Origin of the sequence: Geomesophilobacter sediminis (assembly GCF_016458275.1) — a bacterium.
GTDB lineage: Bacteria > Desulfobacterota > Desulfuromonadia > Geobacterales > Geobacteraceae > Geomesophilobacter > Geomesophilobacter sediminis.
The window spans coordinates 57,672-115,342 of record NZ_JAEMHM010000015.1 but is presented as its reverse complement, the minus strand read 5'-3'; the positions used below and the strand labels follow the sequence as shown (position 1 = coordinate 115,342).

At 61.9% G+C, this 57,671-nt stretch carries 45 protein-coding genes and 1 riboswitch (2 of these 46 cut by a window edge); of the genes, 20 read left to right on the top strand and 25 right to left on the bottom strand.

Annotation, left to right across the window (positions count from 1 at the left end; all coding sequences use genetic code 11):
- The 4 genes from JFN93_RS17890 to JFN93_RS17875 all read left to right on the top strand — a co-directional run.
- On the top strand, positions 1–628 hold the 3' portion of the coding sequence (locus tag JFN93_RS17890) for an outer membrane beta-barrel protein (protein WP_199385493.1). 14 nt of this gene lie to the left of the window's left edge; the window shows 628 of its 642 coding nt (coding positions 15–642); the start codon falls outside the window, past its left edge; its stop codon occupies positions 626–628.
- A gap of 93 nt (positions 629–721) precedes the next feature.
- Positions 722–1,948 (top strand): aminotransferase, encoded by a 1,227-nt coding sequence (locus tag JFN93_RS17885; protein ID WP_199385492.1) that lies wholly within the window; start codon positions 722–724, stop codon positions 1,946–1,948.
- A 149-nt stretch (positions 1,949–2,097) separates the two neighbouring features.
- Positions 2,098–2,985, top strand: coding sequence for an ROK family protein (locus JFN93_RS17880; RefSeq protein ID WP_199385491.1), 888 nt, complete (start codon positions 2,098–2,100; stop codon positions 2,983–2,985).
- Positions 2,986–3,199: 214 nt separating this feature from the next.
- A complete protein-coding gene (locus JFN93_RS17875) occupies positions 3,200–4,075 on the top strand; it encodes a YceI family protein (RefSeq protein ID WP_328754257.1) in 876 nt (291 codons plus the stop codon).
- 232 nt (positions 4,076–4,307) lie between these two features.
- On the opposite strand, the gene JFN93_RS17870 is transcribed toward JFN93_RS17875, so the two are convergent.
- On the bottom strand, positions 4,308–5,678 hold the full coding sequence (locus JFN93_RS17870) for a C13 family peptidase (RefSeq protein WP_199385490.1): 1,371 nt from the start codon (positions 5,676–5,678) through the stop codon (positions 4,308–4,310).
- A gap of 607 nt (positions 5,679–6,285) precedes the next feature.
- Here JFN93_RS17870 and JFN93_RS17865 point away from each other — a divergent pair.
- The 8 genes from JFN93_RS17865 (at position 6,286) to JFN93_RS17830 (ending at position 18,944) form a co-directional block, all read left to right on the top strand.
- Positions 6,286–8,400 carry a putative bifunctional diguanylate cyclase/phosphodiesterase gene (locus JFN93_RS17865; protein WP_199385489.1) on the top strand — a complete coding sequence of 705 codons (2,115 nt, stop codon included), beginning with the start codon at positions 6,286–6,288 and terminating at the stop codon, positions 8,398–8,400.
- 488 nt (positions 8,401–8,888) lie between these two features.
- On the top strand, positions 8,889–9,764 hold the full coding sequence (gene glyQ, locus JFN93_RS17860; protein ID WP_215907808.1) for a glycine--tRNA ligase subunit alpha: 876 nt from the start codon (positions 8,889–8,891) through the stop codon (positions 9,762–9,764).
- A complete protein-coding gene (gene glyS / locus JFN93_RS17855; RefSeq protein ID WP_199385487.1) occupies positions 9,764–11,824 on the top strand; it encodes a glycine--tRNA ligase subunit beta in 2,061 nt (686 codons plus the stop codon). The genes glyQ and glyS overlap by 1 nt, the downstream gene beginning before the upstream one ends.
- Positions 11,825–12,039: 215 nt before the next feature.
- Positions 12,040–14,706 (top strand): pyruvate, phosphate dikinase, encoded by a 2,667-nt coding sequence (ppdK, locus tag JFN93_RS17850; RefSeq protein ID WP_199385486.1) that lies wholly within the window; start codon positions 12,040–12,042, stop codon positions 14,704–14,706.
- Between the two features lie 223 nt (positions 14,707–14,929).
- Positions 14,930–15,130, top strand: coding sequence for a cold-shock protein (locus tag JFN93_RS17845; RefSeq protein WP_199385485.1), 201 nt, complete (start codon positions 14,930–14,932; stop codon positions 15,128–15,130).
- A gap of 127 nt (positions 15,131–15,257) precedes the next feature.
- Positions 15,258–15,701: a YaaR family protein gene (locus JFN93_RS17840; RefSeq protein ID WP_199385484.1), complete on the top strand. Its 444-nt coding sequence runs from the start codon at positions 15,258–15,260 to the stop codon at positions 15,699–15,701.
- 49 nt (positions 15,702–15,750) lie between these two features.
- On the top strand, positions 15,751–16,623 hold the full coding sequence (locus JFN93_RS17835) for a substrate-binding domain-containing protein (protein ID WP_199385483.1): 873 nt from the start codon (positions 15,751–15,753) through the stop codon (positions 16,621–16,623).
- Entirely contained in the window at positions 16,620–18,944 is a 2,325-nt protein-coding gene (locus JFN93_RS17830) for a putative bifunctional diguanylate cyclase/phosphodiesterase (RefSeq protein ID WP_215907804.1), read from the top strand. Before JFN93_RS17835 ends, JFN93_RS17830 begins: the two co-directional genes overlap by 4 nt.
- A gap of 264 nt (positions 18,945–19,208) precedes the next feature.
- Here JFN93_RS17830 and JFN93_RS17825 read toward each other — a convergent pair whose 3' ends face one another.
- The 9 genes from JFN93_RS17825 to JFN93_RS17785 form a co-directional block, all read right to left on the bottom strand.
- Positions 19,209–19,868, bottom strand: a complete 660-nt coding sequence (locus tag JFN93_RS17825; RefSeq protein WP_199385482.1) for a fumarylacetoacetate hydrolase family protein — start codon at positions 19,866–19,868, stop codon at positions 19,209–19,211.
- 13 nt (positions 19,869–19,881) lie between these two features.
- Positions 19,882–20,844 carry a TIGR01212 family radical SAM protein gene (locus JFN93_RS17820; RefSeq protein WP_199385481.1) on the bottom strand — a complete coding sequence of 321 codons (963 nt, stop codon included), beginning with the start codon at positions 20,842–20,844 and terminating at the stop codon, positions 19,882–19,884.
- A 2-nt stretch (positions 20,845–20,846) separates the two neighbouring features.
- Positions 20,847–21,503, bottom strand: a complete 657-nt coding sequence (gene thiE, locus JFN93_RS17815; protein WP_199385480.1) for a thiamine phosphate synthase — start codon at positions 21,501–21,503, stop codon at positions 20,847–20,849.
- Complete coding sequence (locus JFN93_RS17810) at positions 21,500–22,282, bottom strand: thiazole synthase (RefSeq protein WP_328754264.1); 783 nt, start codon at positions 22,280–22,282, stop codon at positions 21,500–21,502. The genes thiE and JFN93_RS17810 overlap by 4 nt, the downstream gene beginning before the upstream one ends.
- A gap of 40 nt (positions 22,283–22,322) precedes the next feature.
- Positions 22,323–22,520: a sulfur carrier protein ThiS gene (gene thiS / locus JFN93_RS17805; RefSeq protein ID WP_199385478.1), complete on the bottom strand. Its 198-nt coding sequence runs from the start codon at positions 22,518–22,520 to the stop codon at positions 22,323–22,325.
- Positions 22,521–22,645: 125 nt separating this feature from the next.
- Complete coding sequence (locus JFN93_RS17800) at positions 22,646–23,068, bottom strand: menaquinol oxidoreductase (protein ID WP_199385477.1); 423 nt, start codon at positions 23,066–23,068, stop codon at positions 22,646–22,648.
- Complete coding sequence (locus JFN93_RS17795) at positions 23,055–23,867, bottom strand: HAMP domain-containing protein (RefSeq protein WP_199385476.1); 813 nt, start codon at positions 23,865–23,867, stop codon at positions 23,055–23,057. The genes JFN93_RS17800 and JFN93_RS17795 overlap by 14 nt, the downstream gene beginning before the upstream one ends.
- A 152-nt stretch (positions 23,868–24,019) precedes the next feature.
- Positions 24,020–25,267, bottom strand: a complete 1,248-nt coding sequence (locus JFN93_RS17790) for a cytochrome c3 family protein (protein WP_236021792.1) — start codon at positions 25,265–25,267, stop codon at positions 24,020–24,022.
- 70 nt (positions 25,268–25,337) lie between these two features.
- Positions 25,338–26,384: a cytochrome c3 family protein gene (locus JFN93_RS17785; protein ID WP_199385475.1), complete on the bottom strand. Its 1,047-nt coding sequence runs from the start codon at positions 26,382–26,384 to the stop codon at positions 25,338–25,340.
- A 554-nt stretch (positions 26,385–26,938) separates the two neighbouring features.
- Between JFN93_RS17785 and JFN93_RS17780 the strand changes: the two genes are divergently transcribed.
- The gene (locus JFN93_RS17780; RefSeq protein WP_199385474.1) at positions 26,939–28,381 is read left to right on the top strand and encodes a sigma-54-dependent transcriptional regulator; all 1,443 of its coding nucleotides are present in this window, start codon (positions 26,939–26,941) and stop codon (positions 28,379–28,381) included.
- Here the strand turns inward: JFN93_RS17780 and JFN93_RS17775 are convergent.
- Positions 28,359–29,933, bottom strand: a complete 1,575-nt coding sequence (locus tag JFN93_RS17775) for a sensor histidine kinase (protein WP_199385473.1) — start codon at positions 29,931–29,933, stop codon at positions 28,359–28,361. The genes JFN93_RS17780 and JFN93_RS17775 overlap by 23 nt on opposite strands.
- A gap of 289 nt (positions 29,934–30,222) precedes the next feature.
- Here JFN93_RS17775 and JFN93_RS17770 point away from each other — a divergent pair, with 289 nt between their 5' ends.
- Complete coding sequence (locus JFN93_RS17770; protein ID WP_199385472.1) at positions 30,223–31,005, top strand: IclR family transcriptional regulator; 783 nt, start codon at positions 30,223–30,225, stop codon at positions 31,003–31,005.
- 110 nt (positions 31,006–31,115) lie between these two features.
- Here the strand turns inward: JFN93_RS17770 and coaE are convergent, their stop codons facing one another.
- Together coaE and JFN93_RS17760 are read right to left on the bottom strand one after the other, a co-directional pair.
- Positions 31,116–31,724 carry a dephospho-CoA kinase gene (gene coaE / locus JFN93_RS17765; RefSeq protein ID WP_199385471.1) on the bottom strand — a complete coding sequence of 203 codons (609 nt, stop codon included), beginning with the start codon at positions 31,722–31,724 and terminating at the stop codon, positions 31,116–31,118.
- A 294-nt stretch (positions 31,725–32,018) separates the two neighbouring features.
- Positions 32,019–33,662 carry a DUF342 domain-containing protein gene (locus tag JFN93_RS17760; protein WP_199385470.1) on the bottom strand — a complete coding sequence of 548 codons (1,644 nt, stop codon included), beginning with the start codon at positions 33,660–33,662 and terminating at the stop codon, positions 32,019–32,021.
- A gap of 338 nt (positions 33,663–34,000) precedes the next feature.
- Between JFN93_RS17760 and JFN93_RS17755 the strand changes: the two genes are divergently transcribed.
- The 6 genes from JFN93_RS17755 (at position 34,001) to argJ (ending at position 42,860) form a co-directional block, all read left to right on the top strand.
- Positions 34,001–36,013, top strand: a complete 2,013-nt coding sequence (locus JFN93_RS17755) for an FAD-dependent oxidoreductase (protein WP_199385469.1) — start codon at positions 34,001–34,003, stop codon at positions 36,011–36,013.
- A gap of 65 nt (positions 36,014–36,078) precedes the next feature.
- Positions 36,079–38,526, top strand: a complete 2,448-nt coding sequence (locus tag JFN93_RS17750; RefSeq protein WP_199385468.1) for a molybdopterin-dependent oxidoreductase — start codon at positions 36,079–36,081, stop codon at positions 38,524–38,526.
- Positions 38,527–38,890: 364 nt separating this feature from the next.
- On the top strand, positions 38,891–40,429 hold the full coding sequence (locus tag JFN93_RS17745; RefSeq protein WP_328754256.1) for an MFS transporter: 1,539 nt from the start codon (positions 38,891–38,893) through the stop codon (positions 40,427–40,429).
- Positions 40,430–40,664: 235 nt separating this feature from the next.
- Positions 40,665–40,934, top strand: a complete 270-nt coding sequence (locus JFN93_RS17740; protein ID WP_199385467.1) for a hypothetical protein — start codon at positions 40,665–40,667, stop codon at positions 40,932–40,934.
- 319 nt (positions 40,935–41,253) lie between these two features.
- Positions 41,254–41,589: a DUF2845 domain-containing protein gene (locus JFN93_RS17735; protein WP_199385466.1), complete on the top strand. Its 336-nt coding sequence runs from the start codon at positions 41,254–41,256 to the stop codon at positions 41,587–41,589.
- Positions 41,590–41,684: 95 nt separating this feature from the next.
- Complete coding sequence (argJ, locus tag JFN93_RS17730) at positions 41,685–42,860, top strand: bifunctional glutamate N-acetyltransferase/amino-acid acetyltransferase ArgJ (RefSeq protein ID WP_199385465.1); 1,176 nt, start codon at positions 41,685–41,687, stop codon at positions 42,858–42,860.
- Between the two features lie 268 nt (positions 42,861–43,128).
- On the opposite strand, the gene JFN93_RS17725 is transcribed toward argJ, so the two are convergent.
- The 12 genes from JFN93_RS17725 to JFN93_RS17670 form a co-directional block, all read right to left on the bottom strand.
- The gene (locus tag JFN93_RS17725) at positions 43,129–44,700 is read right to left on the bottom strand and encodes an Lcl domain-containing protein (RefSeq protein ID WP_199385464.1); all 1,572 of its coding nucleotides are present in this window, start codon (positions 44,698–44,700) and stop codon (positions 43,129–43,131) included.
- A 91-nt stretch (positions 44,701–44,791) separates the two neighbouring features.
- Positions 44,792–44,870: riboswitch (cyclic di-GMP riboswitch) on the bottom strand.
- Between the two features lie 496 nt (positions 44,871–45,366).
- A complete protein-coding gene (locus JFN93_RS17720; protein ID WP_199385463.1) occupies positions 45,367–46,113 on the bottom strand; it encodes an SAM-dependent methyltransferase in 747 nt (248 codons plus the stop codon).
- Between the two features lie 128 nt (positions 46,114–46,241).
- Entirely contained in the window at positions 46,242–47,867 is a 1,626-nt protein-coding gene (locus JFN93_RS17715) for a hypothetical protein (protein ID WP_199385462.1), read from the bottom strand.
- Positions 47,868–48,241: 374 nt separating this feature from the next.
- A complete protein-coding gene (locus tag JFN93_RS25975) occupies positions 48,242–49,144 on the bottom strand; it encodes a type IV pilin protein (RefSeq protein WP_199385535.1) in 903 nt (300 codons plus the stop codon).
- A 158-nt stretch (positions 49,145–49,302) separates the two neighbouring features.
- Complete coding sequence (locus JFN93_RS17705; protein ID WP_199385461.1) at positions 49,303–49,752, bottom strand: SRPBCC domain-containing protein; 450 nt, start codon at positions 49,750–49,752, stop codon at positions 49,303–49,305.
- Positions 49,753–50,179: 427 nt separating this feature from the next.
- On the bottom strand, positions 50,180–50,626 hold the full coding sequence (locus JFN93_RS17700) for a hypothetical protein (protein WP_199385460.1): 447 nt from the start codon (positions 50,624–50,626) through the stop codon (positions 50,180–50,182).
- A 219-nt stretch (positions 50,627–50,845) separates the two neighbouring features.
- Positions 50,846–51,469, bottom strand: a complete 624-nt coding sequence (locus tag JFN93_RS17695; protein ID WP_199385459.1) for a DUF4919 domain-containing protein — start codon at positions 51,467–51,469, stop codon at positions 50,846–50,848.
- A gap of 244 nt (positions 51,470–51,713) precedes the next feature.
- A complete protein-coding gene (locus JFN93_RS17690; protein ID WP_199385458.1) occupies positions 51,714–52,163 on the bottom strand; it encodes an SRPBCC domain-containing protein in 450 nt (149 codons plus the stop codon).
- A gap of 495 nt (positions 52,164–52,658) precedes the next feature.
- Positions 52,659–53,015: a hypothetical protein gene (locus tag JFN93_RS17685; RefSeq protein ID WP_199385457.1), complete on the bottom strand. Its 357-nt coding sequence runs from the start codon at positions 53,013–53,015 to the stop codon at positions 52,659–52,661.
- 477 nt (positions 53,016–53,492) lie between these two features.
- Positions 53,493–53,855 carry a hypothetical protein gene (locus JFN93_RS17680; protein ID WP_199385456.1) on the bottom strand — a complete coding sequence of 121 codons (363 nt, stop codon included), beginning with the start codon at positions 53,853–53,855 and terminating at the stop codon, positions 53,493–53,495.
- A gap of 310 nt (positions 53,856–54,165) precedes the next feature.
- Positions 54,166–56,646 carry a HAMP domain-containing methyl-accepting chemotaxis protein gene (locus JFN93_RS17675; RefSeq protein ID WP_199385455.1) on the bottom strand — a complete coding sequence of 827 codons (2,481 nt, stop codon included), beginning with the start codon at positions 56,644–56,646 and terminating at the stop codon, positions 54,166–54,168.
- A 197-nt stretch (positions 56,647–56,843) separates the two neighbouring features.
- Positions 56,844–57,671: the 3' portion of an ABC transporter substrate-binding protein gene (locus JFN93_RS17670; protein ID WP_199385454.1), read on the bottom strand. The gene runs 255 nt beyond the window's last position; only the last 828 of its 1,083 coding nucleotides appear in the window; its start codon lies beyond the right edge, outside the window — the gene reads right to left on this strand; the stop codon is at positions 56,844–56,846.

Below are 57,671 nucleotides of genomic sequence, written 5' to 3'. Positions count from 1 at the left end.
GCCGCTCTTGATCATCATGCTGCTGCTCGCCGCCACCACCTGCTGGGCGGAAGGCTACGACACCTATATCGCGGTCAAGGGGGGCTCCTTCTTCCCCAACGGCCGCAGCGGGAGCGCGACTTCTTCGGAGAACGGCTTCGGCAACTTCTCCCTGGCGTACAACGGGGAGGTTGCGGTGGGGATCCGCCCGGAATCCTATGCCGCGGTGGAGCTGGGCGTTGGTTACTACGAGACCGATGCCAGCATCGCCGATACCGCCGGGGTCACCCGCAGGTACGACGCCATGGCGGTACCGGTGACCCTGACCGCCAAGGGAATTCTCCCGTACGGCCGGCTCGAGGCATTTGCCGGCGCCGGGATCGGCTACTGGCTCAGCCGGCTCCACTTCCGGCGCATCGCCGCCGACGGCACCCAGGACGCCGAGCGCAACCTCAATGCGGGAGCCTTCGGGTACCAACTGGTGGCCGGGGCCGATTACCGGGTGACCTCGCGACTGGACCTGGGGATCGAGGCCAAGTGGTCCCAGGTCAAGCCGGAGTTCGATTTCGCCGGGACCGACAATCTGGGCAAGGTGAAGTGGGAATTCGGCGGCACCACCCTGAACGCCGCGCTGAAGTATCGCTTCTAACCGGCCTTTGTATTGATAAAGGTCCGCATAATGTAGTATGAAAAGGCCTGGATGACGTCTGTCTTCCGGGCCTTTTTTCTTGATGAGGTGACCATGCAATATCCGATATCGGACTTGGTGCGCGGGGTGCATTCACCGCCCATTTCAGAAGTGAAGGGGTGGCTTGCCGCGGCGCGGCTCCAAATCCCGGTGATCGATCTCTGCCAGGCGATCCCCGACTATCCCCCGGCGCGGGAGCTGACCGACCACCTGGCGACCCTTCTGGACGATCCGCTTCTTTCCAGGTATTCGCCGGACGAGGGGCTTTTGGAGGTGCGCGAGGCGATCTGCACCGGCTACCAGCGCAGCTACGGCGGGCGCCTCCGCCCCTCCGAGATCTGCCTGACCATCGGAGCCAGCCAGGCCTTTTGGCTTGCCTTGGTCACCCTGTGCCGGGCCGGCGACGAGATCATCGTCCAACTCCCGGCCTACTTCGACCACCCGATGGCGCTCACCTCCCTTGGCGTGCGTCCCATCTACGCCCCCTTCGACGAGCACAGCGCTGGGCTCCCCAACGTGAAGACCCTGGAAGGGCTCATCACCGACCGGACCCGGGCCATCCTCCTGGTCTCCCCGAGCAATCCGACCGGCGCCGTCATCCCGCCGGCGCTGGTTCGCGAGCTGTACGAACTGGCCGCGCGCCGCAAGATCGCCCTGATCCTGGACGAGACCTACAACGCCTTCATCACCGGCGGCGTCCGCCCCCACGACCTCTTCGAGGACGACGACTGGGGCGAGCACTTCATCCATATCGCCTCCTTCGGGAAGACCTACGCCCTGACCGGGTACCGGGCCGGGATGCTGGTGGCGGCCCCCGAGTTCATCTCCAACGCGCTGAAGGTCCAGGACACCATGGCGGTCTGCCAGCCCCGCATCACCCAGCACGCGGTCCGCTACGGGATGGAGCACCTCGACGAATGGGTGGCGGCCAACCGGGTGACCATGGAGCGGCGTCACGAGCTTTTCCGTTCTGAATTTGCCAAGCCGGGGAACGCCTTCCGCCTGGTGGCCAGCGGTCCCTTCTTCGGGTGGGTGCGCCATCCTTTCGATGGATGCAGCGGCCGCGAGGTGGCCAAGCGCCTGGTGCAGGAGGCGGGGCTGTTACTGCTCCCCGGGGAGGTGTTCGGTCCGGGGCTGGAGCGCTATCTCCGGCTGGCTTTCGGCAACATCAGCGAAGAAGCGATCCCCGAGGCGGTGCGGCGTTTCCGGGAGTTTCCGGTCGGCCCGGCGGGGCCGGGCCAGATCGGAGACCAGAGAGGCGACGTGGTGCTGACCTTGTAGGGGCGACATTCCTGTCGCGATTCAAATACCCTTAAGATCGATGTTGCCCGTCCCTCAGGTAAAGGGAACATTGAGCGAGACTGACGCTTACCTCAGAATGAATACTGGCGAGCGGGGGCAACAGACTGGGCGAGGATGGGGGGTCAGACATGTATAGAATCGGCATAGATTTAGGCGGCACCAAAACCGAAGCCCTTCTTCTCGGCCCGGACGACGCCGTGCTCCACCGCGAGCGCCGCGCCACCCCGCTGGCGGACGGCTATCAGGCCATCCTCAACCAGGTAGCGGCGATGGTAAACGAAACCGCCGGCCTGGTCTCCCATGCCGGGAGCTACACCGTCGGCGTCGGCATCCCCGGCTCCATCGACGCCCTGAGCGGCCTGGTCCGCAACGCCAACTCGGTCTGCCTCATCGGGCAGCCGTTGCAATTCGACCTGGAACGCCTTCTTGCCCACCCCGTCGGCGTGCGTAACGATGCCGACTGCTTCACCCTCGCCGAATGTCGCATGGGTGCCGGCTCCGGGGAGGGATTGGTCTTTGGCGTCATCATGGGGACCGGCTGCGGTGGGGGCGTAGCCATTGACGGCGTGGTGCGCGAAGGGCCGCACCGGATCTGCGGTGAGTGGGGACACTTCTCCGTCGATCCGCAGGGGGCGGAATGCTACTGCGGCAACCGCGGCTGCGTCGAAACCAAGATCAGCGGCTCCGGCGTCGAGCGTGCCTTCGCCGCCCGTTACGGCGAACCCCTCACCATGGACCGGATCGTCGAACTGGCGCGGCAAGGCGAGCCGCGCTGCCGCGCGGCTTTCGACACCTTCCTCGACGACTTCGGGCGCTGCCTGGGCGGGGTGATCTCCATCCTCGATCCCGATCTCGTCGTGTTGGGCGGCGGGCTTTCCAACATCGAAGAGCTTTACACCGAGGGGTTCCAGCGCGTGCGGCACTACGCCTTCCACGACGATCCGCGCACCCCCGTGGTGAAAAACCGCCTCGGCGATTCCGCCGGCGTCTTCGGCGCCGCCTGGATCGGGAAGTAAAACCACCAACGCATAGAAGCGAACACGCAAAGACCCAAAAACCAAAGACCCAAAAACCAAAGACGCAAAGACGCCAGGAAGGACCCCAGGGTATTCTTCCGTGCGTTTCTTGCGTCTTCGTGTTTCAGATCCTGTTTTTGATCAAGCCGCTTTTCATGCAAAAGCATATACTGGCAGAAAGACTAAACATCTCTTGCTCTTGAAGGAGGAGATTGTGAATACCATATCGTGTAGAGAGTTAAAGGAGCGCATTGAGAGAGGGGCGGTCGTCATCGATGTCATGACGCCGGAAGACTATGCCTGTTGCCACCTCGCGGGTGCCCGTAGTGCCTGCATCTACGAGATGGCATTTATGGACCACATCAACAACTGCGGTGTCTCTCCGGAGGCAGAAGTGGTGGTCTACGACGCCACCGGGACCACGTTGGCCGCGCCGACCGCAGCGGGACGGCTGAAGAAGGCGGGCTACGAGAAGGTGCTCGTGCTGGATGGCGGCTTGGCCGCCTGGCGTGCGGCGGGGCTGCCGGTGGAAACCGGTGCTGCGGAGGCGTTCACTGGGCCCGAACCGGCCGACGGACGCTACCGGGTCGATACCGAGCGCAGCCGGCTGGAGTGGATTGGGCGCAACTTCAACAACCGGCACACGGGTCGCATCTCGGTGCGGGAAGGGGTCCTCGCGTTTGAGGGAGGCGTTCCGGCAGGCGGTACCCTGGTGCTGGATATGAACACCATCGAGAACTTCGACCTTACCGATCCCGCGTGGCACGACCTGTTGATCCGGCATCTCAAGTCCGAGGACTTCTTCCATGTGGAGCGGTTCCCGACGGCTACCTTCACCCTCAGCCGCTGGGACATCGAGAAGGGGCGTGCCAGCGGCGACCTCACGATAAGAGACGTCACCCGGGAGGTAACGTTTCCGGCGCAGGTCCAAATACAGGAAGACGGGAGCGTCAAGGCCCACGCCGCCTTCGACATCGACCGCACCCAATGGAACGTGAACTACGGCTCGACGCGCCTCTTCGAGCGCCTCGGCATGCACCAGGTCCACGACCTGATCACCCTGGAACTCTTCATCGTGGCGGTCCGCTGAGCCCCTTTACCCCCTCTCCCTCAGGGAGAGGGGCGGGGTGAATGCCTGTGGGTGGGAAATGTCGCGTTTCGTCCCTCAACGCGACCTGCGGGCGGCCCGTCCGGACGGGCACTAAGGGGCCCGTGGTACATAACGAAGGCCGGCATCCTCATCGGGGTGCCGGCCTTCTTTTTCTTCCTGTGGAACAGCTGGTGGGGGAGTGCCTATTGCCGCTCCAATGGCATGTCCTCGGTTACTGCTGCGCCTGGTTCTCCAGGCGGTGCTGGATCGGGGCGAGCTTTTTCTCGATCTTCTTGCCGATCCAGATCTGCGGGTTGGACGGGGTCTCGCCTTGTTCGTTCTCCCATTTGCGGATCGTCTCGCGGGCCTGGTCGAAGGCCTTGGTGATGGAATAGTTCTGGCTCAGCGCGCCGAAAAAGGCGTCGCCAAACCAGGTGTACTTCTCGCCGAAACCACAGCCGAAGGATTCGTGGGTCGGATCGGCGGCGGTGATGATGAGGGTCCGGTCGTCCTTCAGGGGCTCGATGAAGCCGCCGGAATAGCAGGCGGAGACGACAATCACCCGGTAGGGGATCTCGGAGCTCTTCAGCATGCGCCGGATCGACTCGGGGGTGATCTGGTCCAGGTCGAGCGGCCCGTTGCTCACGTCAAGCTCGTGCTGGCGCGATCCGTGCGAGGTGAGGTAGAGGAAGAGGACGTCCTGGTCGCGGTCCATCACCTTGCCGATTCCGTTCAACGCGCGGCCGAGGTTGGTGGCGGTGGCGAAGGGGATGGTGGTCGCGCTCTGCGGGTTGTTGGCCAAAAGGAGGGTCCGACCGGCGCCGGCAAAATGCTCGGCGAAGAGTTTCTCCCCGGCGGTAACTTCTTTGAGGAAGACGTCCTGGGCGGCGTCCCCGGCAAAGCCGATGAAGTAGAGGTTCGGCTCGCCCCGTTTGCCGTGCAGCAACTGGGAGAGGTCGTCGTCGAGGAGCCGGGACTGCGCGGTGAGGACGGCTTCGTTGACTTTGAGCTCCCCGCTTTCGGTGTCCTCGGCGGGGCTCAGCCAGAGGTCGCTGCGCGGATAGAACCAAAGCGGCGCTACCAGGAAAAACAGGAAAGCGGCGATAACGCCGGCGCGGCGTGCGGTGCCTGAGCCGAGACGGACTAAAAAGAGAAGCGACGCGGCGCTCCACCACCAGAAAAACCGGTAGTAGTTCGGCGCCCGCAGGTGGTCTTCCAGCCAGCGCAGGCGCGGCACGTGGGCGCCCAGCCACTCCAGAATGCCGAAGGTGAATTCGATCGGGATGCTGGTGGCGATGAGCGCGACCGGGATGGCGGTCACCAGCCCGGGGCGCTCGTGGAGCTTCCCGGCGAGATAGCCGCACAGGAGCATGAGCGGAATGTGGAAGAAGAACTGGGAAAGGGCGGCGTAGTTGAAGGTGCCGTCGCCGCCGACCAGGACCAGGGAGCTGGCCAGGTTGGCGATGACGTCTACCAGTGCAATCAGGGTGAGGTCGCCCGGGGTGGTGGAGAAGCGCTCGGGCTGGGAATGGAGGAACAGGGCGCAGCGGACGCCGGAAACGAGGTTCCCCAGGAGGCTCGGCGGCGGGAAGTATCGGCGCAAACGATGCGCGTGGTGCGCCCGAGATGTTCCCCCGTTGTTGTCTGTCCGTCCCTGCTCTGCCAAGGATGGTATCGCCGTCTCCATGTCGCCCTCGCGCGCTCTCGAATAATCGCAGCATCATAGCATGGGGCGAGCGTTTTTGGGAGGAGGTAATTTGAAGAATCGGGGCTGGGGATGAGGGGCCAGGAACTTTTGTGGGGATCTTACCGACAGCTCATGACGGCAGAATAATTATTTTAACCCTTTAGCAAATGCCTGATTTGCCGATGATACGAAAAGGAGAGTCACCCCTGCATTTCCCGCCGGCAATGCAATCCAACCATCATCGAGGCAACACATTTTAAATCATCATAATGACAACCCAGAAGAACGGATCGCCTGGTTCGACGTTCTTACCCGCCGGTTTTCCGACGACGGATCGATTCACGACAAGGGGCAGTTCGCCCACCCGCAGGGGCGCGCCCGGCTGGTTGCCAAAGCTCGCTGGATCTTCCTGGTACTGATCGGGCTTTTCGCCGTCTTCGTCGGGGCGACCTTCTATTTCAGCCGGTTCGGGTTCTTCCTCTCATCCTCCCAGCTCACCTTTCTCTGCGCGAGCGTGGCGGCGGTGATCGGCTACAACGCCCTCTACCACTTCCGCTACCCGCTCGTCTCGCGCATCCCGGCCGCGGACCGTCTCCAGGTCCTGCTGGACATGCTTTTCGTCACGATCATCGTTCATTTCAGCGGCGGCTCGGCGAGCTGGTTTTGGCCGGTCTACCTGCTGGTGACGGTCGAGGCGGCCTTCGTCCTGCCGCGCGAACGCGAGGTCTGGGCGATGGGGGCGCTCGGGGGGATGGTCTACGGAAGCCTCCTCTCCGCCGAGTACGCCGGGGTCTTCGCCAACGTCGCCATGCCTTTTGCCGACGGCACCACCCGCGACATCCTGTTCCTGGTCCTGATCTGGCTCTGGGTGGCCCTGCTCAACACCGTCGTGGCGGTCATCCTCACCTTCCTCATGTCGGTGATCCGCCGCGAGACGCGGCTTTTGCGGGAAAGCGAGGAGCGTCTCGAGGAATTCATCGACTCGGCGAGCGATCTCATCTACAGCGCCTACCCCGACGGTGAACTCTTCTATGCCAACCGGAGCGTGCAGGGGCTGGTGGGCTACTCGCTGGAAGAACTCGCCGGGCAGCAGCTCTTCGAACTGATCCCGGCGCGCAACCGGACCCGGTTCATGGAGGAGTTCCGGCGCATCGCCGCCGGCGGGGAGAGCGATCTCTTCGAGACCATGTTCGTCACCCGGGACGGCAGGGAGGTTTCGCTGGAGGGGCACCTGACCTTAAGCCGCAAGGCGGGGGAGCCGGTGGCGGTCTGGGGGAGTTTCCGGGACGTGACGGAACGGATCCTGGCCCAGAAGCAGCTCTATCATCTGGCCCACTACGACATCCTCACCAACCTCCCCAACCGCGCCCTGCTTTTGGACCGGATGCAGCACGCGAAGTCGCGCGCCAAGCGGGAGAAGTGCCGCGCAGCGCTCCTCTTCCTCGACCTGGACCGGTTCAAGGTGATCAACGACACCCTCGGGCATCCGGTGGGGGACCAGCTCCTGGTCTCGGTGGCGAACCGGCTGCGCGCCTGCTGCCGCGAGTCCGACACCGTCGCGCGCGTCGGCGGCGACGAGTTCATCATCGTCTTGGAGGGGCTCAAGGAGCGCGGCGACGCGGAAAAATTCGCGGCCAAGGTGATGCACCGGCTCATCGAACCGCACAAGATCGAAGACCACGAGCTGTTCGTCACCGGGAGCGTCGGCATCGCCCTCTACCCCGACGACGACACCGACCTGGACAACCTCCTGAAAAAGGCGGACATCGCCATGTACGCGGCGAAGGGGGTGGGGAACAACATGTTCCGCTGTTACGACAGCTACATGGATGAGAACGCGCACCGCCGCTTCGTGATGGAAAACGGGATGCGCCGTGCCCTGGAGAACGGCGACTTTCTCCTCTACTACCAGCCGAAGGTAAACCTCGTGACCGGGGAGATCACGGCGATGGAGGCGCTGGTGCGCTGGGATCACGCCGAACTGGGGATCATCGCGCCGTCGGACTTCATTCCCCTTGCCGAGGAGACCGGGCTGATCATCCCGCTCGGGGAGTGGGTGCTGCGCCAGGCGTGCGCCCAGAATAAATGGTGGCAGGACCAGGGGCATTTCCGGCTGCGGGTGGCGGTGAACCTTTCCGGATACCAGCTGCAGCAGGCGGAATTCCTGGAGGTGGTGCGGCGCGCCCTGGCCGATACCGGGCTGGACCCGCAGTACCTGGAGCTGGAGATCACCGAGACCGTGGTGATGCAGAACCCCGACTTCACCGTGCGCCTTTTGGATCAGCTCTGCGAGATGGGAATCCACATCTCCATTGACGACTTCGGGACCGGCTACTCGTCGCTTTCCCACCTGAAGCGCTTCTCGGTGAACACCCTCAAGATGGACAAGTCGTTCGTGAAGGGGGTTGCCGAGAACGGACCGGATGCGGCCATCGCGACCGCCATCATCTCCATGGGACGCAGCCTGAACCTGAGCGTCATCGCCGAGGGGGTGGAGACCGAGGGACAGCTCGAGTTCCTGAAAAAGACCGAGTGCGACGAGGTGCAGGGCTTCCTCTTCTCCAAGCCGATCCCGCCGGAAGAGGTGCTCAGGTTCATGAAGGGAAGGGGGGCACACGATAAGGGGCGTGCAGAGTAAGCCGTGAGGGGCACCCCCTCCCCCCGGACCTCCTCAACGCCCGGCGGCCGCTACTCCCTCTCCTGCGGGAACGGGGCGAGGTGAGGGGGCGCGCCGCGAAGAACCTCCCCCCACCCGCCTTTCGAGCAGTCGCGCCCGGAGGGGGAGGGGGGCATGCGACGCTGCGGTGGATCAGAAAACCGAATCCCCCCCGGCTCCGTGGTCCCCGCGGAGCCTCGTGAAACCCGCCACTGTGTCAAAATAATTAACTTGCATTAAGTAAAATTTTTAAATAATATGCGTTGCCACGTCGGCACTCCCCCTTCCGGAGGGGGTGCGACTCCGTCAAAACCCCGTCTCGGGAAGGGAGGTAACGCCTGTTTGTTCTTGACAGAAAGAGCGTTAAATTGTAACCTTTTTGCCTTACTCTGTGTATACTGTATGCCTTTCGGGCACCGCTTTCAGGCGTAGCGGGTGACCCGAAATCTTGTTTTGACGGAGGCCGCGTGTTGACTTTTCAAGAGTTGATCCTCTCCCTGCAAGGCTATTGGGCAGGGCAGGGCTGCGTGATCCAGCAGCCCTATGATACGGAAAAGGGGGCCGGCACTTTCAACCCCGCCACCTTCCTGCGCGTCCTCGGGCCCGAGCCCTGGAACGTCGCCTATGTGGAACCCTCCCGCCGCCCCACCGACGGCCGTTACGGCGAAAACCCCAACCGACTCCAGCACTACTACCAGTTCCAGGTCATCATGAAGCCCTCGCCCATGAACATCCTGGACCTCTACCTCGACTCGCTGCGCGCCTTCGGGATCGACCCGAACAAGCACGACATCCGCTTCGTCGAGGACGACTGGGAGTCCCCGACCCTGGGCGCCTGGGGGCTCGGGTGGGAGGTCTGGCTGGACGGGATGGAAATCACCCAGTTCACCTACTTCCAGCAGGCCGGCGGCATCGATCTGAAGCCGGTCGCCTCGGAGATCACCTACGGCTGCGAGCGCATCGCCATGTACCTGCAGGGGGTGGACAACGTCTACGACCTCGAGTGGGTCAAGGGGGTCCGCTACGGCGACATCCACCACGAAAGCGAGGTGGAGTTCTCCACCTACAACTTCGAGGAAGCGGACGTCGACATGCTCCTCAAGCTCTTCAAGATGTACGAGGCCGAGTGCATCCGGCTCGTCGACAAGGGGCTCGTCCTCCCCGCCTACGACTACGTCATGAAGTGCTCCCACACCTTCAACCTCCTCGATGCGCGCGGCGCCATTTCGGTCACCGAGCGTGCCTCCTACATCGGCAAGGTCCGTAACGTGGCGCGCCTCTGTGCGGAAGGTTACCTGCAGATGCGCGAGCGGCTCGGTTTCCCGCTCTTGAAAGGAGGTCGCTGATGGCGAAGGATCTGTTTCTCGAGATCGGGTGTGAGGAGATTCCGGCGGGATTCATCCCCAAGGCGATGGGGGATTTGGAAAGCCTGATCCGGCGCGAGCTGGAATCGGCACGTATCGAGTTCGGCGAAGTGGTGACCCTGGGTACCCCGCGCCGTCTCGCCCTGGCGGTCCAGGGGATCGCCGAGCGCCAGCCGGATGCCGAGCTGACCGCGATGGGACCGGCCAAAAGCGTCGCCTTCGACGCCGAGGGGAAGCCGACCCGCGCCGCCGAAGGTTTCGCGCGCGGCCAGGGGGTCTCGGTCGCCGACCTCAAGGTGGTGCCGACCGACAAGGGGGATTACCTCGCCGCGGTGAAAAGCGAGAAGGGGCGTGAGACGGCCGAGCTTCTGGCCGAGATCCTCCCCCGCCTGGTCAACGCCATCCCGTTCAAGAAATCGATGCGCTGGGGGGACCTCGACGTCCGCTTCGCGCGTCCGGTGCACTGGATCGTCTCCCTTTTCGGCGGCGTCGTGGTGCCGTTCAAGTTCGGCAACATCGAAAGCGGCTCGGTCTCCCGCGGCCACCGCTTCATGGCCAACACCACCTTCCCGGTGCGCGACTTCGCCCATTACCTGGAGGAGTGCGAGCGCCATTTCGTCATCCCCGATCCCAACCGCCGCAAGGAGATCATCGCCTCGGAGATCGAGCGGGTCGCCAAGCTCGCCGGCGGGACCGTGCTCCCGGACGAGGGGCTTTTGGAGCAGGTGAGCTTCCTGGTCGAGTATCCGAGCGCCGTCGCCGGCACCTTCTCGCCCGACTTCCTCGCCGTGCCGCGTGAGGTGCTGATCACCTCGATGCGCGAGCACCAGCGCTATTTCTCCATGGTGGACGCGGCCGGCAAGCTTCTTCCCGGCTTCATCACCATCAACAACACCCTCACCGAGGACCCGACCGTGGTGGTCAAGGGGAACGAGCGCGTGCTCCGCGCCCGCCTCTCCGACGCCCGCTTCTTCTTCGAAGAGGACAAGAAGGTACCGCTTTCCGACCGCGTCGACGCCCTGAAAAAGGTCGTCTACCAGGCGAAGCTCGGCACCTCCTACGAAAAGATGGAGCGCTTCCGCGAGCTCGCCGGCTGGCTCGCCGGCCGCCTCAACCCCGCGGTCGCCGACAAGGTCGCCCGTGCCGCCACCTTGTGCAAGGCGGACCTCGTCACCGGCATGGTCGGCGAGTTCCCCGAGGTCCAGGGGATCATGGGGCGCGAGTACGCCCTGCACGGCGGCGAGGATGCCGAGGTCGCGGCCGCGATCGCGGAGCACTACCTGCCGACCCAGGCCGGCGGGAATCTCCCGACCTCCGACATCGGCGCCTTTGTCTCCCTGGGCGACAAGATGGACACCATCTGCGGCTGCTTCTCGGTAGGCCTCATCCCGACCGGCTCCGCCGACCCCTATGCGCTGCGCCGTTCCGCGATCGGGATCATCAACATCATCCTGGACCGCGGCTACCGCCTCCCCCTGGACCGCTACATCGACGCCGCGCTGGAACTCCTCAAGGCGAAGGCGACCCGCCCCCTGGACGAGGTCAAAAAGGACGTCCGCGAGTTCTTCCGGGTCCGCTTCGTGAACCTGCTGGGGGATCTCTATCCGTCCGACGTGGTCGACGCGGTTACCCAGCTTCCCTTTGACGACCTGGTCGAAACGGCGCAGAAAATCGCGGCGCTGGCCGAGTTCAAAAACCGCGACGACTTCGGCCCGCTCGCGGTCGCCTTCAAGCGCGTGGTCAACATCGTCAAGGAGGGGGTCGACCAGCCGGTCTCCGAGGCGCTCTTCGAGGAAGAGGCGGAAGGGAAGCTCAACACGGCCCTCGCCGCGGTCGCCGACCGGGTGGGGACCCTGGTGGAGAAGGGGGATTACCTCTCCGCGCTTTCCGAAATCGCGACCCTGAAGGAGGCGGTGGACCGTTTCTTCGATCAGGTAATGGTCATGGCCAAGGACGAAAAGGTGAAGAACAACCGTCTCGCCCTGCTGACCCGCATCGCGCGGCTCTTCGCGCGCCTTGCCGACTTCTCACGACTCTCATGATGACCGTCGAGACCCTGCTAAAGCGCGAATCGATTATCAGGACCCTGACTACGGCGGCACGCCGGGGCAGGGTCGTAGCCACAGCAGGATGCCGCTAACGTAAACAGCCGTACGTCCCTAACCCGGGACGGCGGCTGTTTTTGTTTTTTGCTTCAAATATTTCGCAAGTACCTGTTTTTCTGGATATTCACTACAACTAAAAAGGGGAGGGTTTCATGGCAAGCAAGTACGTTTACTTCTTTGGGGCCGGCAAAGCTGACGGCAATGCCAAGATGAAGGAGCTTTTGGGGGGCAAGGGGGCCAACCTCGCGGAGATGACCGCAATCGGCCTCCCCGTTCCCGCCGGCTTCACCATCACCACCGAGGTCTGCACCGAGTACTACGAGAACAACCGCAACTACCCGGCCGACCTGAAAGCCGAGGTCGCCGCCAACCTGGCCCGGGTCGAGGACCTGATGGGCAAGAAATTCGGCGACGCGAAGAACCCGCTTCTGGTCTCGGTCCGCTCCGGCGCCCGCGCCTCCATGCCGGGGATGATGGACACCATCTTGAACCTGGGCTTGAACGACACCACGGTCCAGGGGATCATCGCCCAAAGCGGCGACGAGCGCTTCGCCTACGACGCCTACCGCCGCTTCGTCCAGATGTACTCCGACGTCGTCATGGGGATGGACAAGGAGGAGCTGGAGCACCTCCTGGAGAGGAAAAAGGAAGCCAAGGGGGTCCACCTCGACACCGACCTCACCGCCGAGGACTGGAAGGAACTCGTGGCGAAATTCAAGGCCAAGGTCCAGGAGCGGCTCGGGGTCGCCTTCCCGGAAGACCCGGAGGAGCAGCTCTGGGGCGCCATCGGCGCGGTCTTCGGTTCCTGGATGAACCAGCGCGCCATCACCTACAGAAAACTGAACGGCATCCCGGCCGACTGGGGGACCGCGGTCAACGTCCAGTCCATGGTATTCGGCAACATGGGTAACGACTGCGCCACCGGCGTCGCTTTCACCCGCGATCCGTCCACCGGCGAGAACTACTTCTACGGCGAGTACCTGGTCAACGCCCAGGGCGAGGACGTCGTCGCCGGCATCCGCACCCCGCAGCCGATCAACCGCGCCAAATACAAGCCGGGCGATCTCCCCTCCATGGAGGAGGTCCTCCCGGAATGCTACGCGCAGCTGGTGAAGATCCGGAGCATCCTGGAGAAGCACTACCAGGACATGCAGGACATCGAGTTCACCATCGAAAAGGGCACCCTCTACATGCTGCAGTGCCGAAGCGGCAAAAGGACCGCCCGTGCTGCGATCAAGATCGCGGTCGACATGGTGAAGGAGGGGCTCATCACCGAGCAGACCGCAGTCCTGCGGGTGGCCCCGAGCCAGCTCGACCAGCTGCTCCACCCCTCGCTCGACCCGAACGCGCCGAAGACCGTCATCGCCAAGGGGCTTCCCGCCTCCCCGGGCGCCGCGTCCGGCACGGTCGTCTTCACCGCCGACGAGGCGGAGTCGCAGGCGAAACTCGGTAACAAGGTGATCCTGGTCCGCGTCGAGACCTCTCCGGAGGACATCCACGGCATGCATGCCGCCCAGGGGATCCTCACCGCCCGCGGCGGGATGACCTCCCACGCGGCGGTCGTCGCCCGCGGCATGGGCAAGTGCTGCGTCGCCGGCTGCGGCGACATCAAGGTCGACTACGCCGGGGGCCGGTTCGTCGCCAAGAACGGCCAGACGATCAGCAAAGGTGACGTGATCACCCTGGACGGCTCCACCGGCGAGGTCATGCTGGGCGCGGTGCCGACCGTCTCCGCCGGCATGAGCGGCGACTTTGCCCAGATCATGGAGTGGGTCGACAAGTTCCGCCGCCTCAAGGTCCGCGCCAACGCCGACACCCCGCACGACGCCCGCACCGCCCGCGAATTCGGCGCCGAGGGGATCGGCCTTTGCCGCACCGAGCACATGTTCTTCGAGGCCGACCGCATCGCGGCGGTGCGCGAGATGATCCTCGCCGCCGACCTGGAAGGGCGCAAGAAGGCGCTCGCCAAGATCCTCCCGATGCAGAAAGGTGACTTCAAGGGGCTCTTCCGCGAGATGAAGGGGCTGCCGGTCACCATCCGTCTCCTCGACCCGCCGCTGCACGAGTTCCTCCCCCAGGAGGAGAAGGACATCCAGGCGCTGGCCCAGACCATGGGGGTATCCGCCGAGACCCTGCGCCACAAGGTCGAGTTCCTGCACGAGTTCAACCCGATGCTCGGCCACCGCGGCTGCCGCCTCGGGGTGACCTTCCCGGAGATCTACGACATGCAGGTCCAGGCGATCATGGAAGCGGCCTGCGAGCTGGTCAAGGAAGAAGGGTTCGACATCGTCCCCGAAATCATGATCCCGCTCGTCTCGGTGACCAAGGAGCTCGGCATCCTGAAGGCGCAGGCCATCGAGGTCTGCGAGGACGTCATGCAGCGCTTCGGCGTCAAGATCAAGTACCTGATCGGCACCATGATCGAGCTCCCCCGCGCCGCCCTCACCGCCGACAAGATCGCCGTGGAGGCCGAGTTCTTCTCCTTCGGGACCAACGACCTCACCCAGACCACCTTCGGTCTCTCCCGTGACGACGCCGGGAAGTTCCTCCCGTTCTACGTCGAAAACGGCCTCATGGACGAGGACCCGTTCGTCACCCTGGACCAGTGCGGCGTCGGCCAGCTGGTGAAGATGGGGTGCCAGAAGGGGCGCCAGACCCGCCCGGAGATCAAGCTCGGCATCTGCGGCGAGCACGGCGGCGACCCGGCCTCGGTCATCTTCTGCGATTCCATCGGGCTCGACTACGTCTCCTGCTCCCCGTTCCGGGTGCCCATCGCGCGCCTGGCGGCAGCCCACGCGACCCTGAACAAGTCGGCGTAAGGAGAGCAGTCAGGTAAGAGAAAAGGGGGACCGTTCCGATGCCGGGGCGGTCCCCCTTTTTTTGCGTGGCACGTACTTGATGGCGGGGGTGTTATCCGACCGCCTGTCGGAATCCCTGACAGCTGCGCACGAATCGCCTTGACACCGCCGCCCGAAACGTTGTACATACCGGCATGGGTCTAATCGGCCCAGTATGTGTCACAAAAAAGAACGGGAGAAAGAAATGGCAAAAGGTGTGGTCAAGTGGTTCAACGACGCTAAAGGGTTTGGTTTCATCGAGCAGGAGAACGGTGGGGACGTTTTCGTTCACTTCTCCGCCATCCAGGGTGACGGCTTCAAGTCCCTGGCCGAAGGGGATTCCGTCACCTTCGATGTTACGCAGGGCGCGAAAGGGCCGCAGGCCTCCAATGTGGTGAGAAACTAAGTAGTCCGTCCAACAGACAGATCAAGGCCCCGAAGCGTTCTCCGGGGCCTTTTTTATTGGTGAGCGCCGTACCACAAGGCCTGAATCCCCCCTCCCTTGGCGCGAGGGGGGGACTGGGGTCAAGCATATGCGTATCGACGAAAAGAAGGACGCCGGCGGGATCACCCGCAAGCAAAAGAAGGAAAAGGCCCAGGGGACCGGAAGCGTCACCGGTGCGCTCTTTGCCGGCCGGCTCAACCAGGCCCGGCAGAGCGGGGATTACCCGGAGGAGCTCCAGCGCCTCAAGGGGGAGCTCGACGAGATCGGGGAGATCCTGGAGCGCGAGCCGACCGTGGCCAACTACCGGCGCTTCCGCGACACCATCGGCGCCCTGGCGCGCAAGGTGAACGCCGAGGCGTACCGGGTGGAACAGCTGGGCGGAACCATCGGCCGGGTCCACGAGGTGATCTCGGTGATCGACAAGGAGGCCGACGTGCTCTATCACCTGGTCATGCGGGAGCAGAAGGACAACATCCGGATCGCCGCGCAGATCATGAAGATCCGCGGGCTCATTGTCGATTTCATTCTCTAGCGAAAAGCACTCAAGCAAGTTGCATCTTTTGCCGATAGGAACGAAGGCAATGAACTATCGGTACCGAAAGGGAGCCCAGAACATGCACCTCCACCGCATCGGCGCAGCCGCGCTGTTTCTCGTCCTTTCCCTGTTCGTCATCACCACCCCGTCCCATGCCGACGCTCCGATCCGGGTCAACGGCACCGGCAGCGGGGTGGTCCTGATGAAGGCGCTGGTCGAGGCGTACGCCAAGGAGAATCCGCAGGCTGTCTTCGATCTCCAGAAAAGCCTCGGCAGCTCCGGCGCCATCAAGGCGCTCGGCAAAGGGGCGCTCGATATCGCCGTCTCCGCCCGCCCGCTCACCGCCAAGGAGAGCGGCGAAGGGCTCGCCGGCTTAGAGTACGGGCGGACCCCCTTTGTCGTCATCACCAACAGGAAATACCCCCACCTGGCGGAGATCCGCCACGAGCTGCTGGAGTCCATCTTCAACGGGAGAATGGCGGCCTGGCCCAACGGCCCGACGGTGCGCCTCATCCTGCGCCCCCTCGATGACGTCGACACCAAGCTTACCCGCGCCATGTCCCCGGAAATGGACCAGGGGGTGACCGCGTCGCACGAGCACTATCCCATCGTCGCCATCACCGACGCCGACGCCTTCGAAATGGTCAAGAAGACCCCGGGCGCGATCACGCTGATCGGGCTGGTCATGCCCCTGTCGGAGCCGCGCGCCGTGCGGCTGGCCAAGCTAGACGGAGTCGAGCCTACCCTCAAGAACCTCGCTTCCGGGAAGTACCGCTACTACAAAGAGATCTTCATCGTCACCAAGGGACAGCCGGCCGGCGCGCTTGCCGACTTCCTCAAGTTCATCGCTTCGAGCAAGGGGCGGGCCGTGGCGGCCCGGAGCGGAGTTCTGGTTACCCTCCCAGCCAAGGCAAAATGATCGACGACGAAAGGCGCACCATACGCCGCAATACGACGCTGGTCGCGATCCTGGTCGCGAGCATCGTCGCGCTGGGCCCTGCCGCAACCCATTTCGTCATGTCCTATTCCCACATCCGGGGCATGCTGGAGGCGGAAGCGGAGATCAACGCCCGGTTGGTCCGGGGGCTGGTCCTCGCCAACCCCGGGCTTTGGCAGTTCGAGGAGGTGCGCCTCAAGGAGCTCCTCCAGAAGCGCCCCCGCCAGAAGACCCACGAGATCCGGCGGCTCTACGACTTAAAGAAGAAGGTCGTCGCCGAAAGCGCCGACCCGGTACTCCCCCCTACCATTTCCTACTCCTGCGACATCCAGGATGGCGGCCGGACCGTGGCCACCATCGAGATCGTCCGCTCCCTGGCCCCGACCGCGACCACCACGGCACTGCTCCTGACCCTCGGCCTGGTGGTCGGGATCTTCTCCTTTTTCAAGCTGAGGATGGCACCTTTGCGCACCATCGAGGCGGTCCAGCGGGTCTTGAGGGAAAGCGAGGAGAAGTACCGTTCGGTCTACGAATCGCTCAAGGAAGGGCTGGCGCTCTACCGGGTGATCCCGGGGGAGGAAGGCGAGGTCGAACTGATACTGACCGATATCAACCCCGTCTGCGAAACGGTTTTCGGCTTCGGGTCCCGCGACCCGGGCCGGTCGATCGACGAGATCTGCGACGGGATCTTCGCGCCCTATCACGGCAAGATCGCAAGCGTCTTGCGCAACAACAAGGACGTCAGCTTCGAGATGCAGCACCCGGGGCGGGACCGCTTCTTCACGGTAACCGTCTTCCGGGCGGGGGGAGACCGGCTGGCGACCCTGCTCGAGGACGTGACCGCGGAAAAGCGTTCCGCCGAGCAGCTGGAGCGGCTGGCATACTACGACAGCCTTACCGGCCTTTTGAACCGCCGGATGCTCTTGGATCGGCTGGAGCAGACCATCGGAGTGGCGCAGCGCGAGCAGGTCAACGTGGCGGTCCTTTTCATCGACCTGGACGGGTTCAAGGTGATCAACGACACCCTCGGCCACGAGGCGGGGGACCAGATCCTCATCGAGGTCTCGGAACGGCTGCAGCGGTCGGTCCGGAAGCGGGACACCCTGGCGCGGCTGGGCGGGGACGAGTTCGTGGTGGTCTCCACCTACGACAAGGAACAAAACGCCGGCTACATCGCCAAGAACCTCCTCAAGTGCATCTCCGGAGTCTACGGCGTCCGGGGACGCGAGGTCTACCTCGGGGCGAGCATCGGGATCTCGGTCTTTCCGGATGACGGCGACAGCTCGGAGGTACTGCTCAAGAACGCGGACATCGCGATGTACAGCGCGAAGAACCACGGCGGCGATTTCTGCTTCTACCGGGCCGAGCTGAACCAGCGGCTGCACCAGCGGATGCAGCTCGATTTCGACCTGCGGCGCGCCCTGGAGAAGGACGAATTCTTCTTCGAGTACCAGCCGATCATCGACGCCCGCACCGGCCGGATTTCGGCGGTGGAGGCCCTGATCCGCTGGAACAGCCCCGAAAAGGGGAGGGTGATGCCCGACGTCTTCATTGGCCTTGCCGAGGAGACCGGGCTGATCCTGCCGCTCGGGGAGTGGGTGGTGCGCAAGGCCTGCGCCAAGCTGCGCGAATGGCAGGAGGCCGGACTCCCGCTGGTGCGGATGTGCATCAACATCTCCGGCCGGCAGTTCATGCAGGGGGACATCTACAACGTGGTCAGTTCGGCGCTCAAGGAAAACGGGATCGACCCCCGTTACCTGGAGCTGGAACTGACCGAAACCTGCCTGATCCAGAATGTCGAGGAGACCACCAAAAAACTCGGCATGCTCAAGGAGCTCAACGTATCGATCTCGGTCGACGATTTCGGCACCGGCTACTCATCGTTGCAGTATCTGAAGAACTTCCCCATCGACCGGCTGAAGATCGACCGCGGCTTCATCAAGAACGCCCCGCACTTCGCCAACCACCGCGCCATCGTCGACGCCATCATCGGGATCGCCAAGGCGATGGACCTGAAGGTGATCGCCGAAGGGGTGGAGACGGTCGAGCAGGCGGAATTTTTGAAGGCCCGCAACTGCGACGGGCTGCAGGGGTATTACTTCTACCGGCCGCTCGCCGAGGAACCGCTGGTGGTTGTGCTCTGCAGCCAAGGGGATGAGGAGGCGCCGCCCAGCCATTTCCTGGCGACCCGGGTGCTGGGGCCCATCGAGAACACCCTGCCGGCTCCTTTTTCCGCCACCCGTTCCGCCGATCCGGCCGATAAACAGGCGAGCGACCCCCCTTCGGTCGTGGGCGGGGAGTAGGTCGGCCGGGTACCGGTGCGTCCCGCGTTCGGCACCGATGCGCACCCCGCGTCGGCGGCGCCCCTTGCTGTGGGGGCCTCAGGGTGGGATCAATCGGCTCTCTTTCCCAAGGTCCACCCTGAAAGGAAATGGCCTCACCCCTTTCATCCCGCACCGGCAATAAAAAAAGCCTCCGGCTCCCCGGAGGCTTTTCTGTTAGGTGAGGCATGTCGGAGCGATACGGCAGTATCAGCTAACAACAGCGCCCATCTTTTTGCTCATCGCTCATTGCCGAACCGTCACAGCCACCTTCCCCACCCCGGCGATCTCGGCGACGACGCGGTCTCCCGGCTTGATCGGCCCGACGCCGGCCGGCGTCCCGGTAAGGATGAGGTCCCCCGGTTCCAGGGTGAAAATGCCGGATAAGTACGAGATCAGCTCGGGAATCCGGTGGATCATCAGCGCGGTAGAGCCGTTTTGGCGCAGCTCCCCGTTCACGGTGAGGGTGATCACCACGTCCTGCGGGTTCGCAATCGAATCGGCCGGTACGAAGCTTGAGAGCGGACAGGCGGTGTCGAAACCCTTGGCGATGTCCCAGGGGAGCCCCTTCTTCTTGAGCTCGGCCTGAACGTCGCGCAGGGTGAGGTCGATCGCCACGCCGTAGCCGGCCACGTGATCAAGCGCTTTCGCTACCGGGACCTTTTTGGCCGTGGTCCCGATCAGGATGGCGAGCTCGGCTTCGTGGTGGCAGTCGCTGCTGTAGGGAGGAATGACGATCTCCTCGCCGTCTCCGATGACCGAGGTCGCCGGCTTGGTGAAGACGACCGGACGCTCCGGGATCTCGTTACCCAGCTCCTTGATGTGGTCCACGTAGTTTCTGCCGATGCAGAGGATCTTGCCGATCCGGCAGCCTTCGGCCTCTCCGGCGATTTTCGCCTCTCTCATGCTCCCTCCTTGTCTACCATTCTCCGTTGGCCGCGCGGGGGACGCCGTCGAAGCGGCACCCCTGCCAGCTGCCGCGCCGCTTCAGCTCGTTGACCACCGCGTACCACATCTGGTTGTTCTTCAGGTCCCAGTTCGGCGCGACCCGGATCTCCACCGGTGCCGACCCGTAGAGCCGCTGGATCGAAATGGACGGGGAGAGCTCTTCCAAGAAATCGCAGACGGTGCCGACGTACTCCTCCAGCGCAATCGGAGCGAAGGCCCCCTGCCGGTACAGCTCGGCGAGGCGGGTTCCCTGCACCACGTGAAGCTGGTGCAATTTCAGGCAGCCGATGGGGAGCTCCGAGAAGAGCCGCGCCCCCTTGACGAACTCGGCGCGCGACTCCCCCGGGAAGCCGTAGATGAGATGGGTGCAAAGCTCCAGGCCGCGTCCGGCGAGGCGGTGGACCGCCTGCAGGTACTCCTGGAAGGTGTGGCCGCGGTTGATCCGGTTCAAGACCTGGTCGTCGCGCGACTGCAGCCCCAATTCCACGCAGACGTAGTGGTCCCGGGCCAGCTCCTGCAAAAGCTCGATCGACCCGTCGGATAAGGCGTCGGGACGGGTGCCCACCGAGATGCCGAGGACGTCGGGGTGGGCCAGCGCGCGGCGGTACAGGTCGGCCAGCTTCTCGACCGGGCCGTAGGTGTTGGTGAACTTCTGGAAGTAGACGAGGAACTTCTCGCTCCCCAGCCGGGTGCGGTGGTAGGCCATCCCCGCGGCCATCTGCTCCTCGATCGGGACGATCGCCTGGGTGCCGGAAGGGGAGAACGAGGAATTGTCGCAGTAGATGCAGCCGCCGGTGCCGCGGCTCCCGTCGCGGTTGGGGCAGGTGAAGCCGCCGTCGACGTTGACCTTGCTCACCCGGCAGCCGAAGCGGCGGCGCAGGTAGGTGCCGTAGGAATTGAACCTTAAGTCGGGATTGATGAATGCGCTTGGCATGTTCAGTTGCGTGGCTCCGAAGCGGGCAAGAACCCGCGCAGCTCGCGGGCCGCGCGGCGCGGATCGGGGGCGGAGAGGATGGCCGAGATGACCCCGACTCCGTGCGCCCCCGCGGCAAGCAGTTCCCCGCAGTGCTTCCTTTTGACGCCTCCCAGGGCGAAGACGGGGATTTCCAGCAGCTCCGCGACCTCCGCGAGCCGCTCGACACCGACCGGCTCGCCGTAGGCGGCCTTCGAGGGGGTGTAGTACACCGGTCCGAAGGTGATGAAGTCGGCGCCCATCTCCTGCGCCGTGATCGCCTGGACCTGGTTGTGGCAGGAGACCCCGATCAGCTTCTTGTCCCCGATCAGCCGGCGTACCTTGTACAGGGGGAGGCTGTTGACCCCGATGTGAACGCCGTCGGCGTCCACCGCCTGCGCCACATCGGTGCGGTCGTTGATGATCAGGCGGGCGTTGTAACGGGAGGTGAGCCGCCTGAGGTCGTAAGCCAGTTCGTAAAGTGCCTTGGAGGAGAGGTCCTTCTCGCGCAGCTGTACCGCGCGGACTCCGCCGTGCAGCGCCTCCTCGAGGACGAACTCGAGGTTGCGGTCGCGGGTCTGGGTGCGGTCCGTGATCAGGTACAGGTTGAAATCGACGCGCGGGGACCTTTCAGCGGTCACGCAACGAGACCCGCCAGGGGCGAGGAGGCCGTCGCGTACAGCTTGCGCGGAATCCGTCCGGAGAGGTAGGCGAGCCGGCCGGCCCGCACCGCGAGGTTCATCGCCTCGGCCATGGCCACCGGGTTCTGCGCGCCGGCGATGGCGGTGTTCATCAGGACGCCGTCGCAGCCAAGTTCCATCGCGATGGCGGCGTCGGACGCGGTCCCGACCCCGGCGTCGACGATCACCGGCACCTTCACGCTCTCCATGATGATCTGGATGTTGAACGGGTTGCGGATCCCGAGGCCGCTGCCGATCGGGGCCCCCAGCGGCATGACCGCGGCGCAGCCCAGATCCTCCAGGCGCTTGCAGACGATCGGGTCGTCGCTCGTGTAGGGGAGCACGGTGAAACCGTCTTTCACCAGGACCGCCGCCGCCTTGAGGAGCTCCTCGTTGTCCGGGAACAGGGTCTTCTCGTCCCCGAGCACCTCGAGCTTCACGAAGTCGGAAAGCCCGGCCTCGCGCGCCAGCCGGCAGGTGCGGATGGCGTCCTCGGCGGTGTAGCAGCCGGCGGTATTGGGGAGCAGGGTGTACTTCTTGGTATCGATGTAGTCGAGCAGGGACTCCTTGTTGCGGTCGGAGATGTTCACCCGCCGCACCGCGACCGTGATGATCTCGGCCCCGGAGGCTTCGAGCGCCTGCACCATCTGCTGGTAGTTCGCGTACTTGCCGGTTCCCACCATGAGCCGCGAGTTGAATTCCCGCCCCGCGATGACGAGCTTGTCGTTTTCAGCCATTATCGGTTCTCCCTCATTTCTCAATAAAACGCGGAGGAGGGGGTTACCCCCCTCCCACGAACTGAACGATCTCGATCTGGTCCCCCTCGGCAAGGAGGGTGGCCGGGTATTCCGCCTTGGGAAGGATGTCCCGGTTGAGCTCCACGGCGACCCGGCGCGGGTCGATCCCGATTGACTCCAGGTAGGCCAGGACCGTGACCGGTTCCGTGGTTACGGTTTCGCCGTTGACGGTGATCTGCACGTGTTGCTTCTCCTTGGATGCGGAAAAAGCCGGATGCGGATGGCAGCCGGCCTCGGCGCTGCCTCATTCGGGGCAGCTTTGGGTATGTGCTAGAGGACGTAAACTAGCAATATTGGAGTGTTCAGTCAATGGTTTTCTTGGTCGTCGTCTTCCCCGTCGGCGTTGCGGATCTGGTAGGTTTCCAGCGCGAAGATGGTGACCCCGGCGGCGAAGACGGCCCAGAAGTTTTCCGGCAGGATCCCGCTCAAATGGAAGAAGAGATAGAAGGCGGTGAGGTAGCCGGCATGCGCGAACGGGCCGGCCTTGGGCGAGCCGCTGGTCATGCGGGCCAGGATGTGGACGATGGCGGAGAAGCTGTAGACGATGAGGGCGGCGGCGAGCATCTCCTGGGATGGGGGACGCCCCAGCATCGCCCGCCCCTCCTCGGAAAGAGGGGGGAAGGGGGCGAAGTTGCGTACCGCAAGGACGCTGATCCCGAGAAAGAGCGCCGCCCCGAAGAGCTCCCGGATCATCGCCTTATGCAGCATGGTGGCGTTAGCGCTGGACATCTGCTCCTGTCCCCGGTGCTGCTTGGCTCTCGTGCCGCGCCAGCTGGCGCGCCTTTTTGAGCTCCTCGGACGACTGCTTCAGGTTTTTCGCCAGCCGCCCCAGTTCCCCTCCCAGGTGGTGGGGGATCTCCAGGGGCTCTCCGGCGACCAGTCCGTCGCTGAACTCGGTGAGCTGGTGCACCGGCGTGAAGACGGTGCGTTTCAAAAGGGCGGCCACCCCGCCGATGGTGAGGACGAGGATCATCAGGCAAAAGACGAGCATCCGGTTGCGCATCACCGCCAGGTTGCCCCGCAGCGGCTTGGTGGAAAGGCCGATGTCGAGCACCCCGAGCTCCTTTTGGGCCGCCTGGTGGAAGTGGCAGGCCGCGGTGGAGCAGGAGTCCTCGTTGGGGATCGGGACCCGGATCGCCAGCACCTCGTTTCCTTCGCCGTTGATGAAGAGCCGGCCGCCGCGGGCGGCGGAGAGGTCGGCGACGGCGCGCTCGACCGGGAGGGCGGTTTCCCCCTTGCGGCTGGAAAAGGCGACCGCGCCGGCGCTGTTGATGATCCGGACGTGCTCGACCCCTTCGCCGGAGCCGATGTTGGCGACGATGTTGGCGAGCCCCTCGCGGTCCGCCTTGAGCATGGTGTAGTGCGCGCTCTTGATGACCGTGGAGGCCAGGCTGCGCTCCTGGGCGAAGGCGCCGTCGATCATGTCCTTTTTCATCGAGGCGTAGAGAAGGACGCAGCAGATCACCACGAATCCCGTGATCGCCACCGCCACCGGGACGACCGCCCGGGCACTCAGCGTTCGGTACATGCCTTTCCCCCTTCTGGACGGCGAAAAGGCGCCGGCTTCCCCGGCGCCTCCTCGGCTGATAGTTCCCTTATCGTACCAAGACCCAAAAGACTTTAATCTTAATCGTCCCCCCTGCCTTCGTGGTCACTGGTCATTGTTCATCCGATCATCGACTACAGCCCGGCATGTTCCACCCGGCGGTACTTCTTGTCGATGTCGTGGCACTTGCCGCAGTTGCCCGCCACCGTGAAGGCGCGCTGGTCGTTGTGGCAGGCGCCGCACGATTTCCCCTGCTCCATCTGCGCCATGGTGTAGCTCGGGCCCCCCTGCTGCGGTTTGTAGATCTTCGCGTGGCAGGCGGTGCAGTCGTAGTAGAAGAGGTGCTTGGTGTGGTTGAAGGATGCGGTTACCGGCTTCACCTTGAAGGCGATCTTCTTCACCGGGTGGCAGGCGCCGCAGTTTCTCAGCCCGAAGGCCACGCCGCCGTTGTGGCAGCTGCCGCAGGAGGCCCCTTTTTCCATCTGCGCCATGGTGACCGCCGGACGGTGCTTGGCGCCCAGGGCGTAGACCTTGCCGTGGCAGGCGTCGCAGGAGAGGCTGCGCAGGTGCTTGGCGTGTTTGAAGGGGAGCGGCCCGGTCTGCTTCACGGCGTAGACCTTGTCTTTGTACTGGTGGCAGCCGCCGCACTTGGCGAGGGCGAAGGCGGTTTTCCCGTTGTGACAGGCGCCGCACGATTTACCCTTCTCCATCTCCTTCATCGAGACATGCTGGCTGTTGCCGATGGTGTAGAGCTTGTTGTGGCAGGCCGCACAGCTGCTCTTGGCGATGTGTTTCTTGTGGCTGAAGGTGAGCGGGCCGGTCGCGGCGATCTGGAACTTCACCTCCTTGGTCGGGTGACACCCGGCGCAGCGGGCCACGGCAAAGGCGCGCTTGCCGTTGTGGCAGGCGCCGCACGATTTCCCTTTTTCCATCGCCGCCATGCCGACCGGGTGGTTGGACCCCATCCGGAACAGTTTCTCGTGGCAGGAGGCGCAGTCCGGGAACTTTCCGGTGTGGCGCGCGTGGCTGAAACGGACCGGGCCGGTGGCCGGGACCTGGATGGCCACGTCCTTCACCTGGTGGCAGCGGGCGCAGCTCGACAGCGGGAAGGCCCGCTTGCCGTCGTGGCAGGCGCCGCACGATTTGCCCTGTTCCATCTGGGCCATGGTGGCGTGGATCTTGCGGTCCAGCGGGAAGACCTGGCTGTGGCAGCTCTTGCAGCTGCCGGTGATCCCTTTTTGCTTCATGTGGACCTTGTGGCTGAAGACGACCTTGCCCCCCTTCTGGGTGTCGTAGGCGATCTCCTTGAGCTCGATGGCGGTTGCGGAAGCGGCACATACGGCGACTGCAGCAACGGAAAGGAATACGGTTCGTAGCAACATGGCCTTCCCCCTTGTGAGATCTGTAGTTGGATACTCCCCATTTCTGTTCATGTCGTGAACCCGATCCGGCTCAGTGGTCATGGTGCTGGCGGTTCTTCCGGCTCAGGAAGCGGAGTGTCCCGTGCCCGATCGGCATCATCATCCCGCCCACGACGATCAGGCCGCCGATGATGCTGAGCGCCTTGCTCCGGGTGGCCCCCATCATGTAGAAGTCCGGCGTGCCGTAGATCAGTTCCAGGACCGCGCCGCGCTGCACCGGGATCTGGGCGTAGCGGCCGTCCGGCTGCGGCAGGCAGACGAAGCTCTCCTGGTTCCCCTTGTTCCCCGAGGCATGACAGAAGCTGCAGTCGAAACGGTTTTGCAGGGTCTGGAAGGTATGGGTCATCACCTTGGGCATCATCATCGCGTTGACGCGCAGCCCCTTGTCCTTGGCCCACAGGTTGAACTGGCGCAGCTCCTCCAGCGAGACCCGTCCGTCACCGTTGCGGTCCACCAGGGCCGCCGGGTCGCTCTTGCCGCCGATCCGCCTGAGATCGGTGAGGGGGGCCAGCCAGAAGTCCCCGGATACGCCGACTTTGCTCTCGACGTAGAGGTTGATGATGTAGTCCTTGGAACCGGTATGGCAGGCGATGCAGGGGAGCGCCTCCATGTGCAGGTTGGTCTGCGGGAGCCACTTGCTGTGCACCGCGATCATGGTCGGGCGCTGATGGCAGCGCGCGCAGGGACGGTTGACGTCGGCCCCGGAGGAGGAGGCGCTGGTCTTGACCGCGTGCGGATCGTGGCAGTCGGAGCAGCCGGCCTTCTTCGCGTGGCGGATTGCCCCGTACTCGGCCATGACGTCGCCGTGGCATTCCTGGCAGCTGGCCCGCGAGGGACGGATGCCGTCGGTGGGATGGGCGGCGCTGACCGACACGTGGCAGGAGGGGCAGCCGATCTTGGCGTGCGAGGTGGCGCCGTACTGCTGCGGGTTGATATACAGGTAGCTACCCTGGTCTCCCTTCACGATGCTGCTCTTGCCGTGACAGCCGAGGCAATCCCTGTTGCTTTCCGCCGCGGTTGCGATGCCGGGGATCCAAAGCGCCAGTGCGATCAGGAAAAGAAGGTGGTGTCGGGACATGGTAGGTCTCCTTTGGGTGGAATTTAAGTACATCCTCCTGCAATCTGGCTGCGCTGGCTTCCCTGCTGCAGATGCTGTACCACTGTGAGAGGGTTCCCAAAAGTTTTTTCTAACCACTTGGAATCACGGTACGGCAGGGGTGCCGCGGGGCGCCGCCTTCGGGCCCGGGACCCCGCGGATGTATAGAAACACGCTACACGAGCCGGCGGCGCCGGGGCGGGCCGGTTTCCGGAAACGGCGTGCAACCGGCTGCAATCGCGACGGTTTGTGGTAAAAGGGGGGGTGTATGTAAAGATATACAGGGGAGCGGGCCGCACCGGGGAGAGGTAAGATTAAGTATACAGTGGCGAAATACTTATTAGATTGTTTGACTTGGTGAGAAGCCTATTGTATCTTTGTAATTAAAATTTATTTCCGTATCTGGGCCTGGCCGGACACCGGCGCAAACGGTGGACCAGGCGGCGGGCTGAGGCTCCCCGTTACCGGTGGGCCCTGCTTCTTTCTCTGGTCACAAGAGGCTGCTGCGGCAGCGGTATGCGCATCCGGAGGTGATGATGGAAGCTGTGGAAGCTGCTCCTGAGGAGAGCGGAGCGCTGGTCCTCGTCGTGGACGACGAGGCGGTGATCCGGGAGGGGGTGCGCCGCGCCTTGGAGAAGGCGGGAATCGCGGTGGAAACCTGCGCCAGCGGTTTTCTCGCGCTGGAGCTGATGCAGAAACGCTCTTTTGACCTGGTGCTGAGCGACCTGAAGATGCCCGGGATGAGCGGACTCGAGCTTTTGACCGCCATCAAGGGGCTGCAGCCCGACGTGCCGGTGATCATCATTACCGGGTATTCGACGGTCGACACCGCGGTCGAGGCGATGCGCAACGGCGCCTTCGACTACATCCCCAAGCCGTTCGAGCCGGCCCAGATCCTGGAAAAAAGCCGAAGCGCGCTGGCCCAGCGCTCGATGCGCCTGGAGAAGGCTACCGCGGCGCTCCCCGAGGTCCGGGAGCATGGCCTGGAGCGGCTGATCGGGGAGAGCCCCGAGATGCAGAAGGTCTACAAGCGGATCCTCCAGGTGGCGCCGACCGACTCAACGGTACTGATCACCGGGGAGAGCGGGACGGGGAAGGAACTGGTGGCCCGCGCCATCCACGGCAACTCCGGACGCCGCAAGCGCCCCTTCGTCGCGGTGGACTGCACCTCGCTCGCCGAAAACCTCCTGGAGAGCGAGCTCTTCGGCCACGTGAAGGGCTCCTTCACCGGCGCCATCCAGACCAAGACCGGCCTCTTCAAGGTCGCCGACGGCGGGACCCTGTTTCTCGACGAGATCGCCAACATCTCGCTGACCACCCAGGCGAAACTGCTGCGCGTGCTGCAGCAGCGCGAGGTGACCCCGATCGGCGGCACCGCCCCGCAGCCGATCGACATCCGCCTGGTCGCCGCCACCAACCGCAACCTCCGCACCATGGTCTCCGAAGGTACCTTCCGCGAGGACCTCTTCTTCCGCCTCAACATCATCCCCATCGACCTCCCGCCGCTTCGACAGCGCAAGGGGGACAAACCGATCCTGATCCGGCACTTTTTGAAGCATTTCTCCGAAGAGATGGGGAAGGAGCTGCGCGGCATCGCCCCGGACGCCCTGTCGCTTTTGGACAACTACCCCTTCCCGGGGAACGTGCGCGAGCTGCAGTCCACCATCGAGCGGGCCGTGGTGCTTTGCGCGGGCGACCTGGTGGAAAGCCACGACCTGGAGCTGCAGACCGCCGAGGGGAGGGAGAACCAGGATCTTTCCATGCACGTCCCGTTGAGCGTCGAGGAGCTCAAGGAGACCAAGCGGCTGATCCGGGAATCGGCGGTCGAGCCGATCGAGAAGGCCTTCGCGCTGCAGGCCCTGGAGCGCAACAACTGGAACGTCACCCGCGCCGCCGAGGAGACCGGGATGCAGCGTCCCAATTTTCAGGCCCTGGTGAAAAAGCTCGGCATCTCCATCAAAGGGCAGCGCTGCAGCTGATCTGCGCCGGCTCCCCCAGCGGGAGCCGGACCGTAAACGTCGTCCCCACCCCCACCTGGCTGTGCACCTCGATGGTCCCCCCGTGTTTCTCGATGATCCCGTAGGATACCGACAGCCCCAGACCGGTCCCCTTGTTCTCCTTGGTGGAGAAGAACGGGTCGAAGATCTTCGCCAGATGCGACTCGGGAATGCCGCAGCCGGAGTCCGAGATGACGATGTAGGCCTGCCCCCCCTCCGCGCCGCTCTCGATCCTGAGGGTCCCCTCGCCATCCATCGCCTGGGCCGCGTTCAAAAAGATGTTCACCAGCACCTGCTCCAGCTGCCCCGGGTCGACCACCAGCGGGGCGAGGGTCTGGTCGTACTCCCGGATCACCTCGATGTTCTGGAACAGGGTCTGGTGCTCGATGATGGAGAGGGCGGCATCGGAGATGGCGTTCAGCGAAGCGTTGCCCAGGTGCGGCGTCGAGCAGCGGGAGAACTCCAGGAGCCCCTTGACGATCTCCGCGCAGCGCTTGGTCTCCCGGATCACGGTCTCGACGTCCTCCTTCAGGCTCGGGTCGAGCTTTTCGTCGCCGTGGACCAGCGAGGTGTAGACCAGGATCCCGGTGAGCGGGTTGTTGATCTCGTGCGCGATCCCCGCCACCAACTCCCCCAGGCTCGCGAGCTTCTCGGAGCGGACCAGCTGGGCCTGGATCTGGGTCACCTCCCGGGTCCGGTCCTCCACCATCTGTTCCAGGTTTTTCCCCCACCCCTCCAGTTCCTCGCGCGCCTTTTTCAGGTTGGCCGTCATCAGGTTGAAGGACTGGGCCAGTTCCCCCAGCTCGTCGTTGGCAAACGAGGGGACCTTGCCGTCCAATTCGCCGCGGCTGAGCCTTTTGGTGTGGTCCAAAAGCTCGCGCACCGGCCGGTTGACCAGTTTCTGGGTGAAGAGGGTAAGCGAGAGGGAGGTGATGGCGATCAAAAGGAGGGTGAGGGCGATGCTCCGGTTGCGGAAGGCGTTTTGCAGCGCGTGCATCTTGTCCAGCGGGACCACCACGTCGAGGATGCCCAGGACCCGGTACTCCTCGGGGTGGAAATGGCAGCTGGCCGTGTAGCAGCTCTCCTCGTTGTAGATGGCGTTGGTGACCCCGAGGTACTCGGTCCCGTCCCGGTAGAAGCGCCGGGTCCGGTTCTTGAGCGAGGCGCGGACCAGAAGCTGGCTCCCCTTGTGGCAGACCTGGCAGATCTCGGCGCTTTTGCCGAGCATCATGCCGGTTTCCGCTTCGGTGGTGGAGAAGATCACCCGACCGGTCCGGTTCACCACCCGGACTTCGGCCCCCTGCTGGCCGCCGATCTCCTGCATGGTCCGGTAGAACAGGGGGCGGTCGTCGCGCAGCATCTGGCTGTGCGTCGTGCGCAGGATGGTCTCGGAGATGCGGTCCGCGTTGAGGGTGGCCTCCTGCAGCAAGAGCCCCTTGAGGTTGTTGAGGTTCAGGTAGGCGAAGAGGACCATGGTGCAAAGGAGCACCGCTCCGGTCGCTGCGGTCAGCTTGGTGATCAGGTGAAGACGCATGCGCTCCCCGTGAATCTAATCCGCTCGGGTGTTTTATTCCCGAAATCAACCGTTTTAGAGGTTTTTCAGACTTGACATTTATAGAACGATATTTTATCGTTGGTATAACATTTTAAGGGGCCGGAATGATGGCTTTTTTCCGCCGCTCCCGTACCAACCCCTGTTTGGGGTCGGTGCAGTGTACAAAGATTAAAACGTTTTATCAAGAGATTATTTCCCTTGACATGGAATAGCAAAAAGCCTAATTAAACCGTTTGGTACTTTCAAAACCAAAGCACAGGTGCAGCCCATGGCGAAAAAAGAAAAATCCGAATACATCATCCAGGCCGTTTCGCACGCGCTTGACCTTCTCGAGCAGTTTCACGATGAGGTTGACGAACTCGGGGTAACCGAGCTGAGCAAGCGCCTCAAGCTGCACAAGAACAACGTGTTCCGGCTCCTGGCGACGCTGGAGTCGCGCAACTACATAGAACAGAACCGGGTGACCGAGAACTACCGCCTCGGTCTTAAGACCCTGGAGCTCGGTCAGACCTTCATCAAGCAGATGGGGCTTTTGCGCCAGTCCCGCCCGGTGATCGAAGGGCTGGTAAAAGAGTGCAACGAGACCACCTACGTCGCGATCCTCAAGGACTCCCACATCGTCTACCTCGACGTCGTCGAGACCGACCTGACGGTGCGGGTGGTGCCCAGGGTCGGGGCGCGGCTGCCGGCGTACTGCACCGCCGCCGGCAAGGTGCAGATCGCGTACATGACCGACGAGGAGCTGGAAAACTACCTCCCGGCCCGCGAGATGAAGCGCTACACCCCGAAGACCATGGTTGAGCGGGAAGAGCTGAAAAAGCACCTGCGTCTGGTCGCCGACCGCGGCTATGCGATCGACGACGAGGAGATGGACGTCGGGGTGAAATGCGTCGGCGCCCCGATCCGTGATTACACCCGCCGGATCATCGGTGCGGTGAGCATCTCCGGCCCGTCGATGCGTTTTTCCGACGAGCGGCTGGAGAAAGAGCTGATTCCGCTGGTGGTCAAGGCCGGCGAGGAGATCTCCCACAAGCTCGGCTACCACAAATAGTAGGCAGCCTGCGATAATACATAGAAAGCCCCGCCGGGAACTTGGCGGGGCTTTCTTCTTTGTCATCCTGATCCGTCGGATCCGCCCGATCGGTCGGATCGGTCCCCGAATTACCAGGAGACGCTCATCTCCACTTCCTCCCGCCAGATTCTAAGCACCTGCTCCTTAAGCGCGGCCAAATCTCCCGAGTTGTCGATCACCACCTTGCCGTAGCGCCGCTTCTCCTCCATGGACATCTGCGAGTCGATCCGCTGCTGTGCCGCTTCCCGGCTGAGCCCATCGCGGGCCATGAGCCGGCGCAGCTGGGTTTCCCGGTCCAGGTACACCACCCAGACCTCGTCCACCCGCGAGGTCACCCCCGCCTCGATCAGAAGCGGCGCCACGTAGAAAACGATTCGGTGCCCAGCGGCGCGCAGCGCGGCCAGGCGCTTTTGGGCCTGCTGGGCGATGGCGGGGTGGGTGATCCCCTCCAGGGTGCGGCGCGCCGCCGGGTCGGCAAAGACGATGGCGCCGAGGGCGGCCCGGTTCAGGGTCCCGTCCCCCTGGAGGATCTGGTCCCCGAAGGTGGCGACGATGGCCTGGTAAGCCTCTTCCCCCGGGCACACCACATCCCGGGCCAACTGGTCCGCGTCCACCACCGCCGCCCCGAGTTCCTCGAAAAGCCTCGCGACCGTTGTTTTACCCGAGGCGATCCCCCCGGTGAGCCCGATGATGCGCACGAATCGTTCCTCCTTGCTTGATGCCCCCGACGAAGGGACGCCGATTCACTATAAAGTATATGAGGGCGCGGGTCCTTCCCACTGCGCCGCCCCCACCACCCGTAGGGCGCAGGATGCTGCGCCCGCAAGTACGATGAAGTCTGAAAAGACTGCCCCTGGGCCGCCCGGCTTCCCAACGGTCGGCCTCGGAGACGGCATGGTACCGGAAAATCAACGCCGGCTCAATGCCGGCGGAAAGAAAATCCGCGGCACGGCCGGCGCAGGTGCCGTCGATCTCATAAAAGGCGGCCCCCCTTAGCTGCGGCTGTGCACCTCCACCCCGTCGGGACCGAGGACGAACATGGGGCGCATCTGGTCCTCTTCGACGAGCAGGCGGCTTGAGCCGATCCGGACCTGCACCCCGATGAAGGCATCCCGCTCCACGACCACCTTGGCCTGAGCGTTCACCTCCATCCGCTTCAAAAGCCGCTTCAGCTCGGCGGTGAGCTCGGTGATCTCCGATTCGTACTTGGTGTGGACCTTTTCCTTTACCCGCAAGAGCCCGGGTTCCATGCTTCCCGGGTTTTCCTTCACGTAGGCCAGGGTCTTCTCCAGCTCCTCCATGAGCCGCTCCTTCTCGGAGAGGGTCTCGCGCACGTATTCGATCTTCTGGTTGAGCGCCGGGTCCACCCCGACCTCCACCACGGTGGGAACGCCGGCCAGCGAGCCGAGAACGATCGCCTCGACGAGGCTTGCCGCGCGGCTCAGCCCGCCGATCAGATGCCCCTTGCGGCTCCCCGATTCCCCGACGTGGATCGCGGCGCCGGAGGTGAGCTCGCTCTGCATGGCGAGCTCCTTGATGAATATGTCCCCTTCGGCCTGGATCACGGCGTTTTCGGCGAACTGGACCGTGATCGAGCCCCCGGCCTTGAGCTGGGCGGCATCCTTCCAGCTTTCGGCGTCGTTCAAGCTCAGCTTGCCGTGCCCGATCACCCCGCCCTTGACCTCGATGTCGCCCCCCGCATCCAGGCGCGCCGCCTCGACGATCCCCCCCACGGTGATCGCCTCGGTAGCGGTCACCGCCATCCCCTCGCAGACGTCCCCCTCGATCTCCAAAGACCCCTTGAAATGGAGGTTGCCGGTGGAGAGGTCCACCCGTTTCACCCGGAACACCGGATCGACGGTGGCGCCGTTGGGAAGGGCGACCGGGTACCCGGAGATGGCCGCGATGAGGAGGTCGGAGTCGTGCAGGTCGCAGGCGACCCCAGGCATGTCCTCCGCGAAGGGAAGCTCCACGCCGTCCTCGGTGGGGAGCTCGCGCCCGGTCACGTCCCGTCCCGGGATGCCGGGGGTGGGGCGGGTGCGGCGCATCAGCGGGTCGCCCAAAGAGACGGAGACGATCCCCCCCAGGTTGCGGTAGTCGGCGGTGTCCCCCTCCTTGAGCTGCGGCGCCTGTTCCGCCATCTCCGGAATCAGGCTGACGAACTGGCTGTCCTCGCCGGGTACCGGCGCGATCCCGCGGGCGATCACCACGTGGTTCGCCTGGCCGGTCTGGGCCACCTGGGCCACCTGCGCCATGTCGATGCCGAAGACCACCCCGTGCTCCATCAAAAGGCTCGTGATCGCCGCCTCGTCGAATTTCTTGCCGCCGTGGGAGGGGGTGGCGGTAAGCCACGCCTCCATCCGGTCGCTGGAAACCTCCACGCTCAAGGTGCCGTCGACCTTCTCCCCGATCTCCATGGAAAAGCCGATCGCTGCGGCACGTCCCTTGCGCAACAGCCCCTCGACCGCCTCGTCCTTGAGCAGCCACTCGGCGTACCCCTGGGTCTTGAGCGCCGCGACCAAAACGCCGCGGTTCAGCGACCGTCCCGGGGCCGGGGTGTAGGTCGCCACCAGGGTGTGGCCGTCGTCGCCAACCTTAAGGGCAATTCCGCTGTCTTCCATTCCAACTGTTTCCATGTTCCCCTCCGGAAACCTGACAATCCCTGTCTGTCATCTCTTATCGGCATATCTTAGAAAAAAATGAGTCAATCTGCAAAAAATGCGAGGCGCGAGCCCCGATGGGCGCGGCAGGGAGGGGGTGGCGGCCCGGTGCCCGGAAGGGGGAAAAGGGGGCGTAAAAGGCCAGAAATATGGCCGGGAAACGCCTTTTCTCGGGCATTTTTAGCTTGATTCGCTAGAAGCGTTGTGATAATAAAGTGGATACTGTATACAATTTGTGAGTGATGTCTTTCACAGTAAATGCAAGTATTTAGCCGGTCTCAAAGGCGCATTTTCTAGTTATTCCGGAGGCAACTGTGGCTGAGGTGGTCTTTTCCAGCTGGGGCAGGAACATAATCGACAATCGCAAGGGGGGCGAGGCCAAGCCGGCTTCCTTCAAGCTTCCCGTCACCTACGATGGCGAGCGTCCCCTTTCCGCCTTCATCGGTTGGGACGGGCTCATCGTCTACAACAAGGATGTGGACGTTCCGGCCATGGTCGCCGAGTACATGAAGCGGGTGCAGACCCAATACGTCTGCGGCCGCTGCACCCCGGGGAAGAAGGGGACCCGCGTCATGATGGACGCGCTCCTCGCCATCGTCGAAGGGCGCGGGACCGAGGCGCTTTTGGACACCCTGACCGATCTGTCGGGGCTGCTCCAGAACTGCAAGTGCACCCTGTGCCCCAGTTCGGCGGTGCCGGTGCTTGACGCGGTGACCCACTACCGCGACGCCTTCATCAATTACATCCGCGGCGCGAAGAGCCTGTCGAGGGAGTACGCCTACATCGACAAGTACACCGCGCCCTGCATGGACAAGTGCCCGGCGCACATCGACATCCCGCGCTACATCGAGGCGGTGAAGAACTACCGCTACGACGACTCGCTCGACGCGATCCGCGACTCGATGCCGCTGCCCGCCGTCTGCGGCCGCGTCTGTCCGCATCCCTGCGAGACCGCCTGCCGCCGCACCAACGTCGACGAGCCGATCAACATCATGGTCCTCAAGCGGAGCGCCTCCGACTACGAATGGCAGCACGGCATGCTCCCCCCGATGGAGCCCAAGCCGAAGAAGAACAAGAAGGTCGCCGTGGTCGGCGCCGGCCCCGCCGGGCTCGCCGCCGCCTACTACCTCGCCCTGGAAGGGTACCCGGTAACCATCTACGAAGCGCTTCCGATCGGCGGCGGCATGGTCGCGGTCGGGATTCCTCCCTACCGTATGCCGCGGCACATCCTGCAGCGCGACATCGACATCATCGCCGCCCTGGGCGTCGAGATCATCTACAACACCCGCGTCGGCAAGGACATCTCCATGGCCGAGCTGAAGGAGAAGTTCGACGCGGTCTTCCTCGCCCCGGGCGCGCACCGCTCCAAGCCGATGGGTGTCGAAGGCGAGGACAAGGGGTACAAGGGCTTTTTGACCGGCGGTATCGACTTTTTGCGCAACGTCTACCTCGGGCTGCCGAGCGGGATGGGCAAGAAGGTCTTCGTGGTCGGCGGCGGCAACACCGCGATCGACTGCGTCCGCGTGGCGCTGCGTGAAGGGGCCGAGGAGTCGGTGCTCGTCTACCGCCGTTCCCGCAAGGAGATGCCGGCGGACGTCTGGGAAGTCGACGGCGCCGATGCCGAAGGGGTCCGCTTCGAGTTCCAGGTCCTCCCGACCCGGGTCGTCGCCAACGAGAAGAACGAGGTCACCGGCGTCGAACTGATCCGGATGCAGATGGGCGAGCCGGATGCCTCCGGGCGCCGCCGGCCGGAGCCGGTCCCGGGGAGCGAATTCATCATCGAGTGCGACACCATCATCCCTGCCATCGGCCAGGATGCGGATCTCTCCTTCATCCCTGCCGATTTCAACATCGACACCACGAAGTGGAGCACCATCGTCACCAAGTACGTCCCCCTGAAGGGTGCCGACGGCAAGGATCTCAAGGACGGCATGGGCAACCCGCTCTCCCGTACCCTGATCACCGACTGCGACGGCGTCTTCGCCGGCGGTGACGCCGAGATCGGCCCCCTCACCGTCGTCGCCTGCGTAGGTTCCGGCCACCGTGCCGCCAAGGTGATCGCGCGCTACCTGGAAGGGAAGGGCGTGGACCTCACCGACGACGAGCGGATGGAAGACATCCTCAGCTACTTCGGTGTCTACGACAAGAACGAAAAAGTCTCCTGGCTCGATGGCACGCACCGCGCGCACCAGGCCGAAATCCACGGCAAGGAGCGGGCGAGCAAGGGGAACTACTGCGAGGTCGAGCTCGGCTTCGCGAACTCCCAGGCGGTCCGGGAGGCCGAACGTTGCCTCCGCTGCTACCGCGTCGCCATGGTTGCTGTATAGGGCGGTAAAATCCTGGCCCCACCGTGCAATTCCATTTCAAGAACTGAAATATTTGAGGGTTTTCTATGGTCAGCTTAACCATTGATGGCAAAAGCGTGCAGGTCGAAGCCGGTACCACCATTCTCGATGCCGCGGCGAAAGTCGGCATCACTATCCCGACTCTCTGCTGGCTGGAGAAGGTATCCCCGACCGGGGCGTGCCGCGTCTGCGCGGTCGAGGTCGAGGGGGTGGACCGCACCATGACCGCATGCAACACGCCGGTCAAGGAGGGGATCAACGTCACCACGCAGTCGCCGAACCTTGCGGAAATCCGCCGCAAGGTGATGGAGCTGATGCTGGTGAACCACCCGCTGGACTGCCCGGTCTGCGATGCCGGCGGCGAGTGCGACCTGCAGAACTCCTGCTACAACCTGAGCGTCAACCGCCAGGAATACTCCGCCCTTCTGGAGCGGCGCCAGATCCGCTACGACTGGCCGCTCATCGAAAGCGACCCGAACCGCTGCATCCTCTGCGAAAAATGCGTCAAGGTGGACCACGAGGTGGTCGGCTGCGACGCGATCGCCATCGTGAACCGCGGCGAGGCGACCATCATCGACACCGTCGACGGCAAGCCGCTCAACTGCGAGTTCTGCGGCAACTGCGTCGGGGCCTGCCCGACCGGCACCCTGATCTCCAAGCCCTTCAAGTTCCGCGGGCGTCCCTGGAGCTTCACCCGGGTGCAGAGCGTCTGCGCCTTCTGCGGCACCGGCTGCCAGATCGAGTACCACGTCAGAAACGGCATCGTGGAGCGGGTGACCAGCGAGGACCACACCTACAACAACGGCAACCTCTGCATCAACGGCCGTTTCGGTTACAGCTACCTGAACTCCCCGGAGCGCCTCACCGCACCGATGCTCCGCGTCGGCGGCGGCTCGCTGGCCCCGACCGACTGGGACACCGCCTTTGCCCACACCGCGACCAAGCTCAAAGAGATCGTCGGGCGTGACGGCGCTGCCGCCGTGGCCGGCCTCGGCTCCCCGAGGGTGAGCAACGAGGAGAGCTTCCTCTTCGCCAAGCTGATGCGCCAGGGGATCGGCACCGGGAACATCGACTCCGAAGCCGGCCTTGGCTTTGCGCAGGCCCAGGCCCAGCTGCAGCACCGCTTCGGCTTCACCGGCGCCAGCAAGAACCTGCACGACATCGAAAACGCGGAAGCGATCATCGTCTTCGGCACCGATTTGAATGCCGAGGCGACCAATGCCGAATACCGGGTCATCAAGGCGGCCACCAAGAACGACGCCAAGCTGATTCTGGTCAACATGCGCGACGTGAAGCTCCGCAAGTTCGCCAACTCGCACCTCAAGTACACTCCGGGGACCGAGCTGCAGGTCACCTACGGCCTGATGAAGGCGCTCATCGAGGTGGGTAACCTGGATCCCGATCCGACCGTGAAGGCCGACCTGGCGGCGCTGTCGCTCGCCGAACTTGCCACCGCGAGCGGCCTGACCGAAGAGCTCCTCCTCGATACCGCACGGCTGATCACCGGCAAGAGCCGGGTCACCATCCTCTTCGGTTCCGACGTGATGAGAGCCAGCGACGCCAAGAACAAAGTAGCGGCCCTGGCCGACCTCGCCCTCCTCACCGGAAGCGCGACCGAGCAGGGTGGCGGCATCTTCCCGATCGACGCCAAGAACAACAGCGTCGGCCTGGTCGACATGGGGGTCACCCCCGCCGACAACGGCAAGGACTTCTGGGGGATCATCCAGGGGATCGAGCAGGGCTCGATCAAGGCCCTCTACCTGATGGGTTGCGACCCGACCACCTTCCCGGAAAACGGCCGCATCCGCAAGGCGCTCGCCAAGCTGGAACTCCTCATCGTCCAGGACATCTTCAAGAGCGATCTCCTCGAACTGGCGCACGTGGTCCTGCCGGCCGCGGCCCCGGCCGAGAAGAGCGGCACCTTCACCAGCGGCGACAACCGCGTCCAGAGCTTCGACAAGGCCTCCAACCCTCCGGGCCAGGCCAAGGCCGACGCCGCCATCCTGAGCGAGCTTCTGATCCGGATCGCTGCCGGTCCGGCTTCCTCGATCGATCCGGTCAAGGAAATCCCGGTTGCCGTTCCGGGCTATGCCGCAGCCGGCAACGGACTGACCAAGAAAGTCGCCGTGAAGGCCGGTGCCGCCTACGCGCCGATCGCCAAGCCCGCCGCCGGGGCACGGCCCAAGTTCCAGATGCTGGTAGGCCCGATCGGTTTCCACAACGGGACCTCCACCACCCGCTCCGAGAACAACCTCACCGTCTCGGCGAGCGGCTATGTGGAACTGCACCCGACCGACGCCACCGCGCTCGGCATCACCGAGGGCGCGAACGTCCGCGTCAGCGCCGGCGGGGGATCGATCACCGCCGCAGCCAAGGTGAGCCAGAAGGTGCAGCCGGGGCTGCTCTTCGTCCCGTCGCACTTCCGTAGCCTGAACGCCAATGCACTGCTCCAGGGGAACTGCAACCTGGTCGAGGTCAAGGTAGAGAAGGGGTAGCGGAAAATCTCACAATGATGTAATTAAAAGGCTCCGACTCCGGTCGGGGCCTTTTTTCGTAAAAGGCAAAGCTCACCGCGGAGGACACAGAGGCACGCAGAGGAAAACCGAGTTTACCAGTGTGTATCTAATGCAGCGGTTTTAAGTCCCCCTTTAGCAAAGGGGGATTTAGGGGAATTTGCTTTTAAGGTCGCTGACTTTACGAGAGCAGAACCAAAACGAGCCCCCCCTTGAGGGGCAATTTCGTATTTTTTCATGTGGGAGGCCAAGCTGTAACGTAGGGTGGGCAGCCTCTGCCCACCGTCATCAGCCATTCCTGGATCCTGCAGACGGGTAATTGGTAAGGAGATGGAGGGAAAGCCCAGTGTCCAAGCAGTACCGCATCTTCGCCGTCGGCGACGTCAACGCCTTCTTCGGCCTCATGCTCGACAACATGTCCGGGCTGATCATCCTGGCCGGCATCCTGACCACGGCCTTTGGCATTCCCAAAGACATCGTCCTCTACAAAATGCTCCCGGGAAGCGCCATCGGTGTCCTCTTCGGCGACCTCCTCTTCACCTGGATGGCGGTGCGGCTGGCGAAGAAAACCGGAAACCACGACGTGACCGCCATGCCGCTCGGCCTCGACACCCCCTCCATCTTCGGCATGGCCTTCGGCGTTCTGGGACCGACCTACCTGGCAACCCACGACGCCATCTTCACCTGGCAGGTCGGGATGGCGACCGTGGTCCTGATGGGGATCTTCAAGATTGCCGCCTCCTTTTTCGGACCCTGGCTGCGGCAAACGGTCCCCCGCGCCGGCCTTTTGGGGAGCATCGCCGCCGTGGCGCTTCTCCTCATCGCCTATCTTCCCACCCTGAAGCTTTTCACCTCGCCGGTGGCCGGATTCCTCTCGCTGGGAGTGGTCCTCGCCTCGCTGGTGGCCCGGGTGAGGCTTCCCTTCCGAGTTCCGGGTGCTCTGGCCGGGATAGCCATGGGCACGGCCGTTTACTATCTGCTGGGGAGCCTCGGATTGCTTGCGGGAGAGCAGATACTGCTCCCCCACGTTCCGGAACTCCATTTCGCCCTGCCGCTCCCCACCCTGGAGTTCGTAAAAGGCATTCCGAAGGCGCTGACTTTCCTGCCGTTGTCCCTCCCGTTTGCCCTCGCGACCGTGGTCGGCGGGGTGGACGTAACCGAGAGCGCCGCGGCGGCCGGGGACGAATATCCGACCCGGGACGTCCTCCTGGTGGAGGCGTTCGGCACCCTGCTGGCCGGAGTCTGCGGCGGGGTCATCCAATCGGTCCCTTACATCGGGCATCCCGCTTACAAAGACATGGGCGGACGGGCCGGCTACACCCTGGCGACCGCCATCTTCATCGGCCTGGGCGGAATCCTCGGCTACCTCTCCTTTTTCGTGGAACTTCTACCGGAGGCGGTAGTGGCGCCGATCCTGATCTTCATCGGGATGGAGATCACCGCCCAAGCCTTTGAGGCGTCGCCCCGGCGTCATGCCCGCGCCGTAGCGCTCTCCTTCCTGCCGGCGATCGCCTGTCTGCTGCAACTGGAGCTGGCCCTGATGCTCAGCAACGTCGGTAAAAAGGCGCAGGCCCTGACCGGGGAGTTCGCCGTCTCCTACCATGCCACCCTGATGCTCGGCAACGGCTTCATCGTCACCTCGCTCCTCTGGGGAGGCGCGATAGCGGCGCTTATCGATCACAAGCTGAAGCAGGCCGCCGCATTCATGTTCTGCTCCGCCCTGGCGACCCTCTGCGGTGTCATCCACTCGCCGCTGGAGTCCGGAGCGATGTTTCTCCCCTGGGCCCCGCCGGAGCCCTTCACCTGGCACCTGGCCGCCGGCTACGGCGCCATGACCCTTTTGTTCCTGGTTCTTCCCACCCCTCCCTCAACCGAGGGAGAGTAGAGGCTACCAGTCTGTAGGAGCGACATTCTTGTCGCGATCCACTTCCCTATAAAGGAAGGCTGCTGCTTACCCTGTGGGAGCGCCTTTCCAGGCGCGAACGACCGCCACCGTAGTACGTCAATTTCATATGATCCCTCTCCCTCCGGGAGAGGGTGCCCGAAGGGCGGGTGAGGGCAGGTGCTTCGTGGCGAATCCCCTCACCCCGACCTTCTCCCATGAGGAGAGGGAGGTATCGGTGGCCTGGTATGAAGATTGGACGCTAATCAGCACGAGATTTGAAACGGAGGTTATTATGCGCAACGTCAGCAGAATGATCACTTTGCCTGCTGCACTCGTTATCATCTCCAGCCTGTGCGGCTGCAGCGCGGAGCACGTCAAACAAGGGATCTATGAAGGCATAAAAACAAGAAACGAACTCCAGAGTTCTCCTCAAGAACGGATCGGAAAGCCGGAGCAACCGTCATACTCCGACTATAAGCGTCAACGAGAAGAACAGCCCCGGTAACTGCGATTTTAGTTTCAGGCAGAACGAACGGTAATAATGCAGGAGCGACATTCTTGTCGCGATTGAGTCTTTTTAACCAAGCAAGGTAGTGCCTTACCCTGTGGGAGCGCCTTTCCAGGCGCGAATGAACGCCCGTTGTCACGGGCTGCCAAGTTCGCCTCAAGAACCGATCGGAAAGCCGGAGCAGAGCCGCTAAGGACACATCAGACTGTTCTCCAGCCCCTCTTCCAGTAAGTCCCAGGTGGAGAGGGTAGTTCGACGATTGGCGGCGGGACGGTACCCACCATTGTGGCATTACCTGCTGGAAGGGAGGTGAAGAATGAAGCGGATCTTGTGCGTCGTTACAGCCGTCTTCGCCCTGGCGACATTCGATGATGTAGTGCTCGCGACCGAGTCGGGGACCATGAGGTGCAGCGGAGGGCTCGTCTCCCTCGGAAATACGGCTGCTGAAGTCGTGGGAAAATGCGGGTCACCGGCTTTCACCACCCAACGTCGTGAGAAGCGCGGTGCACCAGGTGGCAAAACGTCGGAGCGTACCGAACTCGTAACGCTGGATGACTGGACCTTTAACTTCGGGCCCAACGAGTTCCAGTATGCGGTTCTCCTGGAATACGGCCGGGTGGTCAGGATCGAGAGCCTGGACCGGGGCTACTGACCCCGGAACATCCAGACGGCCAGCATCGGCTCGGCCGAAGCCGCTCATAATTTGAGCTTCAGCGGAGGCGGAAGCACAGTAGAAAGAGGAACGTAATGGAACATATCGACATCGTCCCCGGCTTCTCCTGGTTCGGGAAAAACATAGGCATCAAAGACAAAACTTTGGATTTTGGCGGCATCCTCGCCGACGTCCCCTGTCAGGCCGCGGCCGTCTTCACCAAAAACACCATCCCCGGTGCACCGGTGCAGGTGGGGCGGGAGCATATAAAAGACGGGCTGTTGCAGGCGGTCATTGTCAACTCAAAGAACGCCAACGTGGCCACCGGCACCGGTGGCTTGGAAGACGCCCGGCGCATGTGCCGGCTCGTTGCCGAAAGCTGCGGGATCGCACCTGAGTTGGTCCTCCCGTCGTCGACCGGCGTCATCGGGCGCCGGCTTCCAATGGAAGTGATCGTTAAAGGTGCGGCATCGCTGCAGGACGACTTCGGCAAAACCGAGCGCCACTTGCTCAACTTCGCCGACGCCATCATGACCACCGATACCCGGCGCAAGATCATGAGCGTCAAGGTGGGCAACGCCACCTTGGTCGGGGTGGCCAAAGGCGCCGGAATGATCGAGCCCAACATGGCGACCATGCTCAGCTACCTGATGACCGACGCCGCCATCCCATCCGCCGTGCTCCAGCCAATGCTGCAGCGGGCGGTCAACAAGTCCTTCAACCGGATCTCCGTCGACACCGACACCTCCACCAGCGACACGGTCGTTCTCCTGGCAAACGGCCTCGCCGGCGCGGTCGATCTGGAGGCGTTCGAGGCCGCCCTGCAGGAGATGACCGTGTATCTCGCCAAGGAGATCGCGCGGGACGGGGAGGGGGCCACCAAGCTGATCGAGCTGAAAGTCTCCGGCGCGAAGACCGCCGAGCAGGCCCTTTTGACCGCCAAGTCAGTGGTCAACTCCCCGCTGGTAAAGACCGCGATCTACGGCGCCGACCCGAACTGGGGCCGTTTTGTCATGGCCATCGGCAAGGTCTTCGCGTATCAGGTGGATGTAGCTGAACTGGTGATTTATTTCGGGCAGGGGGCGGAGCGGTTGAAGCTGGACGCCGCGATGGATATGAATGAAGTGCCGCTGGACGACATTTCCGAGCTGCTGAAGCGAAGCGAAGTGTTCCTGGAGATCGTGCTGGGCAGCGGCCCGTACTCAGAAACGGTGTGGGGGTGCGACCTCACCGAGGGCTACGTCCACGAGAATGCCCATTACACCACATGATCCTTACCGCCTAGGCATCGGCCAAAAGCTGCCTTACCCTGTGTGGGAGCGCCATTCCTGGCGCGAATGACCCACGTTGATGCGCTGGAGTGGGAGTCCTCAGGGGGCAGCCCCCATACCCGGTCACGACTACCGCAATTGCATAATCCATAGACATGCCACCATGTCGCACTTTTCACAGCAGAAGGCCGTGCTGGGCTCAAAACCCGGCACGGCCTTCTGCTGTCTGTTCGCCAACTGTTTGCCCCTCGGGGCGAACCGCTCCCTCTTACCGCACGGCGAGGGCGTATCCGGTACCGCTTTTCGGCTGGTCGTATGCCCCGAAGTCACAGCTGTAGACGGTCCAGGCCCGGGTGGTATCGGCGGCACTGGTGGTGGAGGTCCAGTAATAGCTGGAGATCCGGAAGCTTTTGAAGAACACTGGGCCGGTTACGGTGACCATGTCGGGACCGGCGATCCCGTTGAGGTAGCTCGCGATCTGGAAGGTGGGGGCGCGATCCGCCAGGCTTAGCATCTCGTTTCGGTTCGGCACCCGCCACTGACCGGCGGTGGAGCCGTCGGTCAGGCCGCACTGGCCGCTGGTTAAGCTGTTGACGGCCGAGAGGGTGCCGGACCAGGTGTCGTTGATGCAGTCCGCCTGCTTGAGCCACGTCAAACCGGTGACCGTGTCGGCCACGGTCCCATCCCCCTTGTCGACGAACCTGGGATCGGTTAAGGGGATGCCGATCTGGAGACTCGGGTCGTCACCGGCGCCAAAGGAGACGCCGGAGCCGCCACCCTGCCCGGAGAACGCTCCCGTCGCCAGCAGGGAAACGGTGCCGGCGGCACCGGACTTAACCGCCCACAGCGCGTTGGCGGCAGTGGCTTTGGTATTGTCGAAGCCGTTGTTGGAACCGTTGATCCATCGCCCGTCGCTGAACCGGATGGCCAGCGCGTAGGAGGATACCGGTGCGTAGGTGGTGGAGGACCAGTACGCAGCGGCCAGATTGATGTTGATGAAGGGGCTGGCCACGGAAACGGCTGGGTTGACTTGCGAGACGTCGACCAGGCTTTCCAGCTCGTTCACGTTGGGCATCCGCCAGTCACCCTTGGCAGAGCCGTCGGCCAGGCCGCAGGCCCCGCTGGCGAGGTTGTTGGCGGCGGTGAGGGCGCTGGACCAATCGCTCGGGGTGAAGCATCCCGCGTTTTTCAGCCAGACGAGCCCGGTCAGGTGGTCGGTGACCGTTCCGTCGAGGTTGTCGGAAAAACGGGTCGCGGGCCAGGCGATTCCCGCTGCAACGGAGAAGTCGTCGCCCGCCGCGTAACTCGTGGTCTGCCCGGTCCTGGGCAGGCTTGCTTCCCGGTCTCCGGGACGAAATGCGGTGAAGCTCGCGGTTACGTCATGGGTAGGCAGCGTGAGGAAGCGCACCACCGTACGGTAGTCGCCGTCGAAATCCTGCCTGCCGACCCTGCCGTCGGCGCCGGTCGACGGGTAAAACGCGAACCCCGCTTTCCTGGCGTAGACCGTAAAATCCGTCCAGGCTCCGGTAGGCAGGCCGGCGATGGCGTAGGCCCCGTGGGCGTCGGTAGTCGCGGTGACCGAGGTGTGATCGTTGTTGTGGTAGGCGGTGACGGTGACTCCGGGGACCGGAGTTCCGTTGCGGTCGACGACGGTGCCGCTGATGGAAGCCGTCACCGGCAGGCCGGCGTTGTTTTTCGAGGTTCCCGTAACGCCGTTACCGCCGCCGCTGCAGGAAACGAGCAGGACCATGAGGAACATTAGGATGCCCGATCGGGCCATGGCAGCGAAATGGTGGGAGTGGGACAAGGAAAGGGAAGAGCGTGACGTACTCTGTGGCATGGCGGAGCCTCCCAGCTACTAACGTGCAGGTGAGGCGTTAAAAAAACGCCCCGTTCGAAGAGAAAGGGGCGTCTTTCGATCCGCCCTCTTTTTTGGCAACCCGGCTGTCCTCACGACGAGGACCCGTGGCTTTGCGTCCCCGGGTTACCCCGGGTTTGCTATTTGACCGAAGAGGTGGCCGCAATGTGTGGAGATTTGAAGCATTTTCCGGGCCAGTCGGTTGCCCCCTCCAACTGCCCGATTTGGCACCAAGCGGGTCGCCATCTTTGCGAAGAAAGTGACAAAAATTGACACGCTGTGACAAAAAAAGTTTCAGTGGAAGGGCCACGATCGTTACGGCCTGTGGATCGTATGGAGCGGCGCCCGAATGGCATTCGGATTAAGGGCGAACCGGGCGGGGCAAACCGTGAGAGATGTCGTTGGAAGTAGCAAGCTCAAGGCTCAAAAGCTGCCTTACCCTGTGGGAGCGCCATTCCTGGCGCGAATGACCGCGCTGATGCGCTGGGCGGCGATCAGTTGACCGCCAACAGCCATACTTAGGGGCGCAGCATCCTGCTCCCGTAAAGTCCGCCCTAAGTCCCCTTTATCAAAGGGGGATCTAGGGGGGGTGCTTTTGAGGTTTTGGCCCGTCCAGTTCGGCTGCCGATCCACCGGATGTTCAACGCATCACCGCCGCATCAGCGCAAACACACCCCAGCCCAGGTATTCTCGCGTGTACGCGGCGTACCGCTCGGGTTCCGAGCTCAGTTTGGCTCGAACCTCTTTCGCCAACTCATCGTTAGGATTGGCTTCAAGCCAGCGGCGCATGGTGAGCCATTGGGCCGCCTCGTATCTGTCCCAGCTGTCTTGGTCCGCCAGGACCATTTCAACGACGTCGAAGCCCAGACGGCCGAAAGACGCGAGAAGTTCCGGAAGCATGAGAAAGTCTGCGATTGAGCTGGCATGACACTCCTTGGCAGCATCTTCCGTCGGCGGTACCTGCCGCCAGTAGGGCTCGCCGATGAGAATAATCCCGCCGGGGCGCAGGCTCCGCGCCAGAAGCTCGATAGTGCCGGCGACTCCCCCGCCGATCCAGGTGGCACCGATGCAGGCTGCCACACCCGCCTTGTCCTCCGAAACGTAGCCGGTAGCATCGCCATGGATGAACGTCACTCGATCGGCGACGCCGAGTTCTGCAGCGCGCATTTTCGCTTGTTCGGTAAACAACCGGCTCATGTCGATACCGGTGCCGGTTATGCCGTAATCACGTGCCCAGGTGCACAGCATCTCCCCCGAACCGCTGCCGAGGTCGAGCACCCGGGTCCCCTTTTCCAGTCGCAGCGCCGCGCCGAGAGTGGCGAGCTTTTCAGGAGTGAACGGGTTATGGATGCGGTGAGCACTTTCGCAGATGTTGAAGATCCGTGGAATGTCCATTTCGGAAAGTCTCCTTACGGTTCACAGAGGCTCCTCCGCCCTTCTGGGGAGGGAGACCATCTGCCCTACCGTGTGACAGATGCTTCTTCCCGGCCGGGGGCCGTTCTTGCTTACACGTTAGCAAATTATCAATACTCGGTCCGACTGTCTTCCCGGTCCGCCTGCCTCCCTTGGAGAATTGCGCCCCTGATTGTAGTTATGAAATCACCTCCGCAGCCAGTATTTTCGGCACGATCGAGAATTTCTAGTGCGCCAGAAGGGTTGCCTGAAGTTAGCCGTGCTCTTGCCTCCTGAGCGTAGATCGCGGCATTTTGAGTTCCGGCATCGATTATTTCCATACGGAAAGCAGCAGCTTTTTCAGGGTCGATTTGTTGGAGTACTGCGCCCTGCACTGATCTTGTGATATCGTCAGCACAGCCGTTCTTTTCTGCTAGATCAAGAATTTCAAGCGCACCAGATGGATTGCCTGCCTCTAACCGCGCTTTGGCCTCATCGGTATAGAACGCCGCGTTGCGACTACCCGCAACGATTCGCTCCACCCGCAAGGCAGCGGCTTGTGCAGGATCTGTCTGCTGTAGAATTGTGCCACGCATTGCGGCTGTGAAGTCATTTTCGCAACCGTTCTTATCTGCAAGGTCAAGAATTTCTAGTGCGCCAGAGCGATTGTTCGCATCTAGCCGCACTTTTGCCTCCTGAACATAAATTACGGTGTTGCGACTGCCGGCTCTGATCAGTTCCATACGCAGGGCGGCAGCTTGTGCAGGATCAGTCTGCTGAAGAACTTTGCATCGCAACGAGATCGTAAAGTCATCAGAACAGCCGTTCTTGTCAGCGAGGTCGAGAATATCCAACGCTCCAAATGGACTACCAGCATCTAAACGGGCTTTGGCTTCTTGAAAATAGAATATTGTGCTTTGACTGCCGGCGTTTATTCTTTCCATGCGAAGGGTTGCCGCTTGCGCAGGGTCGGTCTGCTGAAAAATGGTATATCGTATTCCGGCTGTGAATTCGTCAGCGCAACCAGTCTTGTCCGCAAGATCAAGAATCTCTAGAGCACCAGAAGGATTCCCCGCAGCTAGACGGGCTCTCGCTTCGTCATTGTAGAAAATCGCGTCAAGACTGCCGCCGCGGATTCTCTCCATGCGAAGCGCAGCAGCCTCTACGTCTTTCCCTGCAAGCTTGTAGCAATTTGCTTGAATTGCTCGAACGTGACCGTCAATAGCTTGGGGACAATCTTTTTCGACGCGCTCAAGGCGTTGGAGAAAATCAACCGCACCGTCACGCCCTCTTGCTAGAAGGGCTTTGCCTAGATTAGCCCAGTTTGGAGGATAGTCCTCTCGCAAACGGCAAGCCTCTTTAAAGCAATCAAGAGCCTTTTGGCTCCCCGTCCCCTCCTCCTTTTGCCAACACTGCCCAAGAAAACAATGCAATTTATTATTGTCCGGCTCTAGAACAACCCAATACTCAAGCGCTTCACGTTGCTTAGAAATGGGCGCATTCGTATCATAAAGATGGAATGAATACCTCTCAATGCGGTGACGTGCCCATTCAAGGTTCCCGGCGAGCAATTCGACAGCGACTGTTTGCACACGCCCCCCATCACCGGCGGATACTAGATGATGGAAGGCTTCTAACGCCCTGGCGATATTGGTATTCGTCACACGGTGGCTGCCTCCAAGTTGAGCCAACCAAACTGATCCGATGACTCTATGTAACCCTCTCGCCTTTTCACGGACTTCATCAGTTGTGGACATTGCAAAATCGGCCTCATGGTCCTCTCCGTGACCTCCATATCCAAGACAACGCGTTCGCAGCCATGCAGATAGAAGAGGCTGAAAGTGTCAGGTCTGGACATGGACAGACCTCAAAAAGTGCACCGTCAAAGCGCGGATACCCCCTCTGGGCCTCCGCCTCGCATTAGCGGATTATCGACCTTACCGCGATGGAAGGATCGAATTAATCCAGCATCTACTGGTTTCTAGCCACCCCACGGCTGACACTTTGTCCATGTCCAGACCTGACACCTCAGCTTGCCTGACCAGACCGAACACCTCAGCTCACCTTTAATTATCGAACGACTTTGCACATTCTTTTTGACTGGACCTGAAGGATTCAGATCTCACTTCAATTAAATCGTTGGATTTTCCATATTCGTTTCAGTTAGATCACCGTCTTTGGCATCTTTGTCTTTAGAATATATCTGATCAGCGCCTGAGAGCTTAAAATAAATCCTACCACTCTTCTGATGCGTGGCTGTAACAAAATAGGTATCCTCAGTCATGAGTTTGTAGTCTAATATGATTGATGGAGGTAATTTTATTAAACCTGCTTCAGATAATGATTCTGGATATCTGGTATGATCAATAAAAAATGACTCAATGATTGTTATGGCATTTTTCAAACAAACGATAGCTGATGAATCATATGCTTTCATGCGATATGCCGCAAATTGTGGGATTGCAATTGCTGCGGCGATACCAATGGCAGCAACTACAATTAGTGGTGCTAGTGAGAAGATTAAAAAACTGGTTACCGCAGATACATTTAAATTCAAATAAATGGCAGCAGCACCGCAAACAACTGCAAAAACTCCAAAAGTAGCAAATGAGGTTGTATTAGGGGGCTTTCTGTTTAGTGCCGCCGGTAACGATAAAACTGCAAGAATTAACCATGGGGCTGCTCCTGATACGAAATTCTTAATCCTCGTGGACCAAACACCCGACAACATAATTTCAGGAAGCTCGATCGTTAGTGGTTTTTGTTTTATGCACTTTGTTAAATCAGTCAATAGCTGATGCTTTACACTTTCAACCTCATTACTTGATGGAGTATGGTATGTGTCAATCTTTTGCAAATTTGATAATATTTCAGCCGCTTTCTGAATCCTATTTAGCTCAAAGCTACTGGTATATCTCTCAAATACCAACAACCCAACAATTGAAATTACAATTGCCAGAACCGTCGTGAAGAGCCTTTTCCACGAGAAGTCATCAAAAAGTTTGAACAGGAAGTTATTTATAGTTTCCAACATCTCTCATCACCTCTGGTGGCAGGGGGGGCGTTGAAATATCCGAGTATGTGGCAATTTTACGTCGAAAACCTAAGCGGTTGGATAAGTGCTCTCCATTCATTTCTCTCAGCCAAAAGGAGTCTCCAGGGACAGGCCTAGACCGTTAACAAACAACTATTTCAAAATGCAATCCCTGCCTCCGCCCGTGCCTTCAACGCCCGGTTCATCTCCTCGAAACCGCGCCGGGTAGCTCCGTCGAGACTTCCCCTGAAGAGGGACACCAGTATCCCGCTGAAACGCTCGCACTGCCGGAATATCACGGGGCCGGAAGCGACGGGCTCGATCACGAAGCTGTGTTCGCCATCGAACAGGCCGGGGAACAGGAAATGGCCGAGCCAGCGCAACTCCCGGTTCGACTCTGCCACCAGGACCGAGGGGCGGAAGGTCATTCCCTTAGCCCCGGGTGGCTGAATCCGCACCTCAAGTTTGGCGCCGCGTACCAGGTCTCCCCGGATGGACCGGATGAACGGGTTCCAGTCGGGATAGGCTTCCCGGTCGGTGAGGATCGACCAGATCCGCTCCGGCGCTGCCTTGATTTCAATTTCCGTCTGCAACTGGTAAGTGCCCATTACAAGTTCTCCCGTCTGCTGGAGAGGCGCTCCCCCTCTCCCTTCCGCTACGCAACCTTAACCTTCCCTCGTAACGCTCATCATGTACCGCCTTGTTGATCTCGGCCCGCGGTCAGCCCGGTGGACCGATCGGTTCATCAGTTTCCACCGAATCGATGGTGTCTTCGATGCCGTAAAGCCCCATTTACTAGGAGAGGCTGAAAGTGTCAGGTCTGGACATGGACAGACCTCGAAAAGTGCACCGTCAAAGCGCGGATACCCCCTCTGGGCCTCTGCCTCGCATTAGCGGATTATCGACCTTACCGCGATGGAAGGTTCGAATTAATCCAGCATCTATTGGTTTCTAGCCACCCCACGGCCGACACTTTGTCCATGTCCAGACCTGACACCTCAGCTTGCCTCAGATACATTAGATCGTCCTGTCCCCTCAAAGGCCGGATGACTCTAGCTTGTACCATGCCGGGTTCGTTCCTCCCTGCTTGATCCATCCCTCATTAGGCATCCAGTCGCAATAAATCACCCTTAGCCAGAGACGGTCGTCTTTCGGGTCCCACCAGCATCTTTCTTCGTTCCCCCCGTATTTCTGCACGACCCGGGTTACGAGGTGCACCTTTCCGGCGTCTCCCTTTTCCGGAGGGCGACCAACCCTCACTTCAACGATGTCTCCTCGACCGACGGTCACCTCTTTCGGGACGTAGAGAATCAAAGAGTTGACCTTTTCCGAACTCAGGTTGTCGGTCATGCCGCCGCAGCAGAAGATCCTGGCCATGACGACGCTCCCGTCGACGATCTCGGAATCCCGGATTCCATCCGCGAGGATGGCATCGTAAAGAGGTTTTGCCTGCACGATCTCCGCACGCTTCCCAAGTACCATCACCTGCGCGAGTCGAAGCGACCCGGGAGGAACAAAATCAGTATGGATTCGTAGATTGTTAGAGCATCCAGTGAGGGCGAGAAGGGCTAGACAGAGGGGTAAACATAGAATGCAACGTTTCATCATGACCTCCTAGGAGGCAAAAAGGGGGACGCCCATGCAATTATGCGTTAGTGCAGTGAGAAACTCATAATTCATGGGCGTGCCCCTTGTCCTTCCCTAAGGTGATACTTTCTTGGACGCAGCTATTGCAGAGTTTTTCAGGATGCTAACATCGAAAAAAACCTTAGCCTCTGTTCCATCTTCATTGGGTATAATTGCTATGTCAAAGGGGATTGTGCCAAGGTCATCAAGCTCGATTTTCTTGAAATTAAGACCACGGTACCACAACACCATATACTCTTCTGAAATTGTTATTACCTTGTAGGCAGTCTTTTTGCTCCTTCCATCTCCTGATGAAAGGATTGACGTAATAATCCCATCTGCGGCATCCTTGTGTTGTTGGACAAGCTCTCTGAGCCGTTCTTTTTGCTGTTCATTAGCAATGCTGAGGAGGTGCTTGAACCCGTCGCTCATCCTCTTGTGGGTTTCAATGCTTGTCGGGTATATTTTTAAAACTTCATCAAACTTCTTAAAAGTCGTGACGGCGTCACCTTTCTTCCATGCATCCATTGCTTCAGTAATTAGAGCTTTTTCTATTGCCTGAATTGCGTAAGGGTTAAAATTAGGTTTTGCTGCAAAGTCCATTCTAAGCGTGGTGAAATCAACGGCGAAGCACGGTGCTGAAATCATTGTTAAAGCCACAGCCATGGCCATAAAGGCTCGCCTCGCAATCCTATTCATGTTTCCTCCAAGTTTGCCAACGCTGAGAGCACAGCGGCGGGTAGCAGGACTTGCAATGCGCCGGCAAATTCATGAATACCGTCCGCTAACAATAAGAGTCAGGGGCACCTTGTTGTAGCATCCATTGGTACCCTACCAATAATCCAACAATCGTAAAACCATCCGACTGCGGAAAAGAAAGTAGAACCTCCACCGAATAGTTTACCTGCGCCAGTTTGCTCAAATTCTGTTTGAGTCGGAGTCCTCAGAGTGCAATCCCCGCCTCCGCCCGTGCCTTCAACGCCCGGTTCATTTCTTCGAAACCGCGCCGGGTAGCTCCGTCGAGGTTCTCCTTGAAAAGGGGCACCAGGATCCCACTGAAACGCTCGCACTGCCGGAATATCGCCTGGCCGGAAGCGGCAGGCTCGATCACGAAGCTGTGTTCGCCATCGAATAGCCCGGGGAACAGGAAATGGCCAAGCCAGCGCAACTCCCGACCCGTCTCCGCGACCAGGACCGTCGGACGGAAGGTCATTCCCTTAGCCCCGGGTGGCTGAATCCGCACCTCAAGTTTGGCGCCCCGCACCAGGTCGCCCCGGAGGGACCGGATAAACGGGTTCCAGTCGGGATAGGCTTCCACATCGGTGAGTATCGACCAGATCCGCTCCGGCGCAGCCTTGATTGCTATTTCCGTCTGCAACTGATGAGTGGCCATTGAAGTTTCTCCATCCGCAGGGGAGGTGCTTCCCGCTCCCTTCCGCTGTCTCCACCGTTTCCGGCCTTATAACATAAAAGAATGCCTAATGAAATCAGCCTCTTGATTGATCAAATTTATTGAAGGCTTATGTAACTGCGGATAATCGGGTGCGTTTCTTCTGAGGCAATAGATGCCGCCTCTCGTTATGGATCAAGGTCCGCGGGCTGCAATGACCTCCACCTTTCCAAGGGCGGAAATGGGCCTCTGTGGTGTGGCTTTCAAGGTCATAGGCCTGTTGGCGATGAACCGTCTTCAGTTTGACCATGGGCGTATCCACGTTGAACATGCCCATACTTCATTCGGAGATGCCGCATGGTCGAACGGATCATGCCCTTGGTCGGGCTGATGATGTCTTTAGTCGAGTAGGTGATGTTCTTCGTCGGCCAGACGATGTCCTTAGTCGAGCTGGAGATGCCTGTGTTCATGCTGACGAAGTCGCATTTTCAGTACGACCTAGCGAATCACCAGTGAAGAAGATCCGCATACCTCTAGCCGATGATGCGCATCTTCTCCCTGGCGATGCGCATGGTCTTGCTGGCGACGCACGTCGTCAACCGAAACATGGACATATCCTTGCCGGATGACGTCCATGTCTTGTTGGAAGAGGGGTGTGGTTACGTCGGTGATGCCGCATTTGTACCAGTACCAGACGCATGACCGGGAAGGGGCCCTGCTTTGTTTCGGCAGGAGACAGGTGTCGTCGGGTTGAACCTGCGGCATCTTCAAGTGAAAGATGCCCATCATCGCGCTGGTGATGCCCATCTCCACGTTGAAGACGGAGACCTCCAGGTTGAAGACAGGTATTTCCACGTCGAAGTTGGGCATCTCCTGGTGAACACAACCGCATGGGTTCGACCATCGATGCGCAGCTACGACTGAAACCACCGGTGTCGTCGGAATGAAGATGCGTATCTTCTATCGAAGTATACGGGCGGTCGGGTTGATTGAGCGTGTGGTTGCGCTGGGGAAGGAACGTCTCAGGTTGAAGCATGCGGATCATCGCTGCGAACATGGGTATCTTATCTGCGGGTGATGGGCATCTCCGGTCGGAACATGGTCATCACCGGTCGAACCTGACCTATTGCCACCGGTTACGGGATGGCTGGACATCACCAGCGGATCGTGATGCGGCGGGTTCAATCGAAGGAGAGCTTGAGGGGCGGGAAAGACCCCGGGAAGGGAGCGTCGGGTTTGGCGAACCCGTTCCCAGGGGGAGGATTCAAGTAAGACTGGCAAGGCTGGCGGGAAGTTTGGAGTGGTTGTGGCTCAGGTCGTCTACGACATTGGTCATGCCGGCGCAACAACCGCCTTTTTCCGGGGCACGCGCTGCCGTACGACAAACCCGGCTTGGATGAGGGCGGGTATGTCATTCTCGGTGGCCACCATTCGCAGGTAGAGAATGATCTTTTTGAAGGTCTCCGTTACCTTTTTGCGCAGGACTCTGCGCAGGGCTACCTGCGCGTGGTTACCGGTGGCACCCCCTTCGTACGCCTGCTGCAGAGCGTCAAGCTCCACCTTTACCTCTGCGGTGGAGAGTCCGGCAGGTGGGTTGCGGTAGATGCTCAGACCGCACAGTCCGCTATGGTAGCGATAGGTGTTGCTGATGAAGACGGTGTCTTTTCCTTTTAGATCGGCCGATATACCGAGCATTGGACCTCCTTTCCGTGATGGATCTTCGAGTGTCAATTCGCCAGCCGGGTTAAGATTGGAAAATTCTAGTATTTTCCACGCCGAATGCAATCCATCGGAGTAGGGCGTCTCAGGTTTTTGCTCCGGTGGCATCAAATTCCTCGGATGAGGCGGTGGCACCTTCCCCCGCCCCCTAACCCCCGCCCGCCAGGGGCGAGGGGACTGGGCAGCGAAGATTGCGGGTGCACGGCAGGTATCTACGTTGACATGGACGAAGAGGGGGACCGGCACCTGCGGAGCCAGTCCCCTTTAGTCCCTTTGGGTCCCCTTGCTACTCCAGGACAAAGTGGCTGATGAGCTTTTGCTGCTCTTCGGCCAGGCGGGAGAGCTGAGCGGCCGAGGCGGCGGACTGGCGGGCGCTGGTCGCGGTCCCCTGGACCACCTCGTTGATGGTCTGAATGTTGCCGCTGATCTCACCGGTCGTCGCGGTCTGCTCTTCCGCTGCGGTCGCGATCTGGTTCACCTGGGTGCTCACCTCGTTTATCTGCTGCAGAATCTCCTCAAGGGCCGTTCCCGACTTCGCCGCCTCGACGGTGCCGCGCTCGACTTCACGCACCCCGGCCTCCATCATCTTGATCGCTTCCTTGGTCTCCACCTGAACCGACTTGATCATCTCGCCGACCTCCCGGGTCGCCTCGGTGGTCCGCTCGGCCAGGGCGCGCACCTCGTCGGCGACCACGGCAAAACCGCGCCCCTGTTCGCCGGCCCGCGCCGCCTCGATCGCCGCGTTGAGCGCCAGCAGGTTGGTCTGGTCCGCGATGTCGTTGATGGTCCGCACGATGGCGCCGATCTGCTCGGACTTGTGCCCCAGGTTGCCGATGGCGACCGCCGATTCCTGGACCCGCTGGGCGATCAGGTTCATCCCCTTCACGGTCTCCTTCACCACCTCGGCCCCTGAGGCGGCCACGCTGTTCGCCTGCAGGGACGTGGAGGCGGCCGAGGTGCAGTTGAGCGCGATCTCGTTGGAGGTCGCCGCCATCTCCTCGCTGGCGGTGGCGACCGTTTCGGCCTGCCCCGCGACGCGGGCCGCGCCGGATGCCATCTTCTCCGCCTCGCTGGAAAGCTCGGTGGAGGCATTGGCCACCTGGCGGGTGTTGTGGGCAACCCGGGCGATCACCTCGTGGAACTGCTGCACCATCTCGTTGATGCTGGCGCAGATCTCGGCAATCTCGTCCCGGCTCTCCAGGGCGATTCTCCGGGTCAGGTTCCCGGCGGCAATCTCGCGGGTGACCGTCTTGGCGGTGCCGAGCGGCTTGGTGATGGAGCTGATGACCCGCAGGCTGATGACCAGCGAGATCAGGGCGACGGTAAGCGATACGGCGATCATCACGAAGGAGAGGGTGGTCGCGTTGCGAACCGCCTGACGGACCCCGGTGAGGATCTGCTGCTGGTTCTGCCCGATGTTCTTCACCTGCTCCTCGCTTCTTTGCGCCTGCGCCTTCGAGATCCCGCGGGCCGACTCCAGTGCCTTCTGCATGGCCGCGTTACTTTGGATGACACCCAGCTTGGTGGTCCGGATTTTCTGGATCGAAGCCGCGGCGCGGTGGATGGTCCCGGAAACCTCGGAGATGTTTCCCGCCAGCGCTCTTTGTCCCGATTTCACCAGGAGCTGCCGCGCGGCGGCGATGTTGCCGTCGATCCGGCGCAGGGTGGTGTCGGTCGCCGCGGCGACCTTGCGTACCTCGTCCTCGGTGGCGCTCAGCATCATCTGGCGCACCGCGGAGTTGAGCTCCTTCACGTCGACGCTGATCGCGCTCCCCGCCTCGATGACCGATGCGGCGGAGCCCTGGAAGCCGAGCGAGTTGACCACGCTCTTGCGCTCCTTGAGGATCTGGAGCTCCAGGGCGTCGATGACGTTGAAGATCCTGCGGCTGGAATCCTCGAGCGGTTTCATTATTTCCGCCCTTTTCGCCGCGTACTGCTCGGTCTCCGCCTTGTCGGCGCTGTTCAGGATCTCCAGTCGCAGCGCGACCAGTCCGCCGTTGTCGGAGCTGATCCGGTTCAAAAGGTCCAGGGCGACCCCCTTCACCTCCCGGATCGCCGCATGATCGCCGGCCTCCACCTCGATGTTCCGGGTGAGGTCGGTGGTGTCCTTGATGCGCTCCCGCAGCGGGCCGATTTTGAACTTGTTCTTGATCAGCTCCAGGTTCGCGATGATCAGGCTGATGTCCTTGAAGCGGTTTTGCAGGGTGAGGAGTTTCTTGATGCTGCTGTTCACCTGCAGGTTGGCGGTCTGCGACGAGTTGATGGCCCCCAAGGCATTGGAGCCGAGCTTGCCGATGCTGCGGCGCATGCCGCTCACCTCGGCTTCGGCCCGCTGCAGTTCGCTGTTCACCACTCCGATCTCGTTTCGAAACAGCGCCATGTCCTTGAGCCGCTGGCTGACCACCTGCACCACGGTCGCCTCGATGTTGCGCAAGACGGCGGTGTCGACTCCCGAGGATTCGGCCCCCCCCTTCCTGATCTCCTCGTTCAATACCTCCATCCGCTGAATCCGGTCGGTTATGTTACGGGAGAGCTGTTCCACCTCGGCCGGCTCGGTGGTCATCTCCAGGCGCATGAAGTCGGCCGACACCTTCTCCACGGTCTGCTGCAACTCCAGCATCTTCAGGTGCAGGGGGGTCGACTTTCCGGTCAGGATCTCGATGCTCGATCGGACCTTGGCGATGGAGAAGAGGCCGATTCCTGCGATCACCGCGATGCCGACGATGGTAAGGGCGACGTTGCCGAGAAGCTTGCTTTTGACGGTCATGGCGCCTCTCCTTCTGGGATGTCCCATTGGGCTGACAGGTAATAAGAGGGGGACTGGCACCTGCGGAGCCAGTCCCCTTTCGAGAAAGCTGGTGGTACAAAGGGAACCGGCACCTGGGCGGAGGCCGGTCCCCTTTCAGTCACTTCAACGACTTGAGCGGGATCAGCTTTCCGTCCCGCACGATCTCGACGAAGACGTTACTCTGCCCCTGGTGGTTTTCCGGGGTGAAGGTCAGTTTGATCCCCCCCATGTCGGCATCCTTCATCGACTCGTAGGCCTTGGATGAACCCTTCCTGGGTGGGGGGATCGCCGGCCTTTTCCAGTGCCATGACCATCGACTTGGCCGCCATGCATCCCTCCATGGTGACGGCATTGAACCCCATCTCCTCCGGGTTCTTGTCGATGGCTTCCTTGCACTCCTTGGTGAGCGGAAGGCTCAGGTCCTGGAGGTGGGGGACCACCTGCGACATGATGACTCCCTCCGCGGCGTTCCCGGCGGCCTTGACCATGTTGGCGCCGCTGGCGAAGGAGCCGGTGGCCAGGTACACCTTCAACCCCTCCTTGCGCACCCCCTTCACGAATTCGGCGACCGGCGCATAGCTCGATCCCATGACGATGGCGTCGGGAGCCCCGGCGGCCATGATCGAGGCCAGACCGGTGGTGACCGCCTCGGTTCCCCGCTCGTGCGACCCCTTCGCGATGATGGAGAGCCCGTGGCGCTTGAGCGCCTTCTCGGTGCAGTTGAGGACGTCCAGGCCGAAGGTGTCGTTTTGGTAGAAGAAGGCGAAGCGCTTGGCCCCGGCGGCGACCAGGAGATCGACCAGCTTGTCGACTTCCTCCTGGTGGCTGGCGCGGATGTTGAAGAGCTCCCGGGTCACCGGGGTGCGGAAATCGGCCGCTCCGGAGCGGGGCGCCACAAAGGGGAGCTTGTATTCCTTGACCACGGGGATGATGGAGACGCCGCTCGAGGTGCCGACGGTGCCGACGACGGCGAAGATCTTCTGCTGCTCGATCAGCTTGAGCAG

Bases quoted from the DNA above. Each gene is read 5' to 3' on its own strand.
- JFN93_RS17820 (WP_199385481.1), bottom strand. From the start codon at position 20,844: ATGCCAAGCGCATTCATCAATCCCGACTTAAGGTTCAATTCCTACGGC.
- JFN93_RS17830 (WP_215907804.1), top strand. From the start codon at position 16,620: ATGATCGACGACGAAAGGCGCACCATACGCCGCAATACGACGCTGGTC.
- glyS (WP_199385487.1), top strand. From the start codon at position 9,764: ATGGCGAAGGATCTGTTTCTCGAGATCGGGTGTGAGGAGATTCCGGCG.
- JFN93_RS17770 (WP_199385472.1), top strand. From the start codon at position 30,223: ATGGCGAAAAAAGAAAAATCCGAATACATCATCCAGGCCGTTTCGCAC.
- JFN93_RS17720 (WP_199385463.1), bottom strand. From the start codon at position 46,113: ATGGACATTCCACGGATCTTCAACATCTGCGAAAGTGCTCACCGCATC.
- JFN93_RS17725 (WP_199385464.1), bottom strand. From the start codon at position 44,700: ATGCCACAGAGTACGTCACGCTCTTCCCTTTCCTTGTCCCACTCCCAC.
- argJ (WP_199385465.1), top strand. From the start codon at position 41,685: ATGGAACATATCGACATCGTCCCCGGCTTCTCCTGGTTCGGGAAAAAC.
- JFN93_RS17840 (WP_199385484.1), top strand. From the start codon at position 15,258: ATGCGTATCGACGAAAAGAAGGACGCCGGCGGGATCACCCGCAAGCAA.
- JFN93_RS17705 (WP_199385461.1), bottom strand. From the start codon at position 49,752: ATGGGCACTTACCAGTTGCAGACGGAAATTGAAATCAAGGCAGCGCCG.
- JFN93_RS25975 (WP_199385535.1), bottom strand. From the start codon at position 49,144: ATGTTGGAAACTATAAATAACTTCCTGTTCAAACTTTTTGATGACTTC.
- JFN93_RS17700 (WP_199385460.1), bottom strand. From the start codon at position 50,626: ATGGTACTTGGGAAGCGTGCGGAGATCGTGCAGGCAAAACCTCTTTAC.
- JFN93_RS17785 (WP_199385475.1), bottom strand. From the start codon at position 26,384: ATGTCCCGACACCACCTTCTTTTCCTGATCGCACTGGCGCTTTGGATC.
- JFN93_RS17760 (WP_199385470.1), bottom strand. From the start codon at position 33,662: ATGGAAACAGTTGGAATGGAAGACAGCGGAATTGCCCTTAAGGTTGGC.
- JFN93_RS17715 (WP_199385462.1), bottom strand. From the start codon at position 47,867: ATGTCCACAACTGATGAAGTCCGTGAAAAGGCGAGAGGGTTACATAGA.
- JFN93_RS17735 (WP_199385466.1), top strand. From the start codon at position 41,254: ATGAAGCGGATCTTGTGCGTCGTTACAGCCGTCTTCGCCCTGGCGACA.
- JFN93_RS17775 (WP_199385473.1), bottom strand. From the start codon at position 29,933: ATGCGTCTTCACCTGATCACCAAGCTGACCGCAGCGACCGGAGCGGTG.
- JFN93_RS17780 (WP_199385474.1), top strand. From the start codon at position 26,939: ATGGAAGCTGTGGAAGCTGCTCCTGAGGAGAGCGGAGCGCTGGTCCTC.
- ppdK (WP_199385486.1), top strand. From the start codon at position 12,040: ATGGCAAGCAAGTACGTTTACTTCTTTGGGGCCGGCAAAGCTGACGGC.
- JFN93_RS17680 (WP_199385456.1), bottom strand. From the start codon at position 53,855: ATGCTCGGTATATCGGCCGATCTAAAAGGAAAAGACACCGTCTTCATC.
- JFN93_RS17695 (WP_199385459.1), bottom strand. From the start codon at position 51,469: ATGAATAGGATTGCGAGGCGAGCCTTTATGGCCATGGCTGTGGCTTTA.
- JFN93_RS17750 (WP_199385468.1), top strand. From the start codon at position 36,079: ATGGTCAGCTTAACCATTGATGGCAAAAGCGTGCAGGTCGAAGCCGGT.
- JFN93_RS17880 (WP_199385491.1), top strand. From the start codon at position 2,098: ATGTATAGAATCGGCATAGATTTAGGCGGCACCAAAACCGAAGCCCTT.
- JFN93_RS17825 (WP_199385482.1), bottom strand. From the start codon at position 19,868: ATGAGAGAGGCGAAAATCGCCGGAGAGGCCGAAGGCTGCCGGATCGGC.
- JFN93_RS17835 (WP_199385483.1), top strand. From the start codon at position 15,751: ATGAACTATCGGTACCGAAAGGGAGCCCAGAACATGCACCTCCACCGC.
- JFN93_RS17675 (WP_199385455.1), bottom strand. From the start codon at position 56,646: ATGACCGTCAAAAGCAAGCTTCTCGGCAACGTCGCCCTTACCATCGTC.
- JFN93_RS17790 (WP_236021792.1), bottom strand. From the start codon at position 25,267: ATGTTGCTACGAACCGTATTCCTTTCCGTTGCTGCAGTCGCCGTATGT.
- JFN93_RS17690 (WP_199385458.1), bottom strand. From the start codon at position 52,163: ATGGCCACTCATCAGTTGCAGACGGAAATAGCAATCAAGGCTGCGCCG.
- JFN93_RS17845 (WP_199385485.1), top strand. From the start codon at position 14,930: ATGGCAAAAGGTGTGGTCAAGTGGTTCAACGACGCTAAAGGGTTTGGT.
- JFN93_RS17800 (WP_199385477.1), bottom strand. From the start codon at position 23,068: ATGTCCAGCGCTAACGCCACCATGCTGCATAAGGCGATGATCCGGGAG.
- JFN93_RS17795 (WP_199385476.1), bottom strand. From the start codon at position 23,867: ATGTACCGAACGCTGAGTGCCCGGGCGGTCGTCCCGGTGGCGGTGGCG.
- JFN93_RS17885 (WP_199385492.1), top strand. From the start codon at position 722: ATGCAATATCCGATATCGGACTTGGTGCGCGGGGTGCATTCACCGCCC.